This is a genomic window from Rahnella sp. ATs2 (assembly GCF_051851855.1).
In the GTDB taxonomy this organism is placed as follows: domain Bacteria; phylum Pseudomonadota; class Gammaproteobacteria; order Enterobacterales; family Enterobacteriaceae; genus Rahnella; species Rahnella variigena.
In genome coordinates this window covers 230687-288357 of sequence record NZ_JBLYPL010000006.1, presented here as the reverse complement: position 1 = coordinate 288357, position 57671 = coordinate 230687, and the positions used below count along the sequence as shown (strand labels likewise).

The 57671-nt window shown below is 52.0% G+C and carries 52 protein-coding genes (2 of these 52 running past the window's edge); 24 read left to right on the top strand and 28 right to left on the bottom strand.

Annotated elements, in window-relative coordinates:
- The 3 genes from yeiB to ACJY2G_RS08460 all read right to left on the bottom strand — a co-directional run.
- Nucleotides 1-184 carry the start of a DUF418 domain-containing protein YeiB gene (yeiB, locus tag ACJY2G_RS08470; protein ID WP_430319215.1) on the bottom strand. 971 nt of this gene lie to the left of the window's left edge, so only the first 184 of its 1155 coding nucleotides appear in the window; it begins with the start codon at nucleotides 182-184; its stop codon lies beyond the left edge, outside the window.
- A 114-nt stretch (nucleotides 185-298) separates the two neighbouring features.
- Entirely contained in the window at nucleotides 299-964 is a 666-nt protein-coding gene (gene folE / locus ACJY2G_RS08465; protein WP_112287271.1) for a GTP cyclohydrolase I FolE, read from the bottom strand.
- 126 nt (nucleotides 965-1090) lie between these two features.
- Nucleotides 1091-2218, bottom strand: coding sequence for a YbfB/YjiJ family MFS transporter (locus tag ACJY2G_RS08460; protein ID WP_120163911.1), 1128 nt, complete (start codon nucleotides 2216-2218; stop codon nucleotides 1091-1093).
- A 199-nt stretch (nucleotides 2219-2417) separates the two neighbouring features.
- Between ACJY2G_RS08460 and ptrR the strand changes: the two genes are divergently transcribed.
- From ptrR to fghA, 3 genes are read left to right on the top strand one after another with little or no spacing between them, the layout of a single operon-like run.
- Entirely contained in the window at nucleotides 2418-3347 is a 930-nt protein-coding gene (ptrR, locus tag ACJY2G_RS08455) for a putrescine utilization regulator PtrR (RefSeq protein ID WP_439291644.1), read from the top strand.
- Between the two features lie 44 nt (nucleotides 3348-3391).
- On the top strand, nucleotides 3392-4516 hold the full coding sequence (locus ACJY2G_RS08450) for an S-(hydroxymethyl)glutathione dehydrogenase/class III alcohol dehydrogenase (protein WP_439291643.1): 1125 nt from the start codon (nucleotides 3392-3394) through the stop codon (nucleotides 4514-4516).
- An 11-nt stretch (nucleotides 4517-4527) separates the two neighbouring features.
- Nucleotides 4528-5385 (top strand): S-formylglutathione hydrolase, encoded by an 858-nt coding sequence (fghA, locus tag ACJY2G_RS08445; RefSeq protein ID WP_439291642.1) that lies wholly within the window; start codon nucleotides 4528-4530, stop codon nucleotides 5383-5385.
- Nucleotides 5386-5993: 608 nt separating this feature from the next.
- On the opposite strand, the gene gsiD is transcribed toward fghA, so the two are convergent.
- From gsiD to ACJY2G_RS08420, 5 genes are all read right to left on the bottom strand, one after another.
- Entirely contained in the window at nucleotides 5994-6914 is a 921-nt protein-coding gene (gsiD, locus tag ACJY2G_RS08440) for a glutathione ABC transporter permease GsiD (protein ID WP_430319219.1), read from the bottom strand.
- Between the two features lie 8 nt (nucleotides 6915-6922).
- Nucleotides 6923-7843 (bottom strand): glutathione ABC transporter permease GsiC, encoded by a 921-nt coding sequence (gsiC, locus tag ACJY2G_RS08435; RefSeq protein WP_439291641.1) that lies wholly within the window; start codon nucleotides 7841-7843, stop codon nucleotides 6923-6925.
- A gap of 109 nt (nucleotides 7844-7952) precedes the next feature.
- Nucleotides 7953-9509 (bottom strand): glutathione ABC transporter substrate-binding protein GsiB, encoded by a 1557-nt coding sequence (gene gsiB, locus ACJY2G_RS08430; RefSeq protein WP_120163921.1) that lies wholly within the window; start codon nucleotides 9507-9509, stop codon nucleotides 7953-7955.
- Between the two features lie 59 nt (nucleotides 9510-9568).
- The gene (locus ACJY2G_RS08425) at nucleotides 9569-11425 is read right to left on the bottom strand and encodes a dipeptide ABC transporter ATP-binding protein (protein WP_439291640.1); all 1857 of its coding nucleotides are present in this window, start codon (nucleotides 11423-11425) and stop codon (nucleotides 9569-9571) included.
- Complete coding sequence (locus ACJY2G_RS08420; RefSeq protein WP_439291639.1) at nucleotides 11422-12429, bottom strand: isoaspartyl peptidase/L-asparaginase family protein; 1008 nt, start codon at nucleotides 12427-12429, stop codon at nucleotides 11422-11424. The genes ACJY2G_RS08425 and ACJY2G_RS08420 overlap by 4 nt, the downstream gene beginning before the upstream one ends.
- 275 nt (nucleotides 12430-12704) lie before the next feature.
- Here ACJY2G_RS08420 and tsgA point away from each other — a divergent pair, with 275 nt between their 5' ends.
- Complete coding sequence (tsgA, locus tag ACJY2G_RS08415; protein WP_120163924.1) at nucleotides 12705-13901, top strand: MFS transporter TsgA; 1197 nt, start codon at nucleotides 12705-12707, stop codon at nucleotides 13899-13901.
- A 75-nt stretch (nucleotides 13902-13976) separates the two neighbouring features.
- Here the strand turns inward: tsgA and ACJY2G_RS08410 are convergent, their stop codons facing one another.
- Entirely contained in the window at nucleotides 13977-14210 is a 234-nt protein-coding gene (locus ACJY2G_RS08410) for a DeoR family transcriptional regulator (RefSeq protein ID WP_013574728.1), read from the bottom strand.
- 245 nt (nucleotides 14211-14455) lie between these two features.
- Here ACJY2G_RS08410 and moeA point away from each other — a divergent pair, with 245 nt between their 5' ends.
- Entirely contained in the window at nucleotides 14456-15697 is a 1242-nt protein-coding gene (gene moeA / locus ACJY2G_RS08405; RefSeq protein ID WP_113877513.1) for a molybdopterin molybdotransferase MoeA, read from the top strand.
- Nucleotides 15698-15699: 2 nt separating this feature from the next.
- Entirely contained in the window at nucleotides 15700-16461 is a 762-nt protein-coding gene (gene moeB, locus ACJY2G_RS08400) for a molybdopterin-synthase adenylyltransferase MoeB (RefSeq protein ID WP_439291638.1), read from the top strand.
- Between the two features lie 183 nt (nucleotides 16462-16644).
- On the opposite strand, the gene ACJY2G_RS08395 is transcribed toward moeB, so the two are convergent.
- Nucleotides 16645-18237, bottom strand: a complete 1593-nt coding sequence (locus ACJY2G_RS08395; RefSeq protein ID WP_112291487.1) for an ABC-F family ATPase — start codon at nucleotides 18235-18237, stop codon at nucleotides 16645-16647.
- A 187-nt stretch (nucleotides 18238-18424) separates the two neighbouring features.
- Complete coding sequence (locus ACJY2G_RS08390) at nucleotides 18425-19312, bottom strand: nucleoside-specific channel-forming protein Tsx (RefSeq protein WP_112291485.1); 888 nt, start codon at nucleotides 19310-19312, stop codon at nucleotides 18425-18427.
- A 351-nt stretch (nucleotides 19313-19663) separates the two neighbouring features.
- On the opposite strand from ACJY2G_RS08390, the gene parS reads away from it, so the two are divergent.
- Both parS and ACJY2G_RS08380 read left to right on the top strand, forming a co-directional pair.
- Nucleotides 19664-20125 (top strand): type II RES/Xre toxin-antitoxin system antitoxin, encoded by a 462-nt coding sequence (gene parS / locus ACJY2G_RS08385; protein WP_112291482.1) that lies wholly within the window; start codon nucleotides 19664-19666, stop codon nucleotides 20123-20125.
- On the top strand, nucleotides 20122-20580 hold the full coding sequence (locus ACJY2G_RS08380; protein ID WP_113877510.1) for an RES family NAD+ phosphorylase: 459 nt from the start codon (nucleotides 20122-20124) through the stop codon (nucleotides 20578-20580). The genes parS and ACJY2G_RS08380 overlap by 4 nt, the downstream gene beginning before the upstream one ends.
- 37 nt (nucleotides 20581-20617) lie before the next feature.
- On the opposite strand, the gene ACJY2G_RS08375 is transcribed toward ACJY2G_RS08380, so the two are convergent.
- Entirely contained in the window at nucleotides 20618-21070 is a 453-nt protein-coding gene (locus ACJY2G_RS08375; RefSeq protein WP_112291479.1) for a DMT family transporter, read from the bottom strand.
- 3 nt (nucleotides 21071-21073) lie between these two features.
- Nucleotides 21074-21508, bottom strand: a complete 435-nt coding sequence (locus ACJY2G_RS08370; protein WP_112291477.1) for a DMT family transporter — start codon at nucleotides 21506-21508, stop codon at nucleotides 21074-21076.
- Between the two features lie 102 nt (nucleotides 21509-21610).
- On the opposite strand from ACJY2G_RS08370, the gene ACJY2G_RS08365 reads away from it, so the two are divergent.
- On the top strand, nucleotides 21611-22543 hold the full coding sequence (locus ACJY2G_RS08365; protein ID WP_439291637.1) for a LysR substrate-binding domain-containing protein: 933 nt from the start codon (nucleotides 21611-21613) through the stop codon (nucleotides 22541-22543).
- 226 nt (nucleotides 22544-22769) lie between these two features.
- Here the strand turns inward: ACJY2G_RS08365 and ACJY2G_RS08360 are convergent, their stop codons facing one another.
- The 4 genes from ACJY2G_RS08360 to betI all read right to left on the bottom strand — a co-directional run bounded on the left by ACJY2G_RS08360 (nucleotide 22770) and on the right by betI (nucleotide 27123).
- Nucleotides 22770-23228, bottom strand: a complete 459-nt coding sequence (locus ACJY2G_RS08360; RefSeq protein WP_120163929.1) for a GNAT family N-acetyltransferase — start codon at nucleotides 23226-23228, stop codon at nucleotides 22770-22772.
- An 89-nt stretch (nucleotides 23229-23317) separates the two neighbouring features.
- Nucleotides 23318-25003, bottom strand: a complete 1686-nt coding sequence (betA, locus tag ACJY2G_RS08355) for a choline dehydrogenase (protein WP_112289405.1) — start codon at nucleotides 25001-25003, stop codon at nucleotides 23318-23320.
- A 24-nt stretch (nucleotides 25004-25027) separates the two neighbouring features.
- Nucleotides 25028-26497 (bottom strand): betaine-aldehyde dehydrogenase, encoded by a 1470-nt coding sequence (gene betB, locus ACJY2G_RS08350; protein ID WP_112289406.1) that lies wholly within the window; start codon nucleotides 26495-26497, stop codon nucleotides 25028-25030.
- Nucleotides 26498-26541: 44 nt separating this feature from the next.
- Nucleotides 26542-27123 carry a transcriptional regulator BetI gene (betI, locus tag ACJY2G_RS08345; RefSeq protein WP_112289407.1) on the bottom strand — a complete coding sequence of 194 codons (582 nt, stop codon included), beginning with the start codon at nucleotides 27121-27123 and terminating at the stop codon, nucleotides 26542-26544.
- 235 nt (nucleotides 27124-27358) lie between these two features.
- Between betI and ACJY2G_RS08340 the strand changes: the two genes are divergently transcribed.
- Nucleotides 27359-29413 carry a choline transporter gene (locus ACJY2G_RS08340; RefSeq protein WP_439291636.1) on the top strand — a complete coding sequence of 685 codons (2055 nt, stop codon included), beginning with the start codon at nucleotides 27359-27361 and terminating at the stop codon, nucleotides 29411-29413.
- Between the two features lie 75 nt (nucleotides 29414-29488).
- Here ACJY2G_RS08340 and ACJY2G_RS08335 read toward each other — a convergent pair whose 3' ends face one another.
- Complete coding sequence (locus ACJY2G_RS08335) at nucleotides 29489-30364, bottom strand: alpha/beta fold hydrolase (protein WP_439291635.1); 876 nt, start codon at nucleotides 30362-30364, stop codon at nucleotides 29489-29491.
- A gap of 170 nt (nucleotides 30365-30534) precedes the next feature.
- On the opposite strand from ACJY2G_RS08335, the gene leuC reads away from it, so the two are divergent.
- On the top strand, nucleotides 30535-31965 hold the full coding sequence (gene leuC / locus ACJY2G_RS08330; protein WP_439291634.1) for a 3-isopropylmalate dehydratase large subunit: 1431 nt from the start codon (nucleotides 30535-30537) through the stop codon (nucleotides 31963-31965).
- The gene (leuD, locus tag ACJY2G_RS08325; protein ID WP_439291633.1) at nucleotides 31952-32560 is read left to right on the top strand and encodes a 3-isopropylmalate dehydratase small subunit; all 609 of its coding nucleotides are present in this window, start codon (nucleotides 31952-31954) and stop codon (nucleotides 32558-32560) included. The genes leuC and leuD overlap by 14 nt, the downstream gene beginning before the upstream one ends.
- Before the next feature lie 23 nt (nucleotides 32561-32583).
- Here leuD and ACJY2G_RS08320 read toward each other — a convergent pair whose 3' ends face one another.
- From ACJY2G_RS08320 to ACJY2G_RS08300, 5 genes are all read right to left on the bottom strand, one after another.
- Nucleotides 32584-33510: a LysR substrate-binding domain-containing protein gene (locus ACJY2G_RS08320; RefSeq protein WP_439291632.1), complete on the bottom strand. Its 927-nt coding sequence runs from the start codon at nucleotides 33508-33510 to the stop codon at nucleotides 32584-32586.
- 5 nt (nucleotides 33511-33515) lie between these two features.
- The gene (locus ACJY2G_RS08315; RefSeq protein ID WP_439291631.1) at nucleotides 33516-34625 is read right to left on the bottom strand and encodes an endonuclease/exonuclease/phosphatase family protein; all 1110 of its coding nucleotides are present in this window, start codon (nucleotides 34623-34625) and stop codon (nucleotides 33516-33518) included.
- A 143-nt stretch (nucleotides 34626-34768) separates the two neighbouring features.
- Nucleotides 34769-36445: a kdo(2)-lipid A phosphoethanolamine 7''-transferase gene (gene eptB / locus ACJY2G_RS08310; RefSeq protein WP_439291630.1), complete on the bottom strand. Its 1677-nt coding sequence runs from the start codon at nucleotides 36443-36445 to the stop codon at nucleotides 34769-34771.
- Nucleotides 36446-36681: 236 nt separating this feature from the next.
- Nucleotides 36682-38115 carry a heavy metal sensor histidine kinase gene (locus tag ACJY2G_RS08305; RefSeq protein WP_439291629.1) on the bottom strand — a complete coding sequence of 478 codons (1434 nt, stop codon included), beginning with the start codon at nucleotides 38113-38115 and terminating at the stop codon, nucleotides 36682-36684.
- Nucleotides 38108-38782, bottom strand: a complete 675-nt coding sequence (locus ACJY2G_RS08300; RefSeq protein ID WP_120163935.1) for a heavy metal response regulator transcription factor — start codon at nucleotides 38780-38782, stop codon at nucleotides 38108-38110. The genes ACJY2G_RS08305 and ACJY2G_RS08300 overlap by 8 nt, the downstream gene beginning before the upstream one ends.
- A 213-nt stretch (nucleotides 38783-38995) precedes the next feature.
- Here ACJY2G_RS08300 and ACJY2G_RS08295 point away from each other — a divergent pair, with 213 nt between their 5' ends.
- The 3 genes from ACJY2G_RS08295 to ACJY2G_RS08285 are packed head-to-tail and all read left to right on the top strand — an operon-like array spanning nucleotide 38996 to nucleotide 41057.
- The gene (locus tag ACJY2G_RS08295; protein WP_112289412.1) at nucleotides 38996-39619 is read left to right on the top strand and encodes a hypothetical protein; all 624 of its coding nucleotides are present in this window, start codon (nucleotides 38996-38998) and stop codon (nucleotides 39617-39619) included.
- Between the two features lie 39 nt (nucleotides 39620-39658).
- A complete protein-coding gene (locus ACJY2G_RS08290) occupies nucleotides 39659-40300 on the top strand; it encodes a cytochrome b/b6 domain-containing protein (protein WP_439291628.1) in 642 nt (213 codons plus the stop codon).
- The gene (locus tag ACJY2G_RS08285) at nucleotides 40293-41057 is read left to right on the top strand and encodes a molybdopterin-dependent oxidoreductase (protein ID WP_112289414.1); all 765 of its coding nucleotides are present in this window, start codon (nucleotides 40293-40295) and stop codon (nucleotides 41055-41057) included. The genes ACJY2G_RS08290 and ACJY2G_RS08285 overlap by 8 nt, the downstream gene beginning before the upstream one ends.
- Before the next feature lie 166 nt (nucleotides 41058-41223).
- On the opposite strand, the gene ompX is transcribed toward ACJY2G_RS08285, so the two are convergent.
- Nucleotides 41224-41751: an outer membrane protein OmpX gene (ompX, locus tag ACJY2G_RS08280; protein WP_112289432.1), complete on the bottom strand. Its 528-nt coding sequence runs from the start codon at nucleotides 41749-41751 to the stop codon at nucleotides 41224-41226.
- Nucleotides 41752-42237: 486 nt separating this feature from the next.
- Between ompX and rhtA the strand changes: the two genes are divergently transcribed.
- From rhtA to ACJY2G_RS08235, 9 genes are all read left to right on the top strand, one after another.
- Nucleotides 42238-43146 (top strand): threonine/homoserine exporter RhtA, encoded by a 909-nt coding sequence (gene rhtA, locus ACJY2G_RS08275; protein ID WP_369964440.1) that lies wholly within the window; start codon nucleotides 42238-42240, stop codon nucleotides 43144-43146.
- A gap of 229 nt (nucleotides 43147-43375) precedes the next feature.
- On the top strand, nucleotides 43376-43939 hold the full coding sequence (locus ACJY2G_RS08270; RefSeq protein WP_120164107.1) for a fasciclin domain-containing protein: 564 nt from the start codon (nucleotides 43376-43378) through the stop codon (nucleotides 43937-43939).
- A 64-nt stretch (nucleotides 43940-44003) separates the two neighbouring features.
- Nucleotides 44004-44585, top strand: coding sequence for a sigma-70 family RNA polymerase sigma factor (locus ACJY2G_RS08265; protein WP_120164106.1), 582 nt, complete (start codon nucleotides 44004-44006; stop codon nucleotides 44583-44585).
- Entirely contained in the window at nucleotides 44582-45259 is a 678-nt protein-coding gene (locus ACJY2G_RS08260) for an anti-sigma factor (RefSeq protein ID WP_439291627.1), read from the top strand. Before ACJY2G_RS08265 ends, ACJY2G_RS08260 begins: the two co-directional genes overlap by 4 nt.
- Nucleotides 45260-45714: 455 nt before the next feature.
- Nucleotides 45715-46218 carry a DNA starvation/stationary phase protection protein Dps gene (gene dps / locus ACJY2G_RS08255; protein ID WP_112289418.1) on the top strand — a complete coding sequence of 168 codons (504 nt, stop codon included), beginning with the start codon at nucleotides 45715-45717 and terminating at the stop codon, nucleotides 46216-46218.
- Nucleotides 46219-46878: 660 nt separating this feature from the next.
- Entirely contained in the window at nucleotides 46879-47655 is a 777-nt protein-coding gene (locus ACJY2G_RS08250; RefSeq protein ID WP_217174997.1) for an ABC transporter permease, read from the top strand.
- The gene (locus ACJY2G_RS08245) at nucleotides 47652-48317 is read left to right on the top strand and encodes an ABC transporter ATP-binding protein (protein ID WP_112289420.1); all 666 of its coding nucleotides are present in this window, start codon (nucleotides 47652-47654) and stop codon (nucleotides 48315-48317) included. Before ACJY2G_RS08250 ends, ACJY2G_RS08245 begins: the two co-directional genes overlap by 4 nt.
- Nucleotides 48318-48400: 83 nt before the next feature.
- Nucleotides 48401-50806 carry a capsular polysaccharide export protein, LipB/KpsS family gene (locus ACJY2G_RS08240; RefSeq protein WP_439291626.1) on the top strand — a complete coding sequence of 802 codons (2406 nt, stop codon included), beginning with the start codon at nucleotides 48401-48403 and terminating at the stop codon, nucleotides 50804-50806.
- A 54-nt stretch (nucleotides 50807-50860) separates the two neighbouring features.
- Nucleotides 50861-51577, top strand: coding sequence for a CatB-related O-acetyltransferase (locus ACJY2G_RS08235; protein WP_439291625.1), 717 nt, complete (start codon nucleotides 50861-50863; stop codon nucleotides 51575-51577).
- A 3-nt stretch (nucleotides 51578-51580) separates the two neighbouring features.
- On the opposite strand, the gene ACJY2G_RS08230 is transcribed toward ACJY2G_RS08235, so the two are convergent.
- The 4 genes in view from ACJY2G_RS08230 to ACJY2G_RS08215 are tightly spaced (at most 47 nt apart) and all read right to left on the bottom strand, a layout consistent with a single transcriptional unit that may run on beyond the window.
- Nucleotides 51581-52693 carry a right-handed parallel beta-helix repeat-containing protein gene (locus ACJY2G_RS08230; protein ID WP_439291624.1) on the bottom strand — a complete coding sequence of 371 codons (1113 nt, stop codon included), beginning with the start codon at nucleotides 52691-52693 and terminating at the stop codon, nucleotides 51581-51583.
- A 27-nt stretch (nucleotides 52694-52720) separates the two neighbouring features.
- Complete coding sequence (locus ACJY2G_RS08225) at nucleotides 52721-53965, bottom strand: capsule biosynthesis protein (RefSeq protein WP_439291623.1); 1245 nt, start codon at nucleotides 53963-53965, stop codon at nucleotides 52721-52723.
- A gap of 47 nt (nucleotides 53966-54012) precedes the next feature.
- Nucleotides 54013-56052: a capsular polysaccharide biosynthesis protein gene (locus tag ACJY2G_RS08220; protein WP_439291622.1), complete on the bottom strand. Its 2040-nt coding sequence runs from the start codon at nucleotides 56050-56052 to the stop codon at nucleotides 54013-54015.
- Nucleotides 56052-57671 carry the 3' portion of a polysaccharide biosynthesis/export family protein gene (locus tag ACJY2G_RS08215; protein ID WP_439291621.1) on the bottom strand. It continues 57 nt past the right edge of the window, so 1620 of the gene's 1677 nt are visible here — the last part of the coding sequence; its start codon lies off the right edge, out of view; its stop codon occupies nucleotides 56052-56054. Before ACJY2G_RS08215 ends, ACJY2G_RS08220 begins: the two co-directional genes overlap by 1 nt.

Here is a 57671-nt window from a genome sequence, read left to right as displayed (position 1 = left end):
ATTTACCTTGCGCGACGACGTCGAGCACCGCCCATGTCCAGGTATCAGAAGTCGAGGGAGTACCGGCAAATGCCGGATTCAGGTAAGCGGCTTTCGGTAAACCGAAGGCGCTGATATTGAGCAGAAGAATGCCAAAAATGGCGAGACCACGGGCAAAGTCGAGCGTGGCAATACGTGAGCGCATACCTGGCGTTCCTGTTAACGGTAAGGAGCTGATAATTGTGTGGGCTCCAGACAGACTAACGGCACCCTGAAGGTGCCGCAATATTAAAGTGTCTGACTGTTTAAAACGCTGCTGTTAGCTGGCGTGTCTTACCGTTCTTAAAAATTCTTGACGCGTATTCTGGCTGGATTTGAAAAGTCCACCCAGAGACGTCGTGGTCGTTGCGCTGGTCGCGTCACGCACACCGCGCGCTTTCACGCAGTAATGCACCGCATCAATGGATACCGCCACGTTGGTGGTGCCGAGCAGGGTCTGCAAGGCCACCAGAATCTGCTGGGTCAGACGTTCCTGAACCTGCGGACGCTGCGAGAAGAACTGCACGATGCGGTTGATTTTCGACAAGCCAATCACGGTGTCTTTCGGGATGTACGCCACGGTCGCTTTGCCGTCGATGGTCACGAAATGGTGTTCGCAGGTGCTGGTCAGGGTGATATCGCGCACGGTGACCATTTCATCCACTTTCATCTTATTTTCGATGACGGTGATTTTCGGGAAGTTGGCGTAATCGAGCCCGGAGAAGATTTCATCCACATACATCTTGGCGATGCGGTGCGGCGTTTCCGCCAGACTGTCATCGGAAAGATCCAGATTAAGAAGCTGCATGATACCGGTCATATGTTCCTGGATCCGCTGCTTGCGCGTTTCATTGTCGATCGGCAAAGCTTCACGCAGAGGGGTTTCCAGACCACGGGCTAACAGGGCCTCGTGAACCAAATTGGCTTCTTTACTCAGGATTGGCATTCTTTCTTTCTCCGGCAGATGTAATCACTTTGACGCAGATCACGCTAAAGTGAGGTGGCTTACTGTAGAGGAGAGCCGGTTCAGAATCCAGTGAATGTGCGTCATGATGGATGAAATAGCTGCAACTTATCGGTTCTGCCGGAAGACCAGCGCCCCTGCAATAATGAAACCAGCAAGCGCGACGTACAACGCAGGCTCCAGCTGATGTGTCAGCGCGGTAGAAATCGCCGACAGAACCGGACCAAATAACTGACCGACGGCGTAACCGGTGGTCAGCAATCCGGCCATATAGCGGCTGTGATTCGGCGCCAGTTCACGGCTGCACTGCAAAGCGAGCTGAACCACGCTGAGGAAACCGCCGCCAGTCAGCAATGCGCCGAGCACCAGACCGGTCACTCCCGGCACCACTTCCGCACACAGAATCCCCAGCCCCTGCGCCCATAATGTCAGTGCCAGACGTTTATGCGTCGTCAGGCGGTGCCGGGTCAGAATGCCGATGATAATACCGATAACCGCCGCGCCGCCAAACACCGGCCAGACGAACTGCGCGAACAGGCTGTCAGGAAAACGCGCACTCGCCATTTGCGATAAAAACGTCGCCGGAAGGATGTAACCAAATCCCGCCAGACTGTAACTCCACACCAGACGTTTCAGCGCAGGCGTCATCACCAGCGGTTCCGTCGCCACATGCGAACGGTGCAGATCGCCTTTTCGCGGCAGGTTCGGGGTGATAATCGCCACAAAAATCAGCGCCAGCACGCCGTAGACGCACCAGGCCTGCGCCGAGCTCAGCTGCAAACTGTGGATACCGACCGCTAACATGCCGCTGAGAAAAATTCCCGCCCCTGGCCCGGCGAAAACCGCCGCACTCAGTGCCGGACGGCCATAATGCGCCAGCCGTTCGTTACACCACGCCGACACCATCACCATCGCCCAGCCGCTGGTCCAGCCAATCATGAAGCGCACAATGCTGTGCAGCACTTCGCCGGAAATCACTGCGGATAATAACGTGAGAACTACCCCGCCCCACACGCCGAGCCACAGACGGCGTTCGAGATGTTTGCTGGCACGCATTCCATCGAATGCGCCGCAAAGATAACCGAGATAGTTGAAGGCCGCGACCAGCCCCGCGCCGGTCAGGCTGAACTGATGTTCAGCTATCATTAAAGGAACCTGCGGCGTAAAGGCGAAGCGCCCGATACCCATCGCGACCACAAAAGCCAGAAAACCACTTAATGCAATACGAAAAGCCATAACTGCTCCGTCACAAGAAACCGCGATGCAACATATCAGAAACAATGAATAAACATACTCAAAGCCTGTTGCCGAAAACAGCAGATTTCTTAAAAGAAAGTTAATTGGAAGTTGTGGCTATGATGCCTTATGAGTACAATCACGAAAACTGAATAATACAAACCAACTTGTTTACGATAAGAGAACACAGGAACCCATCATGGATCTGACTCAGTTACGGATGTTTTGCTGCGTAGCGGAAACCGGTTCGCTGGCGCGTGCGGCAGAGCAGTTACACCGCGTGCCGTCAAACCTGACCACCCGTTTACGCCAGCTCGAACTCGAACTGGGCACTGATTTGTTCATCCGTGAAAAACAGCGCATCCGCCTTTCCGCGATGGGTCACAACTTCCTTAACTACGCCGAACGTATTCTGGCGCTGAGTGATGAAGCCATGAGCATCACACATGCCGGAGAACCCGCCGGGAATTTCGCGCTGGGCTCGATGGAAAGCACGGCAGCAACGCGTCTGCCTTCGTTGCTGGCGGCCTATCATCAGAAATTCCCGCAGGTGGCATTGTCGCTGGTGACCGCCACGTCCGGCGAAACCATCGACAGCGTGCGTGCGGGACGTCTCGCGGCGGCGCTGGTTGATGGCCCGATCGATTTTGACGACATCAACGGTTGTATCTCTTTTCGCGAACGCATGGTGGTGATCAGTCCGCTGGGCGAATCACCGCTCGACGTGCCCGCGGGTCGCAGCGGTCATACCGTTTTTGCGTTTCGCCCGAGCTGTTCCTACCGCCAGCGTTTGCAGGGCTGGATTAAGCATATGAATGTGCCGGTTGCCAACACAATGGAGATCCAGTCCTATCATTCAATGATGGCCTGTGTCGCCAGTGGCGCGGGTATCGCGATGATCCCGCGTTCGGTGCTGGAACAATTGCCGGGGCACGAACGGGTAGAAATTCACGAAATTCCGGATGAGTTCGCCGATACCGCCACCTGGCTTATCTGGCGCAGGGATGCGTTCAGCCCGAATGTCCGGGCGCTGAAAGAACTGATTATTGAACAGAATGACGGTGTGATCCCGTTACTGAAACACCCGCTGGCTGGCGAACATGACTCGGCTTTGCATCCGACGTATTAACCTGAAATCTGATTAAGTAAAAAACACCTGACTGGAGCTACATAATGGAAATGATTAAAACGCGTGCGGCCGTCGCCTGGGGCCCGAATCAACCTCTGTCCATCGAAGAAGTCGATTTGATGCCACCACAAAAAGGCGAAGTGCTGGTGCGTATCGTCGCCACCGGTGTTTGTCATACAGACGCTTACACGCTGTCCGGCAAAGATCCTGAAGGCGTTTTCCCGGCAATCCTCGGTCATGAAGGCGGCGGTATCGTTGAAGCCGTTGGCGAAGGCGTCACCAGCGTGGCCGTCGGCGACCACGTGATCCCGCTGTACACGCCGGAATGTGGCGAGTGTAAGTTCTGTAAATCCGGCAAAACTAACCTGTGTCAGGCGATCCGCACCACACAAGGTAAAGGCCTGATGCCGGACGGCACCACCCGTTTCTTCAAAGACGGCAAGCCGATTTTCCATTACATGGGCACTTCGACTTTCTCCGAATACACGGTTGTTCCTGAAATCTCCCTGGCGAAAATCAACAAAGAAGCGCCGCTGGAAGAAGTGTGTCTGCTCGGTTGCGGCGTGACCACCGGCATGGGCGCGGTAATGAACACGGCTAAAGTCAAAAAAGGCGACACCGTGGCGATCTTCGGTCTGGGTGGCATTGGCCTTTCAGCGATTATCGGCGCAGTGATGGCGGGCGCAGGCCGCATCATCGGTATCGATCTCAACACCAGCAAGTTCGATCTGGCACGTAAACTCGGCGCAACAGATCTGATCAACCCGAAAGATTACGATAAGCCGATTCAGGAAGTGATCGTTGAAATGACCGACGGCGGCGTGGACTTCTCCTTTGAATGTATCGGCAACGTCAACGTGATGCGTTCCGCGCTGGAATGCTGCCACAAAGGCTGGGGCGAATCCGTCATTATCGGCGTGGCCGGTGCCGGTGAAGAAATCTCCACCCGTCCGTTCCAGCTGGTGACCGGTCGTGTATGGCGTGGTTCCGCATTTGGTGGCGTGAAAGGCCGCAGCCAGTTGCCGGGCATTGTGCAGCGTTATCTGGACGGTGAGTTCGCCCTGAACGATTTCATCACCCATACCCTGCCGCTGGAAGAAATCAACGAAGCGTTTGACCTGATGCACGAAGGGAAATCTATCCGCACGGTTATTCATTTTAATAAGTAAGGAATGTTTCGATGAGCAGCTCGATTGAACTACTCGAAGAACACCGGATGTTTGGCGGCTGGCAGCAGCGCTACCGTCATACGTCAGCGAGCCTGAATTGCAGCATGACGTTCAGCATCTATCTGCCACCGGCAAAAGACGATGCACCGCCGCCGGTACTTTACTGGCTGTCGGGCCTGACCTGTAATGATGAAAACTTCACCCTTAAATCCGGTGCGCAGCGCGTCGCGGCTGAGCTTGGGCTGATTCTGGTGATGCCGGACACCAGCCCGCGCGGTGAAGGTGTCGCCAACGACGACGGTTACGATCTCGGTCAGGGTGCAGGTTTTTATCTGAACGCCACGCAGTCGCCGTGGGCAGCGCATTACCGGATGTACGATTACCTGCTCGATGAGTTACCTGCGCTGATCAGCGGGCATTTCAAGGTCAGCGACCGGCAGTCAATCTTCGGCCATTCGATGGGTGGCCACGGCGCGCTGATGCTGGCGTTGCGTAATCCGCAGCGTTTCTGTTCTGTGTCCGCGTTTGCACCGATTGTGAACCCGGCTCAGGTGCCGTGGGGGCGTAAAGCTTTCACTGCGTATCTGGGGGATGACGAAAGCCAGTGGCTGCAATACGACAGTTGCCACCTGCTGAGTGCATTGCCAGCGGATCAGAAAACGTTCCCGATTTTAGTTGATCAGGGCGACGACGATCAGTTCCTGGCGGATCAGTTGCAGCCTTCAAAGCTGGCAGAAATCGCACGTCAGCGCGGCTGGCCTTTACAGCTGCGCGCTCAGCCGGGATACGATCACAGTTACTTCACGATTGCCTCGTTTGTGGAAGATCACCTGCGATTCCATGCGGAGTTTTTGCACTCTGGGGCATGAGTGCGTAATGCCTTTTGATGCTGAATGAGAAAATTTCGGTTTCTCAATGGCAGTGATCACCTGATTCATTGCGTCGAAACCGCCCAAAAGGGGAAGTGCTTTTCCCCTTTTGGATTTCCCCTCGCTTTTTAACTCCCCGCTATCGCTGTCACGACGGACATGTTCTGGTACATCAGTGAGTGGCGCAAAATGTCATCGCTTTGCGATTCCCTCATTTCAGGATTCGAGCCTTGGGTCTCGAACCATTCATTCGGTGCCATTTTTGATCGCGTCAATCAACTTTTTTAAAAGATGAAAAACTGTCCGCTGTGATTTTAAGATCATGCGGGCGATTCAGAAAGCTTGCTGAATGAGAGGTTGCAGACCCAAGGCTGCAATCCCGAAATGAAGGCACCGCCTGGCGGCAAGATTTCCAGCCTGTCGCGGTGATACCTGAAACATAGCCAGCGAGCGGAGCGTGCAGTTTGAGACGTGGAGATTCCAAAGAGGGCTCGTCTTAGCCCTCTTTGGTCGGTTTCAAACACAGCAGGTCATGTGAAAGTTGTTATTAAGAAACCGAAATCTTCGAGATTCAGTTAAAAAAGGGGGCTTTGGGGATCCCCAAAATCTCAATTCTTCAATTTCGGATCCAGCGCATCCCTTAATCCATCCCCCAGCAAATTAAACGCCAGTACGGTCAGGAATATCGCCAGACTTGGGAAGATTGCCACGTGCGGCGCCATGACCATATCGGCGCGGGCCTCGTTGAGCATCGCGCCCCACTCCGGCGTTGGCGGCTGTGCGCCCATTCCGAGGAACGACAGGCTGGCAGCGGTGATAATCGATGTGCCGATACGCATGGTGAAATACACCACGATTGATGACAACGTGCCCGGCAGAATATGACGGAACAAAATTGTCGCGTCGGATGCGCCGATACTGCGCGCCGACTCAATATAGGTTTGCTGTTTGAGCACCAGCGTGTTGCCGCGAACAAGACGTGCGAATGCCGGGATACTGAAGATAGCGACCGCGATGATCACGTTCGACATACCGTTGCCCATCACCGCCACCACGGCAATCGCCAGCAGAATACCGGGGAAGGCAAACAGCACGTCGCAAACGCGCATGGTGATACGGTCCCACCAGCCTTCGTAGTATCCGGCCAGTAATCCGAACACCGTGCCGATCGCTGCGCCGAGCACCACAGACAGTACGCCCGCGGTGAGTGATATCCGCGTGCCCATCAGAATACGGCTGAAAATATCGCGCCCCAGCGAATCCACGCCGAGCCAGTGGATCAGCGACGGGCCTTCGTTCAGACGGTCATAATCGAAATAGTTTTCCGGATCAAACGGTACCAGCCACGGCGCAAAAATCGCGGCGACAATCAGTAACAGGATAAAAATACCCGCTATCATCGCAATATGCTGCCTGCGGAAACGCCGCCAGAACGCTTTCCACGGTGTGCGGACCGCCTGTGATTGCACAGTTCCCGGTGTGATAATCGGCAAACTCGCGAGTACGGCATTTCGCCGCCAGTTTTTCATGCGTTCACTCACTTGTATCGGATGGAAGGGTTGATGACGGCGTACAGCATGTCCACCAGCAGATTGATGAGGATGAACTCCAGCGAGAACAGCAGCACTTCTGCCTGTATCACCGGATAATCACGCATCTCAACGGAATCGACCAGCAACCGCCCTAATCCCGGCCAGTTGAAGACTTTTTCTACGACAATCGAGCCGCCAAGCAGGAAGCCAAATTGCAGCCCCATCATGGTGACCACCGGGATCATCGCGTTTCGCAGACCGTGTTTAACCACCACCACAGCCTCATGCACGCCTTTAGCCCGTGCGGTGCGCATGTAATCTTCCTGCATGACCTCGACAAATGAAGCGCGGGTAAAGCGGGCCATGATCGCCGCCACGGCAGCGCCAAGCGTTATGGAGGGCAGAATGTAATGCTGCCAGCTGTCAGCACCCACCGTCGGCAACCAGCCCAGTTCAACGGAAAAGATTTGCATCAGCAACATGCCCAGCGCAAACGCCGGGAAGGAAATACCAGAGACGGCCAGCGCCATACCAAGACGATCCGGCCAGCGGTTACGCCACACGGCAGACACCACGCCAATGACCAGCCCGAAAATCACCGACCACAGCATACTGGTCATCGTCAGCCAGAAAGTCGGCATAAAGCGGGAACTGATTTCATCAATGACCGGGCGTTTTGACACCATCGAGTGACCGAAATCACCGGTCAGCGCATTGCCAAAGAAAGTGAGGAATTGCTGATAAAGCGGTTTATCCAGCCCGAGATCCTGACGTACCAGCTCTACAACGCTGGCATCAGCGTCCTGTCCGGCCATCAGCCGCGCCGGATCGCCTGGCAGCAGATGCACAAATAAAAACACCAGCACCGCCACAATCAGCAGTGTCGGGATCAGTCCGAGTAATCGTTTTAAAAAATAATTAAGCATGATTCGCTGTCTGTGATTTCACGGTTCGACATCCATGTTCCGGACCCGGAACACACGAGTTCAGGGCGCGCACGCTGTGCGCCACACGCCCTGAAAGCTTCACCGCGTATTATTTCACGTCTGCATCATCAAAACTGAACGCCGTATCCGGCATCACATAAAACCCGGTCAGGCGTTTATTTTTCGCCGACACCAGACGTTCCGTCACCAGGAATGCCCACGGTGCATCAGTCCAGATTTGTTTCTGGGCATCGGCGTACAGTTTGGCTTTCTCAGCTTTGTCGGTGGTTTTCAGCGCGTCAGACAGGTCTTTATCCACCTGCGCATTGCTGTAGAACGCCGTGTTGAACTGCTTCGGTGGTGCAGCCTGCGTGGAGAACAGCGGCGACAGCGCCCAGTCTGCTTCGCCGGTAGACGCCGACCAGCCGGTATAGAACATGCGGATACCCGCCTCTTTCTGCCCGACGTTCTCAACCTGCGCGGCACGCTGCGCCGCATCCATGGCGGTGACTGTCACTTTGATACCGACCTGCGCCAGTTGCTGCTGGGTGAACTGCAACACTTTCTGCGCCGTGCTGTTATTGTGCGACGACCACAGCGTGGTGGTGAAACCGTCCGGATAACCGGCTTCTTTCAGCAATGCTTTAGCTTTAGCCGGGTCATACGGCCACGGTTTGAATTTCGCGGCGTATTCGATGCCCTGCGGCAACGGCCCTTCTGATGGCACCGCGTAACCGGCAAAGGCCACTTTGATCAGCGCCTGTTTGTTGATGGCATAGTTGATCGCTTCACGCACTTTGACGTTATCGAAAGGCTTTTGCGTCACGTTAAAACTGATGTAACGGTGCAGAATTGACGGCGCTGCGACCAGATCCAGCTTATCGTTTTTCTCCAGCAACGCGGCCTGCTCGTAAGGCACCGGGAACGCCAGATCCGCTTCACCGGTTTGCAGCATCGCGGCGCGGGTATTGTTATCCACGACAGGACGCCAGGTGATGGTGTCGAGTTTCGGCTCGCCTTTTTTCCAGTAACCGTCGAATTTCTTCACTTTCACGAAGTCGGTCTGGTTCCACTGTTCCAGCGTGTACGGGCCGGTACCGACCGGATGGAAGCCGATGTCTTTGCCGTATTTAGTCAGCGCCGCCGGAGAAATAATCACCGCAGAAGGGTGCGCCAGAATGTTGATGAACGCGGAGAACGGTTCTTTCAGCGTAATTTTCACCGTGGTGTCGTCCACCGCTTCGGTGCTGGCGATGTTTTTAAACAGGTTATAACGTTTGAGGTGGCTGTCCGGATTACTCGCGCGGTCAAAGTTAACTTTTACCGCCGCAGCGTTGAAATCCGTTCCGTCCTGGAATTTGATGCCGGGATGCAGTTTGATGGTATAAACCAGACCGTCTTTGCTGACCGTATAGCTGTCGGCCAGCACGTTTTCCAGCTTCATATCTTTATCAAAGCCAAACAGCCCCTGATAGAAAGATTTGGCCACCGCCTGCGACAAGGTGTCGTTGGCGTCATAAGGATCAAGCGAGGTGAAGTTAGAACCTACCGCGACAACCACGTCTTTTGCCGCCCAGGCAGACGCCGATGCCAGCGAACCGAAAACAGCGGCAGCGAGTACGGCCTGACGGACTACGTTCTTACCTTTATGTTTATGCTGATTCATATCAGTTCCTTTCCTGTCTTACCCGTTAAAAAGTGGCCCAAGATGAGCCACCATAAAAATTAGTAAACACCTGCAATGGCGTGCCGGGCAACAAAATGCCCTTCCGCCACCTGAACCAGCGGTGCGACAACCGGCTCATCATTAAGCGCACGAATCGGACTGGGAATTTCATCCACCAGCAGCGCCTGATCTTTGCGCTTATGACCCGGATCGGCCACCGGCACCGCCGCCATCAGTTTGCGGGTATACGGATGCTGCGGATTTTCAAACACCGCACGGCGCGAGCCGATTTCCACAATCTGACCGAGATACATCACGGCAACGCGATGACTAATGCGTTCCACCACCGCCATATCGTGTGAAATAAACAAAAATGCCAGCCCGAACTCTTTCTGCAAATCCATCAGCAGATTGACGATTTGCGCGCGGATCGACACATCCAGCGCCGACACCGACTCGTCAGCAATCACCACTTTGGGATTGAGCGCCAGTGCGCGGGCGATACAAATTCGCTGCCGCTGACCGCCGGAAAATTCGTGAGGATAGCGCTGCGCATGTTCCGGCAGCAGCCCGACTTTCTCCAGCAACCACGCGACGCGCGCTTCCGCCTCTGCGCCCTTTGCCAGGTTATGCACCAGCAACGGCTCCATAATCGAATACCCGACCGTCAGACGCGGGTCGAGCGACGCATAAGGATCCTGAAAAATAAACTGAATATCACGCCGCAGATGTTGCAGTGCGCTGCCGCTGATATCCGTCAGCGTCTTGCCATCAAAGGTGATGGTTCCGCCCTGACTTTTCACCAGTTTGAGCAACGAACGGCCAGTGGTGGATTTTCCGCAACCGGATTCGCCCACCAGCGCCAGCGTTTCGCCGGGATGTAAATCAAAACTGACTTTTTCAACCGCATGCACACGACGCGTCACGCGGTTGAAAATACCGCTGCGCAGGTCGAAACGGGTCACCAGATCACGCACCTGCAATATCGGCGGCACGCCGGGTGTCAGGGTGTTTTGAATCAGTTCGGGATCGTTTTCCTGCTGGTCGGGTGCAGGGAAGCGGGCGGGCAGTGGTTTACCGGCCATGGATCCGAGCTTCGGCACGGCCGCCAGTAACGTCTGCGTGTAGGGCTGTTGCGGCGTACGAAATATCGCGCCCGCTTCACCGGTTTCCACGCTGTTACCCTGATGCATGACCAGAACGCGATCGGCGATTTCCGCCACCACGCCCATATCGTGGGTGATGAAAATCACGCCCATGTGCATCTCTTTTTGCAGCACACGGATCAGCTGTAAAATCTGCGCCTGAATGGTCACATCCAGCGCCGTAGTCGGTTCGTCGGCAATCAGTAACGCCGGTTTACACGACAGCGCCATCGCGATCATCACCCGCTGGCGCATACCGCCGGAAAGCTGATGCGGATAGCTGTCGAGAATATTTTTGGCTTCAGGAATACGCACCAGATCCAGCATGCGTAAGGCTTCGGTACGGGCGGCGCGGTGGTCTTTATTCTGATGCAGACGGATAGACTCAGCGATTTGCTCACCTACCGGAAATACCGGATTGAGCGAGGTCATCGGCTCCTGAAATATCATCGCCATGTCCGCACCGCGCAGGCTGCGCATGGCGGGTTGCGTTGCTGCCATCAGATCAACGACTTCACCGTTACGACGGCGAAATTGCATGTCACCCTGGGTGATCTGCCCGCCGCCCTGCTCCACCAGACGCATCAGCGCCAGCGAGGTAACGGATTTACCTGAGCCGGATTCACCGACTATCGCCAGCGTTTCGCCGCGCTTCACGTGAAAACTGAGCTGATTCACCGCCGGGATGATGTGCCCTTCATGCGCGAACTGCACGCTGAGCTGGCTGACCGCCAGAACGTGGTCGGGAGGCAGAGTCAGGGAATGGGTCATGAGCGGTAAATACTGACGACAGGTGCTTCGCCCACGCGGGCAAAGCCGCGATACATACCTTCACTGTTGAAAGGCAGTTCCACGTTGCCAAATTTATCGACGGCGATCATCCCGCCGCTCCCGCCCAGTGGCAGCAATTTTTCCTGCACCACTTTGTGTGTCGCTTCTGCCAGCGTTAAACCGGCGTATTCCATCAGCGCCGCCACGTCGTAAGCAGCGACGGTACGCATAAACACTTCACCTGTGCCGGTGCTGGAAATCGCCACCGTATTGTTGCTGGCGTAACAACCGGCGCCAATAATCGGCGAATCACCGACGCGTCCGGCCTGTTTGTTGGTCATTCCGCCGGTCGATGTTGCCGCCGCCAGATCACCGAATTCATCTATCGCCACCGCGCCTACGGTGCCAAATTTACGTTCCGGATCAATCGGGTCGCCTGAAGCATTCAGAGTCGCCCCGTCGTGATCGAGCATTACGCCGGTATCCGCGGCGATGGCGCGCTGCAACTGGTCATAACGTTCCTGAGTGAAGAAATACGCTGGTTCCACCATTTCCTGACCATTGGCACGGGCAAAATCTTCTGCGCCTGCACCGGTGAACAGGACGTGCGGGCTGTTTTCCAGCACCTTACGGGCGGTCATAACAGGATTGCGGATATGGCTGACGCCGCAAATCGCACCGGCATCCAGCGTGCGGCCATCCATAATGCAGGCATCTAATTCATGCGTACCCTGATGGGTAAATACCGCACCTTTACCGGCATTAAATAACGGGCATTCTTCCAGCAGGCGCACAGCTTCAGTTACGGCGTCCAGTGCGCTGCCACCCGCGGCCAGAATCGCCTGCCCGGCACTGACAATCCTTTCCAGTTCGGCCAGGTAAAGTTGTTCTTTTTCGGCGCTCATTGCCGCACGGGTTATTGCCCCGGCACCACCATGAATAGCGATGACCGGACGCTTCTTGTTCGAAACGGAAGCCGCTGAATTATCAGTAGAAGAACTCATTAGCACTGCACCTTTCGATGTTGTATTTATGTATGGAAGATGTTGACCTGTTTTTTGACTATATTTAGCCCGCTACAGTATGTAAAGCAGAAATGCATCGCCACCAAAATGGCGCTAATTGCTTAGATTGTTTAGGAAAAACAAATGCTGCAATTGAATATACATGCGGGACAAATCACCAGAGAACAGCAATAATAAACGTCCTAATCGCGGCAAAAGCACCTCTGGATAAGCTTACCGCGACTTTTTATTTTCTCTTTTTAGGAAATCAGTTTATGGAAACTGTTTATAACCGCCCGCGTCTTAATGTGATTTCGTGGCTAAGTTACTTTTTTACAGGGGGACTCGTCTCCACTCTGGGTATTGTTATCGGGCCAGTCGCGACGGCTTTTAATAAAGATCCGGCCTTTATCGGCCTCATGTTCTCACTGATGAACATCGGTTTATTCCTGCCGATTATGATCAGTGGCATCCTGATGCGTAAGTTCGATCTGGGCAAGCAGCTGATCACCGGGTCAATTGTCACCATCCTGACCTGTATCGCGCTGTTCGTGATGCCGTCGATTACCCTGTTCGGCATCGGCGTTTTCCTGATTGGTGCGACAGCTGGCCTGATGATGTCGATTGGCAGCTATCTAGTTGTGCGTATTAATGACGACCCGAAAAAGCGTTCCGCCAACTTAATCTTCACCGACTTCTTCTTTGCGCTTTCCGGCATGACGCTGTCTCTGGTGCTCGGTTTCCTGTTCAAGCATGGCGCGAGCTGGCTGGCGATGTACGGCATCATGGGTACGCTGAGCGTGCTGATGATCCTGCTGTGTGTGGGTCAGAAATTCCCGACCGTTGCGCAGCCGGAAAAAGTGGCGAAAAGCGAGCGGGAAGCGAAAGAGCCGTGGGGCTTCGCGGCGTACGTGCTGTGTTTTGCCCTGTTCGCCTTCGTCTTCAGCGAACTGGTTTTCACCCTGTGGATGCCAAGCTGGTTGCATGAGCATTTCGGTCTGGACACTGACAAAGCGGCGATCTACATCACCACTTACTGGATGGTGAAAGCGATTGGCCTGTTCCTGAACCAGTTCACCGTGCGTTTTGTGAAACTGCGTACCTTCCTGTTTGCGTCGGCCATCGTCGGGTTAATCAGCCTGTTTGTGGTGACACACAACGAAAACACCACGCTGGTGATGATTGCGGTTGGCCTGTTCGGCTTCTGTAACTCCGGTATGTTCTCCGGCCTGATGAGCTACGGCAGCCTGCAGGTGAAAAACTCACCTCCTACGCTGACCTCTGCGCTGCTGACGACGGCTTCCGTCGGTACGCTGATTTTCGCTTCCTTCTCATCATTCATTTATCGCGAATACGGCCTGTTCTGGGCGCTGAATATCGCGACCGTATCTTACGTTCTGCTGGTGCTGGCGGTGATCATCGCCGGTGTGCGCAGTAAAGCGGAAAAAATCCACCGCGAAATGGCGGCATAACATTTACTACGCATAAATTCATGCATAAAAAAGGGAAGGCATAAAAGCCTTCCCTTTTCTTATTTAGCTGCGCCTTTAAAGCTGCGGGCAGCGCTGCAAACTGTTTAGCCAGGATGTTTCAGGCTGAGCGGCCAGACGACGCGCGCGTCCATGGCGGCGTAAAATCAATCCCTTGTCCTGCATTTCACTCAAATCACGTCGGATCGTTTCAAGACTCACATCCAGCGATTGTGCCAGTTCGCTAACCTGTAACACTTCATGTTGTTCTACCAACTGAAGGATGGCCTGATGGCGATTTTTTTTAAGCACCGGTTATTCCTGTGTATATGACAGATATGTGACACAAATCACAAATAACGGTAACTATGATAACCGCGTTACATCCGTATTTTTGGGATCGATCTCAATTTTTCAGAAATCCCCACGAAGTTTTTACGCCTTCAGCGATTTTTGGTTCGTCCCGATTCTCTGTCATACTATGCTCATGCCCCATTTTCCCGTCCGTCGCCGGTGAGTACGCCCGCGTGGCCGGGCTGAATCACTAAGGAATTTTGATGGAATTCAACACTGCAGGCTTGATCTCACTTCAGGAAGCGCTGGATAAAATGCGCGCTTACGTTCCGAAAAAAACAGCGCAGGATGCCGAATCGCTGCCACTGGCAACCGCCGCTGGCCGTATTACTGCGGCACCGGTGCTTTCCCCGATTTTTGTCCCGCCTTTTGATAACTCCGCGATGGACGGTTATGCCCTGCGCATTGAAGACCTGCACGAGGGTGCCGTCCTGCCGGTGGCGGGAAAAGCCTTTGCCGGCGCGCCTTTTCATGGCGAATGGCCTGCCGGAACCTGTATCCGCATCATGACCGGTGCGCCGGTTCCGGCCGGTGCCGACACAGTGATCATGCAGGAACAGGCAGAAGTTTCAGACGCGGGGATACGTTTCACTGCAACGGCGCAAAAAGGCCAGAATATCCGCCTGACCGGAGACGACATTAAGCAAGGCGACAGCGTTTTGCCTGCTGGCGTGCGTCTGGGTGCAGCAGAATTACCGCTGCTGGCGTCCCTTGGCGTGACTGAAGTACAAGTCTGGAAGCCGCTGAAAGTCGCCGTATTTTCCACCGGTGATGAGCTACAACCTGTCGGTACGCCTCTGCAGGAAGGCCAGATTTATGACACGAACCGGTTTGCCGTGCGTCTGATGCTGGAGCAACTCGGTTGTACGGTGCTGGATTTAGGCATTATCCGCGACGATCCGCAGGCATTGCGTAAAGCGTTTGAAGAAGCCAATGAATTTGCCGATTTGGTAATTTCCAGCGGCGGTGTTTCCGTCGGTGAGGCCGATTACACCAAACAGATGCTGGACGAACTGGGCGAAATTGGTTTCTGGAAACTGGCCATGAAACCGGGCAAACCGTTTGCTTTCGGAAAACTGAAAGACAGCTGGTTCTGCGGACTGCCGGGTAATCCGGTGTCGGCTGCACTGACGTTTTATCAGCTGGTTCAGCCATTTATCGCTCAGCTTTCCGGTCACAGTGCCTGGCAGTTCCCGCCACGTCTGAAAGCGAAAGCCGTAACGCCGCTGAAAAAATCGCCGGGACGCCTCGATTTCCAGCGCGGTATTTTCAGCACCAATGCAGAAGGTCAGCTGGAAGTGCGCACTACCGGCCATCAGGGATCGCACGTCTTCAGCTCATTCAGCCAGGCTAACTGTTTTATCGTGCTTGAGCGTGAACGCGACAATGTTACGGCTGGCGAAATCGTTGAAGTCGAGCCTTTTAACGCGCTGCTGCGGAGCTGAACATGGCGACTCTGCCGGAACTGACGGACGCTGAAACCCTGCGCTATAACCGCCAGATAGTACTGAAAGGGTTTGATTTTGATGCGCAGGAACAGCTGAAAGCCAGCCACGCGCTGATTGTCGGGCTGGGAGGTTTAGGCTGCGCCGCCGCGCAATATCTGGCGGCGGCAGGCACCGGCACATTAACGCTGCTGGATTTCGATACGGTATCGCTCTCAAACCTGCAACGCCAGACGCTGCACACTGACGCGCGGATCGGGATGCCGAAAGTCGACTCCGCCGCCATAGCGCTGGCGGCAATCAATCCGCACATCCGCTTAAATCAGGTAAATGCTCAGGCGGATGACGATTTATTACGCGAACTGATCGCCGCCTGCGACGTGGTGGTGGATTGCACCGACAATGTCACGACGCGTAATCAGCTGAACAGTGAATGTTTCGCGCAGAAAAAACCGCTGGTCTCCGGCGCCGCTATCCGTATGGAAGGTCAGCTCAGCGTATTTACCTACCAGCCGCAGGAACCCTGCTATCGCTGCCTGAGCCGGTTATTCGGTGAAAATGCACTGACCTGCGTGGAAGCTGGCGTCATGGCCCCGCTGGTCGGCACCATCGGCAGCTTGCAGGCGATGGAAACCATCAAACTGCTGACAAAATTTGGCGAAACCCCACGCGGAAAACTGCTGATGTTCGACGCCATGACGTTGCAGTTTCGCGAAATGAAACTGATCAAAGATCCGCATTGTGAAGTGTGTGGTGATTGTTGAATCGGTAAATCCAGACACAAAAAAACCGCCTTTATCGGCGGCGGTTTTTAAATAATAAGAACCTCTAAATCATTCGAGTTGTATCCAGGCGGCAACTGAACAAATCCCCGGGAGCATACATCAGTATGTGACCGGGGTTTGTGAGGAAAGCCAACGCAGAGACAGCTTGAAGGATGACGAGGTTTAATTGATGCCCTGGCTACGCAGGTAATCTTCGTAGTTACCAGAGAAATCAATCACACGGGTCGGTGTCATTTCCAGAATACGCGTTGCCAGTGAGCTGACGAATTCACGGTCGTGGGAAACGAAGATCAGCGTTCCTTCGTACATTTCCAGCGCCATGTTCAGTGACTCGATGGATTCCATATCAAGGTGGTTGGTTGGTTCATCCATAATCAGGATGTTTGGACGTTGCATCATCAGTTTCCCGAATAACATACGACCTTTCTCACCACCGGAAAGCACTTTCACTTTCTTCTTGATATCGTCCTGACCGAACAGCAGACGGCCTAACACACCGCGTACAGCCTGCTCATCGTCTTTCTCGGATTTCCACTGGCTCATCCAGTCGAATACGTTCAGGGTATCGTCGAATTCGTATTCGTGATCCTGCGCGTAATAACCGATTTTAGAGTTTTCAGACCATTTCACTGAACCGCTTTCAGGCTCATGCTCACCGACCAGCGTTTTCAGCAGGGTCGATTTACCGATACCGTTGGCACCCAGAATCGCGACTTTCTCGCCGACTTCCAGCATCAGGCCGAGGTTTTTAAACAGCGGACCGTTGTCGAAACCTTTGGTGATCTTTTCCACTTCCAGCGCATTACGGAACAGTTTTTTGTCCTGCTCGAAACGCATGTAAGGGTTCTGACGGCTGGATGCTTTGATTTCATCGAGCTGAATTTTATCAATCTGACGGGCGCGGGACGTTGCCTGTTTAGATTTAGAGGCGTTGGCGCTGAAGCGGCTAACGAACGATTGCAGTTCAGCAATCTGCGCTTTCTTCTTGGCGTTATTAGCTGTCAGAAGCTCACGAGCCTGCGTTGCCGCCGTCATGTATTCATCGTAGTTGCCCGGATAAACACGCAGTTCGCCGTAGTCCAGATCCGCCATGTGCGTACACACCATGTTCAGGAAGTGACGGTCATGCGAAATGATGATCATGGTGCTGTTACGTTCGTTCAGCACCTGCTCCAGCCAGCGAATAGTATCGATGTCCAGGTTGTTCGTCGGTTCGTCGAGCAGCAGAATTTCCGGGTCGGAGAACAGTGCCTGCGCCAGAAGCACACGCAGTTTAAAGCCCGGCGCGATTTCGCTCATCGGACCATAATGTTGCTCAACAGGAATGCCTACGCCCAGCAGCAGTTCGCCGGCACGGGATTCTGCACTGTAGCCGTCCATTTCACCGTAAGCGACTTCCAGATCAGCCACTTTGTAGCCGTCTTCTTCGCTCATTTCCGCCATGGCGTAAATGCGGTCGCGCTCTTCCTTCACTTCCCACAATTCGGTGTGGCCCATGATCACGGTGTCCAGCACGCTGAACTGTTCGAAGGCGAACTGATCCTGGCGTAATTTACCCAGACGTTCGTTCGGATCAAGAACGACGTTACCGCCAGAAGGCACTAAATCGCCACCGAGGATCTTCATGAAAGTGGACTTGCCACAACCGTTCGCGCCAATCAGGCCATAACGGTTACCGCCGCCAAATTTCACGTTAATGTTTTCAAATAACGGCTTGCTGCCGAATTGCATGGTGATGTTGTAAGTACTTAGCACAACGCTCGCTCTTAATTGGGAAATGTGATTTGGCGCGCATTATGCCACAACGGCGCGTTGGGATCGCCTCCCCTTGTGTACATTTTTCGCGCAATAGCTAAAAAAGTTCCCTGCACACTCAATGATCGTTGGGAAATAAAAACAAAAAACCCGACATAAGCCGGGTTTTACAGGTCAGATTCGGGGATCAGAAGTTGTAGCCGATCACGCCGTAGTAACCCCAGCCGGTGGACTTCACATCGAAGTTACCGTTGCCGAAGTTCAGCTCTGCGCCGTCAGCCCACTGGCCGCCGTTGTGGAAGTAACGCGCCACGAACGAGTAATGCCAGTGCGTGTAGTTCAGGGACAGAATATGGCTTGAGGCGATAGAGTTGTTGGAACGTGCTTTGTTGCCGTTCACGTCACGCATATCGTCATCACCGAGTGAGGAGCCCCAGTCGAAGTTGGTGAACCCGATGTAGCTCAGGTTGCCACCCCACAACTGTGTCAGCGGAACAAAGTATTTCACTTTGAAACGGTAACCGTCCCAGCTGTTTTCGTTGGCAGCGTTGTAGTTTTCCCACTGGTATTTTGCATACACGTTCAGAGACAGGCTCATCGGCAGGCCGGTATCAATATCGGTGCCCAGACCCATGTACCAAGTGTTCTGACGGTTTTCGCTGTCCGGCCCCATATCGTAGATATAGTTGTTCGCGAAATACCACTCTTTGAACGGGCCAAAGCTCAGATCAGTGCCGGTCAGCTTATCAATAGAGAAACGCGGTTCGATTTCCATAAACAGCGGAGAACCGTTTTTATCCCAGATACCGGTGTCGTTACCGTTACCGGCGCCGAAGGTTTTAGGAATATCGATATAGCCGTAGAAATCAAACCAGTCTTTGTGCGCAAACGCTTCATATTCAAGGTAAACATCGTTACGCAGTGTCGGCCCGAAACGGGTATCTGCGCTGCCTACGACGTTAACACTCTGGTGCCACCAGTCAGAAACAAATTCGCCCTTGCTATCATCAGCGAGCACGGTCGCGCTGTAGGACAAAGCCATCAAAGCGCCTGCTGCAATAATTTTATTTTTCATATTTATACCAGAAGCGGGGGTGGGACAACGCCTTGCCACTTTCAGACGTTGCATAAAACAAACCCTAAAACTGTGATCCGCAACCGATTGCTGCACATAGTGCATAAAACCTGCAATTTCCAGTTACTTCCTACAAGAGTCGACTTTTCTTAGCTAATAAATAGATTTGGTCAAGGTTTGTCAATTTCTGTTTCATTCTGATACATCCCGAATGTGATATTGATCACACATATGTTTCGGGTTTATTTCATTCACGTGATCCGGGGCCAGAAAAAAACATCGTTCATAAAATGAACATTCGTTATTTGTCATGCTATAGTAATGACAAATAACGGTACGGAGGAACGCAGTATGAATTCAAAAATTTCCGGGCTGTCTTCCAGCCTTTTGCAAAAACCTGCAACCCCGCTTTGGCAATCTGCGGGACTTCCCGCAAGCAGCGGAATTAGTTTGATTAATGCCATACAAAAGGGATTTCCGGTTGATAGTATCAGCCGTCTTAATACTGAGCTGGGATGGCCGAAAATGGTGTTACTGGAAATAATGGGGATTAACGAACGTAATTATGCGCGTCGTAAAGCCGGGAACGGATTGCTGAAAAGTGAAGAGAGCGAGCGAGTGGCGCGGCTGGTACGCATCGTAGATGCTGCCACCGATTTGTTTGAAGGGGATCGTGTCGCTGCGCTCGAGTGGTTTACCCGCCCTGCTCCGGCACTGGATGGCTCACGTCCGCTGGAACTGTTGTCCTCTGAAGCGGGTGCGGTGGAAGTCAGCCGGTTGATTGGTCGTCTTGAGCACGGTGTTTTCAATTGAAGCTGTTTCGTATCGTGCAAACCCGCCATCTGGCGACAGCCTGGTCGGGCGCAGGTGCACAGCTTTATGGCGGGCGCTGGAATCCGCCGGGCAGACCGGTGGTTTATGTCACCACCAGTATTTCGCTGGCGATCCTGGAAATCCTGGTGCATTTGCAAAACAGTATGCTGATGCGGTCGTATACCTTGCTCAGTATTGAAGTGCCGGAGGAACTGCTGGATACGCTGGAAGTTTCCGAACTGGCATCTGACTGGCGGAGTGCATCGCCGCCGGACAGCACACAACGTCAGGGTGACGCCTGGCTCGAGGAAGGTGATTATGTCGGGCTGAAAGTGCCGTCGGTCATTGTGCCGTCGGAATACAACGTGTTGCTGAATCCGCAGCATCCGGCTTTTGTCGATTTACTGAGTTCAGTAGAACGCGAGCCGATGATATTTGACCCGCGCCTGCAATAGCCACTATTACAGAAACGGGTCTTTTTACTTTCAGAGATTATTCCGCTTTCCGGTTACTGCGATATATCAGCGCCAGCGCAATAATCAGGCAGGGAATAGCCGCCAGCCGGTGCCATGACAACGCAATTTGCGGATTATCCAGCCAGCCGAAATTATCGATCAACATCCCCATACTCAGCTGTCCGAGGATGACTGCAACAGTCGCCGCTGCAGTACCGACACGCGGGACGGCAGTTACCATCACAATGATATAAGGCACACCAAATAACGCCCCCGCAAGTTGCCATTTTGGTACCGTCAGTAAGGTTTCCGGTTGCGGTGTTTGCAGGAATAACACCAGCACGGCAGTAATTGCTGCGCCGACGCTGAATGTCAGAAAGGCGCTTTTCAGCACACCGACCTTTTCCCCTAACTGCCCGTTGACTGCCGCCTGCATACTCAGCGCAGCACCTGCGACAATCGCAAGAATAATCATAATCATTTCAGTCATGTTTCAGCCCCAGGCAATCAGAATAAGTGCAGCAACGATAAACAGCAGAGCCAGCAGGCGTTCACCGCCGACTTTCTTATGCGGCGTACCAAACCAGCCGTAATGGTCGATCAGCACACTTTTCGCCACCTGCCCTGATAAAATCGCAATCATTGTCATGCCGATACCAATGACCGGTGTCGCGAGGGTCAGCACCACGACATACACGGGACCGAGCACGCCACCCAGCAGTTTCCAGCCCGGTTGTTCTGTGAACGACGGCGCATTACGCGGGCTAAAAAACAGCACCAGCAAACCGGTCAGTACCGCACCGACACCGAAAATACTCAGTGTTGCCCACAGATGCCCGACTTCTGTTCCCAGCGGACCAATCAGTCCTGCCTCCAGCGACAGCCCCATCCCCGCCAGAATGACCAGCGGAATTAACATCAGATTCATTTTTACCCTGCTTTTTGTTTTTTGAGAGGCGGCGACTATAGCGTGACAGAACTATGCGAAAAACAGCACAATGAGGAAAATACCTTTGCAGGAATTGCACAGATGAAAGGTTTTAATCAGATCAATATTCAGGCGTTACGGCTGTATGTCGCCGTACTGGATCAGGGCAGCTTCTCTGAAGTGGCGCGCCGGGAAGCGATGTCGCCGTCAACCGTATCGCGGGTGATTTCACAACTGGAACAGGCGTTACAGACGCAGCTTTTGTACCGAAATACGCGTGCCGTCAGTCCGACAGAATCGGGCAAACTGCTGGCAGAACATGCGCGTCAGGTACTGGCTCAGCTGGATCTCGCCGCGCTGGATTTACAGGAACAGGACAGCGAACCCGGCGGACTGATCCGCATCAATGCTCCCGTAGTGTTTGGCCAGCGCCACCTTGCGCCGTGGCTGCATGAGCTCAACGCACGATATCCGCGCCTGAATATTGAACTGATGCAAACCGATGATTTCATCGACCCGTTACAGGACAGCGTGGATTTGCTGATCCGCATCGGCGTGATGACAGATTCCACCCTGCAGGCGCGTACGCTCGGCCACCAGAATTTCCGCCTTGCCGCGAGTCCGGCGTATCTTGCCCGCGCAGGAACGCCGAAAACGCCGGACGATTTAATCAGTCACAGTTGTCTGGTTTTCAAAGGATTTGCCGGTTCGCAGCGCTGGTATTTCCGTCAGCCTGAACAGGAATGGCGCTCGCTAAACCTGCGGGGATCACTGACCAGTAATAATGCAGAAACCCTGACACAGGCGGGGATCGACGCCATGGGGCTGGTTGTATTTCCTACCTGGCTGATAGGCGATGCATTGCGGGACGGTCGTCTGGTCAGCGTGCTTGAAGACTATCAGGTATCGACGTCGCCGGAGCCGCAAACCATATCGGCGCTGTACCCGAACAGCCGACGCCCTTCGATCAAAGTACGGGCGGTGATTGATTTTCTGGTGGAGAAGTTTGGGAGTCCGGCATACTGGGAAAGGTAAACATATCCGTCTTCTGAGTTGCCATTAATACCCCCTCCCCGCCTCCCCCTTCGCAGGGGGAGGAGTAAAACCCGATCGGTTATATCCCATGCGAAGGAAGATGAGTAAAACCCGATCGGCTATATCCCATGCAAGGGGCTCGATCGGCTCCCTCCCCTGCGAAGGGGAGGGTTGGGGTGGGGTATTAATGACAAAAACAATGCTGAAGCTTGCGCTTCACCCAATATCAGGAATTCAGTTCCATCCCCACATGCGCAATCCCATCTTCATCATAAATCTCCGTATACGCCACAAACCCCAGACGGCCGTAGAACCCCTGCAAATGCGCCTGCGCGGAAATCGCGACGCGCGCGTCCGGCCAGTGTTTCTGGCAGGAAATCAGCGCCTGTTCCATCAGCTGATATCCCAGTTTCAGGCCACGCGCGGAAGGGGCAACAATCACCCGTCCGATTGCCACCTCATCATCGGAACGCAGAATACGCGCATAGGCGGCTATTTTACCGTCCAGCCAGGCGATGATATGACGATTTTCACCGGTCAGATCCTGCCCGTCGATGTCCTGATATACGCAGGTTTGCTCGACCACAAACACTTCGCTGCGCAATGCCAGAATGGCGTAAAGCTGTGCTGTGTTGAGTTCGCTGTGATGGTAATCCTGCCAGTGAAGCGATGATGATCCGGTCATGAGTAAGAACCCTGCCTTTTCTGAAAGCCCAAAAAAAAGAGATATTCCTGAGAATATCTCTTTTTAACACACGTTTTACAGCCAATTTATCAGGCAGATTTCTTCAGCGGTGTCGTGCGAACCGGTGCATCGCCTGCGGTGTAATACTCTGCGGTACTGCGCGGTAACGGCTGACGCCCGCGGATTTTATCGGCAATCTTTTCTGCGATCATAATCGTCGTCGCGTTCAGGTTGCCGGTAATTATCTGCGGCATGATGGAGGCATCCACCACGCGCAGGCTTTCTACACCGTGAACGCGCCCTTCTCCGTCCACCACCGCCATCTCATCGGTACCCATTTTGCAGGAGCACGAAGGATGGAACGCCGTTTCGGCGTGCTCGCGGATAAACGCATCCAGTTCTTCATCAGTCTGTACGTTTTCACCCGGACTGATTTCACGACCACGGTAAGGATCCAGCGCTGGCTGATTCATGATTTCACGCGTGATGCGGATAGCGTCGCGGAACTCGTGCCAGTCCTGCTCGGTTGCCATGTAATTAAACAGGATGCTCGGATGCTGGCGCGGATCTTTCGATTTCACCTGCACGCGGCCACGGCTTGGCGAACGCATGGAACCCACGTGCGCCTGAAAACCATGCTCTTTCACCGCGTTGCTGCCGTTGTAGTTAATCGCCACCGGCAGGAAGTGATACTGAATATTCGGCCAGGCAAACTCTTCGCGGCTGCGGATAAAACCACCCGCTTCGAACTGATTGCTCGCGCCGACACCGGTACCTTTAAACAACCATTCTGCGCCAATCGCGGGCTGGTTATGCATCTGCAAGGCCGGGTATAAAGACACCGGCTGGGTGCAGCTGTATTGCAGGTACATCTCCAGATGATCCTGCAGATTCTCGCCGACGCCCGGCAAATCATGAACCAGCGGAATCTCCAGACGGTTGAGCAGCTCCGCTGCGCCGACACCCGAACGTTGCAGAATTTGCGGTGACGCAATCGCGCCGCTGCACAGCAACACTTCACGTTTCGCTTTCGCCGTTTTAGCGTTGTAGTCGTCACCGTGGAAATAGCTGACGCCCGTGGCACGCTTGCCTTCAAACAGAATTCTGTCGGTCAGCGCGTGGGTCACGATGGTCAGATTGGCTCGCGGTTTGGCCTGATCCAGATACCCGCGCGCAGTACTTGCACGACGGCCTTTCGGTGTCACGGTTCTGTCCATCGGACCAAAACCTTCCTGCTGATAACCGTTCAGGTCGTCGGTACGCGGATACCCTGCCTGCACACCGGCTTCAATCATCGCGTGGAATAGCGGATTATTACCTTTTTTCGGCGTCGCCACACTGACCGGTCCGTCGCCACCGTGAAAATCATTCGGACCGATATCGCGGGTTTCGGCTTTGCGGAAATACGGCAGGCAGTCCAGATAACTCCAGTCTTCCAGACCCGGCGCTTTCGCCCAGTTATCGAAATCCATCGCATTACCGCGGATGTAACACATACCGTTAATCAGCGAAGAACCGCCCAGACCTTTACCACGCCCGCATTCCATACGGCGGTTATTCATGTGCGGTTCCGGGTCGGTTTCATACGCCCAGTTGTAACGACGCCCCTGTAACGGGAAAGCCAACGCAGCAGGCATCTGTGTGCGGAAATCCAGACGATAATCCGGGCCGCCCGCTTCCAGCAGCAACACGCTGACGTTGCTGTCTTCGGTCAGCCGGGTGGCGAGAACGTTGCCGGCAGAACCGGCACCAATAATGATGTAATCGTAATCCATTAAAATCTCCTCTGTCGCGGCGGATTAAAAGACTGAGCTGAATTCGCCCAGTTCTACCTGCACGGATTTGATTTGGGTGTAATGCTCAAGCGTGGTGACGCCGTTTTCACGACCAACGCCGGAGTGCTTATAACCGCCGACCGGCATTTCTGCCGCCGATTCGCCCCACGTATTGACCCAGCAAATCCCGGCTTCGAGTTTGTGAATAACACGATGCGCACGGTTAAGATCCTGCGTCACCAGCCCGGCAGCCAGGCCGTATTCGGTATCGTTGGCGCGGCGGATCACTTCCTCTTCACTTTCATAGGTCAGAATGCTCATCACCGGTCCGAAGATTTCTTCGCGGACAATCAGCATGTCATCGCGGCAGTCGGTAAATACTGTCGGGGCGACATAAGCGCCTTTCGCGTATTCGCCGGAAGTCACGCGTTCGCCGCCGGTCAGTAACGTCGCGCCCTCACGCTTGCCGCTGTCGATGTAACGCAGCACGGATTCCATGTGTGCGAAGCTGACCAGCGGACCGAAGTTGACGTTTTCGTCTGTCGGATCGCCCAGACGGATACGCTTCACGCGTTCCAGAACTTTAGCTTCAAACGCTTTGTGCAGTGCTTTTGGCACAAACACGCGGGTGCCGTTGGTACACACCTGGCCGGAGCTGTAGAAGTTCGCCATCATGGCGATGTCAGCCGCTTTATCGAGATCAGCGTCTTCAAAGATGATCAGCGGAGATTTGCCGCCCAGTTCCATTGTCACTTCTTTCAGCGTGGAGGCCGACGCGCTGGCCATGACTTTCTTGCCAGTTTTGACGCCACCGGTGAACGAGACTTTGGCGATATCCGGATGATCGGTTAGCGCCTGGCCGACGCTGGCCGCGCCGGTGACTACGCTGAACACGCCGTCCGGCACGCCCGCTTCGGTGTAGATTTCCGCCAGTTTCAGTGCGGTCAGCGAGGTGTTTTCGCTCGGTTTGAACACCATCGCGTTTCCTGCCGCCAGCGCAGGTGCGGATTTCCACAGCGCAATCTGAATCGGGTAGTTCCATGCGCCGATACCCGCGACAACGCCCAGCGGCTCGCGGCGGGTATACACGAAGGAAGAATCGCGCAGCGGAATTTGCTGGCCTTCGATAGCAGGGATCAGCCCGGCGTAATATTCCAGCACATCCGCGCCGGTGACGATATCCACCGCCAGCGTTTCCGACAGCGGTTTGCCGGTATCGGCGGTTTCGATAGCCGCCAGCTCGTCGTTGCGTTCACGCAGAATATCCACGGCGCGACGCAGAATACGTGCTCGGCTCATGGCGGTCATCGCCGCCCAGACTTTCTGGCCTTTCTGCGCGGATTTCACCGCCAGATCGACATCGGCGTGCGTGGCGGATGGCAGCGTGGCAATCACGTCGCCATTGGCCGGGTTCACTGCATCGAAGGTTTCATCACCGGTACTGTCCTGAAAACGCCCGTTGATATAAAGTTTTTGCGTGCCGTAGCGGGACATAAATCTCTCCTCGGTCTGTGCGGTCTGAAGGTTTTCTGCCTGGCTCATGTGAGCTGCGATTCGATGTGGCGGCGGGTGATTTGCATCGCCTCGGCGCGGTTAAATTCTTTACCGCTAAGTGCGCCGCGCAGCCACAGGCCGTCAATCAGTGCGGCGGTGCTTTGTGCCGCCAGACGTGCCTCACTTTTGGGCAGAAAACGTCTGAATTCAGAACATAAGTTTGAATAGAGCCGGCGGCTGTTGACCTGTTGCAGACGGTACAACTGCGGGTGATGCATGCTGCTCGCCCAGAAGGCCAGCCAGGTTTTCATCGCCGCGCTGTTGGTCTGACTGTCGTCAAAATTGGCTTCTGCAATCGCATGCAGTCGCGCCGTCGGTGCAGTATCCGTCAGCTGCGCTAACCGCAACTGCACCCCTTCCCCCAAATGACTGAGCAAATAACGCATGGTCGCTTCCAGCAGCCCATTCTTGTCACGAAAGTAGTGACTGATGATGCCGTTGGAGACGCCTGCACGGCGTGCGATCTGCGAAATCGACGCATCGTGCATCCCGACTTCGTTGACCGCCGCCAGGGTTGCCTCAATCAATTGCTGCCTTCTTATCGGCTGCATTCCTACTTTGGGCATGGTTCCGGCTCCTGAAAATGAGCGGGTTGAAACGCGCTTAAAAACCGTTTTTTTACGCTTTCGTACAACCTTGTTAACGCTCTTACGCCACCTATTTAACTTTTTTTTGATTGAACGTTCAATTAAAAATGCATATATTTTATTACCAATACGTTAGTAATTTGTATGAATTTTGGAGTTGGTAAGAAGCCAATTTATTGAAAAACAGTGATTAATTAGTAAGACAGGGGAAAAAATGGCAATTGCCGATACGACAGATAAAAAGAGCGAAAAACCTCGCGACCAGCTCAACAAGGTGGTGTTCTTCACCTCCGCAGGTTTAATTTTAGCCTTCACATTAATGACCATTTTCTTCACCGAGTTATCGGGAAAATGGATCAGCCTGACCCTCAACTGGGTGTCTGCCACATTTGGCTGGTATTACATGCTGGCGGCGACGCTGTACATCGTGTTTGTAGTGTTCATAGCCTGCTCGCGCTTCGGCTCGATCAAACTGGGCCCTGAACAATCCAAACCCGAATTCAGCATGATGAGCTGGGCGGCCATGTTATTTGCCGCCGGGATCGGCATCGACCTGATGTTTTTCTCGGTCGCCGAACCGGTGACGCAGTACATGCTGCCGCCTGAAGGTAACGGCCAGACGCTGGAAGCCGCACGACAGGCAATGACCTGGACGCTGTTCCACTACGGCCTGACCGGCTGGGCAATGTATGCGCTGATGGGGATCGCGCTGGGCTATTTCAGCTACCGCTATAACCTGCCGCTGACCATCCGTTCGGCGCTGTACCCGATTTTCGGCAAACGCATCAACGGCCCGATCGGTCACAGCGTGGATATTGCCGCCGTCGTCGGCACCATTTTTGGTATCGCGACAACGCTCGGTATTGGCGTGGTGCAGCTCAATTACGGGCTGAAAGTGCTGTTCCATATTCCGGAAAACCTGACCGTTCAGGCCGCCCTGATCCTGCTTTCGGTGATCATGGCGACGGTGTCGGTCACGTCTGGCGTGAACAAAGGCATCCGAATTCTGTCGGAACTCAACGTGCTGCTGGCGCTGGGGCTGATCCTGTTCCTGCTGTTCTTTGGCAATACCGAATTCCTGCTCAATGCGCTGGTGCTCAACATCGGCGATTACATCAACCGCTTTATGGGCATGACGCTCAATACCTTTGCGTTTGATCGCCCGACGGAATGGATGAACAGCTGGACTCTGTTCTTCTGGGCATGGTGGGTGGCCTGGTCGCCGTTTGTTGGCCTGTTCCTGGCGCGTATTTCACGCGGGCGCACCATCCGTCAGTTCGTGCTCGGCACGCTGATCATTCCGTTTGTCTTCACCCTGTTGTGGCTGTCGATTTTCGGTAACAGTGCGCTGTATCAGATCCTGCACGGCAATCTGGATTTCGCCAACGAAGTGATTGCGCATCCTGAGCGCGGCGTTTACAGCCTGCTGGCGCAGTATCCCGGTTTTACGCTGAGTGCTTCTGTCGCCACCATCACCGGCCTGCTGTTTTATGTCACCTCGGCGGATTCCGGTTCACTGGTGCTGGGTAACTTCACCTCAAAACTGGCGGACATTAATAACGATGCGCCGAACTGGCTGCGGATTTTCTGGTCAGTCACCATCGGCGTGCTGACGCTGGGGATGCTGATGACCGACGGCGTTTCCGCGCTGCAAAACACCACGGTGATTATGGGGCTGCCGTTCAGCTTTGTGATTTTCTTCATCATGGCCGGATTATATAAATCGCTGCGGCTGGAAGATTACCGCCGCGCCAGCACCCAGCAGAATCTGGCGCCGATGCCTTCAACCAGCGACGCGGCGCTGAACTGGAAACAGCGTCTGTCACGGGTGATGAACTATCCGGGCACGCGCCATACACAGAAAATGATGGATACCGTCTGCCGTCCGGCGATGCAGGAAGTGGCGCAGGAACTGGAACTGCGCGGGGCGAAAGTGACGTTCAGCGAACATGAGCCACAGGAAGACGAGAAAATCGGGCCGCTGGAATTGCAGGTGGCGCTGGGCGAAGAGCAGAACTTTGTGTATCAGATCTGGCCGGTGCGTTATGCCGTCCCTGCCTTTACCTATCGCGCACGTGCCGGTAAATCGAATTATTACCGTCTGGAAACCTTCCTGCTGGAAGGTACGCAGGGCAATGACCTGATGGACTTCACTAAACATCAGGTAATCAATGACATTCTGGATCAGTACGAACGTCATCTGAACTTCCTGCACATTAACCGCGAAGCGCCGGGGAATACCCTGACCTTCCCGGAACAGCCGGCCTGATCACGTAAAGCTGATAACAGCGACCTCACAAAAAACCCGCGTAATGCGGGTTTTTTTATGTCCGGAAACGTGCGCTTAACGTAAAAATGGCAGGACTTTTTCCAGCAGCAGTTCCGGCTGTTCTTCGGCGATGTAATGCCCGCAAGGCAGCGCCTCACCCTGCACGTTTTCTGCCACCTTTTCCCACTCCGCCAGCGGCGCAAAACATTTCCCCACCGTGCCCTGTTCCCCCCACAGAACCAAAAGCGGACACTTCACTTTGCGGCCTGCATTCACATCCGCTTCGTCGTGTTGCAGATCGATACCCGCCGACGCGCGGTAGTCCTCGCAAATCCCGCGTGCCGTGCCATCCAGTTGCAGACAACGCAAATAATCTGCGTAAGCTTCTTCGGTGAAAGGCTGCATACCGGCGCTGCGGCTGCCCATTACGCTGCGCAGATAGAGGTCGGCATCAGCCATGATTAATACTTCCGGCAGCGGTGCCGGGCGGATCAGGAAAAACCAGTGCCAGTAAGCGCGGGCGAATGTTTCAGTCGTCTGGCGATACATGGAAAGCGTCGGAGCGATATCCATCAGCACCAGCCGCTTCACCGCCTGCGGATGATCCAGCGCCAGCCGGTGCGCCACACGGGCACCGCGATCGTGAGCGACCACGCTGAACTGATTAAAACCGAGCGCGGCCATCAGCTCAAACTGATCCTGTGCCATTTCGCGCTTGCTGTAGTTCAGATGCTCCGCGTCCGGCCCCGGTTTACCGCTGTCGCCATAGCCGCGTAAATCGGCAAGTACGACGGTGAACTGAGACGTCAGATAAGGGGCGACTTTATGCCAGATTGCCTGAGTCTGCGGGTGCCCGTGCAGCAATAACAGTGGTTCGCCCTGACCGGCAATGCGGCAGGCAATTTCGGTGCCGTTAACGGCCATCCGCCTTTGGGTAAAATGTTCAAACATGGGTTTTCTCCTTTTTTACCCATCTTAGTCGCTGATGAACCGGCAACAAGGCCGCAAGTGGAGACTGCCGCTTCACGGATCGTGTTTTAACGCTCCACACTCAGCCCGTTGCCCGATACGCGTGAGTTTGCGACGCTGACGTTATCCACTTCGTTTATCAGGGCAATGCAATGAAGCCAAGAACGCTATACGAAAAACATATCGACAGCCACACCGTGCGTACGCTCGACGATACAGGCCACGTGTTGCTCTACATCGACCGGCAGGTGATTAACGAATACACCAGCCCGCAGGCCTTCAGCGGATTGCGTGAAACAGGCCGCCGTGTATGGCGTCCGGAAACGTCGCTGGCGGTGGTCGATCACGTCAACCCGACGGCACCCTTACGTACCCGTCAGATGCCGGACGCCGGTGGCGCACGCCAGGTTTCCTATCTGGCAGAAAACTGCGAAGAATTTGGCATTGAGCTGTTTGATATTCTCGACAGCCGTCAGGGTATTGAACACGTTGTCGCCCCCGAGCAGGGCTTTATTTTGCCGGGGATGGTGATTGCCGCAGGCGACAGCCACACCACCACGTACGGCGCATTAGGCGCGTTCGGGTTTGGTATCGGCACCTCGGAAATTGAACATCTTCTGGCAACCCAGACGCTGGTCTACAAACGCCTGAAAACCCTGCGGGTCACCGTTAACGGTACGCTCGCCAGAGGCATGACCGCCAAAGACGTGGTGATGGCGCTGGTGGCAAAAATCGGTGCGGCGGGAGCCACCGGTTACGCCATTGAATTCTGCGGCGAAGTCATTGACGCACTGAGCGTGGAAGGCCGTATGACGATGTGCAATATGGCGGTTGAAGCCGGTGCCCGCGGGGCATTTATGGCACCTGACGACAAAGTTTTTGATTACCTGAAAGACAAACCGCGTGCGCCGAAAGGCCCGCAATGGTCGGCAGCGGTGAATGTCTGGCGTGAGTTACACAGCGATGCGGACGCCGTTTTCGACCGCGAAGTTGAATTGAGCGCCGCAGAAATCGCGCCGATGGTGAGCTGGGGAACCAGCCCGGATCAGGCGCTGGCAATCAGCGGCCAGGTGCCGGATCCGCTGGCAGAATCCGATGCCTCGCGCCGCAAGGATTTACAGCGTGCGTTGCAATACATGGGGCTGCGCGCCGGTCAGCCGCTGAACAGCATCAGCATAAGTCATGCCTTTATCGGATCCTGCACTAACGCACGCATCGAAGATTTACGCGCTGCCGCCGAAGTGGTTCGTGGAAAAACCGTCTCCCCCAGCGTTCGTGCGATGATCGTACCCGGTTCCAGTCAGGTTCGCGCGCAGGCCGAGCAGGAAGGTCTGGCGGAGATCTTCACCCGCGCAGGTTTTGAATGGCGTCAGTCGGGCTGCTCGATGTGTCTGGCGATGAACGATGATGTGCTTTCGCCGGGCGACCGCTGTGCCTCCAGCACCAACCGTAATTTCGAAGGCCGCCAGGGCGCGGGAGCGCGTACCCATCTGATGAGCCCGGCAATGGTAGCTGCTGCGGCAATTTCCGGTCATCTGACCGATATCCGGGAACTGGAAGGAGAAAACAATGCAGGCTTTTAACGTACTAATCGGCGTAGCTGCGCCGTTACCCGCCGCGAATGTCGATACCGATGTGATCATGCCGAAGCAATTTTTAAAAGGCATCGACCGCAACGGGTTAGATCACGGGGTATTTTTCGATTTGCGTTTTCTGGCGGACGGTTCTCCGGATCCGGCGTTTATCCTCAATCAGCCTGACTGGCAGAATGCCAGATTCCTGCTGGTCGGGCCGAACTTCGGTTGCGGCTCCAGTCGCGAACATGCGGTATGGGGATTAAAACAGCTGGGGATCCGTGCCTTGATCGGCACGACGTTTGCGGGGATTTTTTTCGATAACTGCCAGCGTAACGGCGTACTGACGGTACAGCTGAGTCCTGAACAGTGGCAACAGGTCGCACAGGAAGTGACCCTCGCGGCCAGCAACGAAATCACCGTCGATTTGCCACAGCAGAAGATTGTTTTGCATAACGGCAACGTGATTGATTTTGCCATTGATGAGCTGAGCAAACTCTCTTTGCTTAACGGATTAGATGCTGTCGGTAATACGCTGCGGTACAGCGAGGACATTCGTCAGTTTCAGCATTCACATCTGCAAAAAAATCCGTGGCTGGCCTGAGCCACAGATATCTGATGTGCCCTCTAAAAACGGCGCCAGGTCAGTAACTGACTGAACCGCTGCTGAAGGAATTCGACGCAAACCCGCAGCTTGGCAGAATCCGCAAGGCGTGTCGGGTAAACCGCCCACACGCTGGCGGGTTCCGAATAGTCTGGCAATATTTGAACCAGTTCACCGCGTTCGATATAAGGACGTACGTCCCACTCTGAACGCAGGATAATGCCGTGATCTTTCAGTGCCCATTGCAGAACCACTTCGCCGCTGTTCGATGAAAGCGGCCCTTTTACACGGGCGCGAACCTCTTTGTCTCTGGCGGTGAGAGTCCAGATGCCAAAGGGGTTATCGCGCTCTTTTAATACCAGACACTGATGCTGCGCCAGCGCATCCGTTGACTCCGGCACGCCATGCGCGGCCAGATATGCCGGAGACGCACACAAAATACGCTGATGCTGCGCCAGCTTTTTACCGATGTGCTGCTCGGGAATATCGTCACCGACAAGAATTTCCAAATCGATTCCGTCGGCGACCAGATCCACTACCCGGTCGAATAAATCCAGCCGCAGATTTAGCAGCGGATACTGTTCCGCCAGTTCAGCCACCGCAGGTGCAACGTGACAACGCCCGAAACCGAACGAGCTGCAAATATGCACATTGCCCCGCGGTTCAGTGCGGGAGTCTGACAGGTCACCGATAAACTGATCGAAGTTATCCAGAATTTGCAGTGCCCAGCGGCGGGCTCTTTCACCCTCGTCGGTTAAGCGCACCCCCCGTGTGGAACGGTGCAGCAGACGGGCATTCAGCGACTCTTCAAGGATCTGGATCCGCTTGCTGACATAGGCCGGAGACTGACCGAGTTCAGTGGCGGCGGCGGCAAAACTTTGTTTATTCACCACCGCCAGAAACACCCGTAAATCTTCTGCCAGCGGCAGACGATCGCGTTCACTTGTCATAGTGATTACCCGCAGACAGGCATGTTGAGCTTTTCCACCCGGTGTACGTCAGTGCTTTTCACCCCGGCGTTAGCCAGTTTTTCTTCCGCCTCGTCGAGGTCTTCCTCATCGATTTCCAGCGATTCCTGATCCTGCCCTTCACAAGGGGTCAGCGCCAGTTCCACCAGGATCGGGAAATGGTCTGAGCCCATAAACCCAAGACGCTGAAGACCGACCAGCGTGAAATCTTTGCTATGGAAAACGTGATCCAGCGGCCAGCGCAGGAACGGATAGCTGGCGTGGAAAGTATTGAACATACCCCGGCCACGGCGCGGGTCGAGCAGGCCGCTGACTTTCATAAACAGGCGCGTGGTGCGCGACCATGCCACATCATTCAGGTCGCCGGTGACAATCGTTGGATAGGTCGCTTTCGCCGCCGTATGACCGACAGCAACCAGCTCGCCATCGCGGTCAGTGGATTCGTCGGCTTCCGTCGGGCTGGGCGGCATCGGGTGCAGGCAGTGCATCACCACCTGTTCGCCGGAAGGCAGTTCGGCGCGGAAATGCATCGACGGGATGTCGTCTGCCACCAGAAATTGAATTTTTGCCGAATGCATCGGCAGACGGGAATAGACGTGCATTCCGTAGAGATTATCCAGCGGGCAACGCAGGCTGTGCGGGTAATCCGCGTCCAGCACCGCCATCTGATCTTCCCACCACTGATCTGTTTCCAGCAAAACCAGAATATCCGGCTGATGCTCGCGGATTTGTGCAATCAGCGCACCGGCCTTGCGGTTGGTGGTCAATACATTGCTGTTCATGATTTTGATACGTGAATGACTGCCGGAGACGGTTTTCTTCACCTGCACCCGGTAAAAGGGGGTGTAAGGCAAAATCCACCAGCTCTGATAGGCCATACAAGCCACCGTTAAAATAATGATTGTGGTGGAAATTCCGTCGCTTAACGGCATGATCATCAGCTCGGTCAGCAGAAATAGCAGACACAACGTCGCCATCTGCAAACGCGGGAAATCCCAGACCCGTACCCACCAGCGCTGATTGCGGGAAAAAGGCAGCAGCGTCAGCAAGGTCATGATGACCGTCAGGACACAAAGGGTAATTCGAAAAGCATGCATCGGTTATCGACCCTGATAAAAAATAGCAGAAGAGAAACTCTCAATACCTTGTTAACCGATTGTGACTTAAAAAACGGAGGGCGACCAGAAGGATGTCACCGCCCTTTCCATTGTTCCGAAAAAGGCGGCATTTTTAGCGGTAATTATTTTGCAGCGGCGGCCTGATCAGGCACATGACACCAGTTATGTTGCTCGACAATCCCGCCATTTGGCGAGGTGTAACCGATACAACCCAGAAGGGTGTCGTACAGTTTTTCATGGAAAGCCGGTTTCTTTTCAGCGGCCATTTTCTGCAACTGTTCGAAGCCCGCTTTGTTCTGATCGTTTGACAGGAATTTGTCTGACGCCCAGACCATGATCGGCACAGTACGTTGCTCAATCGGCGCATGATCGCGTGGTGTGCCGTGGAAATGCATACTTTTGGAAATCGACTCACCGTGATCGGAGGCATAAAACACAATCGCATTCTTGTCGCGCAGCTGATCAAACACCTGCGACAGGAAATAGTCGGTATACAACAGCGAGTTGTCGTAAGCGTTGATCATCTCTTCCGTAGAACAGGAATCATCAATACCCATGCATTCCGGTTTATATTTGGCGAAAGAACGCGGATAACGGTCGGAGTAAAGATAATGCGAGCCTTTGGTATGCAGAATAATCAGGTGCTTACCCTGCGGATGATTGCTCATCGAATCTTTCATTTCGTTGATGAGCAGCATGTCATCCACCGGCTTACCGGCATTGCGCTTCTCAGAGGCAATGTTTTCACGCAGTGAATAATCGTCAGCGCGGGTTTTATTGTAGAACCACGCTTCGCTTTGCATGGAATAAAGCTCAGAGCTCCAGCCATTGCTTTTCAGAACGGAAAACACGTTAGCTTCTTTCAGGGTACGCTGCGGTTCTTCAGAGGCTCCGCCCTCACGCACAAACATGCAGCGCAGGGAAAGTTTGGTGGCGGTATCGCAGGAATATCCCTGTAACGCGACCAGGTTTTTCTCTTTGTCGAGATTCGGCGTGTTGTCACGGTCGTAGCCGTACAGCCCCATATGGTCACGACGCGCACTTTCGCCGATCACAAACACCACATACATATCTTTGGCATCAGCCGGTGCGGTGTAAGTGAAATGTTTGGCCGGATCGAACAGGTTTTTGTTGTCTTCGGCTTTGCTGTAGCTGCTGTAGGTGTATAAACCCAGCGCGGAAAGCCAGTTCGACGGTGAATACGTACCGGCAACCACGCCGCCATAACTCGCCATCATGCGGTTATTAACGATGTCGTGACGATCCTGCACTTTGCCCATCAGACGCAGCGGCATATAACAAATCAGCCCGGAAACCGCGAGCAGCACGGTTCTCACCGCCAGCTTTTTAAAAGTGGTTTGTCTGAGCGCCGCACCCGGCATTTTGCTCAGCCACAGCAGCAGGACCGGGATCAGGCTGACCAGAACCGTCCAGGCGATGAAGTGCGTTCCGACAGATTCTTTCGATAAATCAATCGAGTCCGATGCCAGCGCCGCCGCCAAAATACCGTAACCGATATCGACGTTGAACAGGATCATGTAATAGCTGGCGGCAGCGGAGGAAATAACAATGGCCGTCATCAGCACACGGAAAACGGTTTTTCCGGTATAAGACAGCAACATACAAAGGAAGTAGACCAGCGCGAAACAGGCGATCGCTTCAACAGCAATGGACAACGCATTGTCATAATGCAGCTGCTCGAAACGACGGAAGAAGATCGGAAGGTTCAGTAAAATCCCAAGATAAAGTGCAATGAACAAAGAGATGCTCTGTTGCGAAAGTGTTCGTAATTTATGCATTAGAAATAAATGGCTCTTTTGTGAGTCTGTTTACGTCGTAAAGACCGCTCGTACCGGAGGATGGAACCTGCTCCTTAGGAAAATTCAGACCCCGGAACGCCTATAATCGTTCAAAGTCATTGGTGACTTCCAATGTGATAATGTTACAAAATTAACGAATTGCTTATGTTTCAAAGCCATAGAAATGTGGGTTTCATACTTTTCCGACTCATTTTTTGAAATCTGTTGAGCAATTATTAAGAATCTTTGTGACCCGCATCAGGAAAGGACAGCGTGAAGCGCGTCTCTCCCTGCGCTGAACTTTCAACACTGACACTGCCCTGATGCAACGCCATAATGGCCTGAACAATCGATAAACCGAGCCCGCTGGAACTGCCACCTTCACTGCGTGACGCATCCGCACGATAGAAACGGTCGAAAAGTTTTCCGAGCTTATCTGCCGGTATCGGATCGCCCTGACTGATAACGTGAATATCCATGCCTTTAGCATGAGGTTCGGCGCGCAACACCACTTCGGTTCCTTCACGGCCATAACGCACCGCATTAGCCACCAGATTGCTCAGCGCACGCTGGAACAAAATAGCATCTGCGTGTAATACACCGCGCCCCTCGCCGTGCAGGGTCATTTCCCGCTCTTCTGCCAGCCCTTCAAAATATTCCTGGATACGCGTAATTTCTGATGAAACATCAATACTGGTTATGGTGAGAACCGACCGCGCATCCGAAGCACGCGCCAGGAACAGGATGTTTTCGACCATCCGCGAGATGCGTTCCAGCTCTTCCATATTATTAGCCAGCAGCGTTTCATATTCCTCAACCGTGCGTGGCTGATACAACGCCACCTGACAATGCCCCATCAGCGCGCCCACCGGCGTGCGGATTTCATGGGCCAGATCAGCGGAAAACTGCGTCAGGCGCTGATAACCTTCCGCCAGCCTTTCCAGCATATCGTTGAAAGAAAGGATGAGTTGCTGTAATTCCTGCGGCGCTTTGTCGGTACTCAGGCGCGTCGATAAGCTGGCCGGATGGATTTGCGTCGCTTCCCGCGCCATATTGCGCAGCGGCCTCAAACCACGACGGATGACCAGATAACCCAGCGCGGCAATCAGCACATACGAAAACAAGACTGCGCCGATAATTTCCCAGCGGAAGGTTTCTAACAGGCGCGATTCTTCGGTCATGAAATGGCCTGCGGTAATTTCTACCGTGCGTCCGTCCTGAATTTTTACCGCAGCACGGGCAAAACGCACCGGCGTGCCATCTGGCGCTTTTTGCCCGTGAACCGTTTTCAGCGTCAGCGGCTGGCCTTCGGGTACCGCTGCAAACGGCGGTAAAACAAGGTGTGAAGGATTGACGTTGATTAACGGCGGCTCGCCGGAAAGGCTGAAGGTCAGAATATCGCGCTCATTGCCGAGCATATTTTCAAACAGGCCGGGATTGCGGCTCAGCTGTGACAGCGGGAATTCATTCGCCAGCAGATGGCGAAAATACTGCACGCGCCCGCTGACCTGATAATCCGCACGGCGCACCAGTTCTTTGTCCATCGAATAGTAGAGATAAAAGCCCACGGCACTGACCACCAGCGAGGCCAGCAGTGCAAAAAGTAATGTGGCGCGCAGCGTCAGCGACATGGCCCGTGCAGGGTTTTTAGCAGAGGTTAAATCAGTCATTGCGCACTTCACAGACGTAGCCGATGCCGCGCACGGTGTGGATCAGTTTCAGCTCAAAGGCACGGTCAACTTTGGCGCGCAGACGCTTAATGGCGACATCCACCACATTGGTGTCACTGTCGAAATTCATATCCCATACCTGCGAGGCGATCATGGTGCGCGACAGCACTTCGCCTTCGCGACGCATCAGCAGCTGCAACAACATGAATTCTTTATTGGTCAGCGCGATGGTCTGATCCTGACGGGTTACGCGACGGCGCAGCACATCAAGATGCAAGTCAGCGACCGAGTAAATATCCGGCTCACGCGCTGCCGGACGGCGCAGCAACGTGCGGATACGCAATACCAGTTCGGTAAAGGAAAACGGTTTGATCAGATAATCGTCGGCGCCCAGTTCCAGCCCATGAATGCGATCCTGCACTTCATCACGTGCGGTGAGAAACAGCACCGGCACGTCGCTTTTCTTGCGCAGAACTTCCATCACCTGCCAGCCGTCGAGGCCGGGCAGCATGACATCGAGGATCACCGTGTCATAGCCCTCTTCCAGCGCCAGAAACAGGCCATCGGCCCCGTTACGCGCCAGATCGACGCTGTAACCGGCTTCGGTCAGCCCTTTTTTCAGGTAATCGCCCGTACTGACATCGTCTTCAATCACCAGTATCCGCATTCAGGCCCTCAGCGCCGCAATACCATTCTCCCAAAGAATGATTCATGGGGAAGTTTATCAGTTTCGCCAGACACCTTTGATGACAATTTTGTCATCAATTTGTCATCAGCCAATCCCGGTTTATCGTCCACTCTTAAGGAAGCTATTCATCACTGGCAGGGTCAGTGATTCTTCTAACCAAATGAAATAACGCCGGAAACTGGAGAGTTAATAATGAATACCACCAAACGTCTTGCGGGTCTGTTACTGGGTTCACTGCTGATGAGCAGCACAATGGCATCGGCTTTTGCCGCCGATAACGTGATCAAACCAACACGCGGAACCATTGATTCTGTTAATGACTCATCAGTACAAATCACCACCCGTCAGGGCGAAAAGCTCGACGTTAAGCTGACGGATAAAACCCGAATCAATTCCGTCACCAAAGGCCAGATCAGCGATATCAAAGCCGACAGCTTCATCGGTACGGCGGCAGTACCTCAGGCCAACGGCACACTGAAAGCGCTGGAAGTTCACGTATTTGCGCCAAGCCTGCGCGGCAGCGGCGAAGGTTTCAATCCGTTTGAATCGCCGGACGGCAAAATCAACACCATGACCAACGGCACCGTCGGCAAACTGGTTAACAGCAATGGCCGCACGCTGACCGTGAAATACCATGATGCAGAGAAAACCGTTGTCGTTCCTGACGATGTACCGGTCGTTCTGCTGGCACCGGGTGACCGCAGCCTGCTGAAACCGGGCACCAAAGTCGTGCTGTTCGCGATGAAAGATGACAAAGGTTCCCTGGTTGCACGCGGCATTTCTGCGGGCAAAGACGGCGTTACGCCACCAATGTAATCCGGCCTGACGGCCTTACCGGACAACAGGAGTTTTTCCGTGAAACCTCAGCCCTCTCCACTTCGCAAACGCAGGGTGCATTCCTGGCCGGTGCGCATTTGTCACTGGATTAATCTGCTGGCAATGATCGGCATGGTAATGAGCGGCTGGGGGATTTATAACGCCGACCCGATTTTCTCGTTTACCTTTCCCCAGAGCACGACCCTCGGCGGCTGGCTGGGCGGCAACATCGCCTGGCATCTGGCAGTCATGTGGCTTCTGGCGGCCAATGCCCTTTTCTATGTGCTGTGGGGCATGTTCAGCGGCCATTTCCGCCGCGACTTTTACCCCTTTTCGCCGCGCTCCGTCTGGCGCGATACCGTTCGTGCGCTGACATTCAAACTCCCCCACAAACTCGGGCAGTACAATGCCGTGCAAAAACTGATGTACAGCGGCGTGCTGTTGCTCGGCCTATTGCTTTTGCTTTCCGGTTTGTCCATCTGGAAACCGGTGCAGTTCAGCGGTCTGGTGTGGTTGTTTGGCGGTTTTGATATCGCGCGTTATGTGCATTTTTTTGCGATGAGCGGCGTGATGCTGTTCGTCATTATTCACGTACTGATGGTTCTGCTGGTGCCAAAAACCTTCGTGGCGATGCTGACCGGCGGCAAAAAAATAAGTACGGAGGAAAGCGCCGATGAGTGATAAATCACGCCGGCCAAAAATTATTCTTGAGCCCGATCAGCGCAAGCAACTGGTCAATATTCAGCGCCGCATGTTATTGCGTGGAGGTCTCACGCTGGGCGCGGTATCGATGCTCACCGGCTGTAATCTGCAGGACGGTGACGAGGTCGATAAAGTGCTGTGGGCGATGTCACGCTGGAATGACCGCGTGCAAGGCTGGCTGTTCAGCGGGCAAAAACTGGCGCAAACCTATCGCGCTGACCAGATCACCACGCCGTTTCGCTTTAATGCTTATTATCCGGAATATAACGTGCCGGAAATCGACATTCCCAATTACCGGCTTGAAGTCTCAGGTCTGGTGCAAAAGAAAGCCTCGTGGACGCTGGAACAGTTACAGCGACTGCCGCAGGAAAGTCAGATCACCCGTCTGATTTGCATTGAAGGCTGGAGCGCAATTGGTCAGTGGAAAGGCGTGCCGCTGAAAACGTTTTTACAGCACATCGGCGCAGATCTGACCGCTAAATACGTCGGATTCAAATGTGACGACCGCTATTATTCCAGTATCGATATGGCGACGGCGCTGCATCCGCAAACCATTCTGGCGCTGGATTTCGGCGGCAAACCGCTACCGCCGGATTTCGGTTACCCGTTACGCCTGAGAATGCCTACCAAGCTCGGCTTCAAAAACGCCAAACACATTGGCGCGATCTTCGTGACCAACGAATATCCCGGCGGCTACTGGGAAGATCAGGGATATAACTGGTACAGCGGGATTTGAGTTGCCCGCTAACCCCCCTCCCCGCCTCCCCCACGTAAGCGGCAAAGGTGCAAATAACGCTCCCGTCTCCACTACCCGCTGAAAAAAGTCATAAAAAAAACCGCTCAGTTGAGCGGTTTTTGTTTTCGCGGGTGTGTAACGACGAAGCGTTACGCAGGGCGAAGAATTAGAAGCTGTAACCCACGCCTGCGATCCAGGTACCAACATCAACACTGCGGATGCGGGACTGTTCGTAGGACACGTCCAGAGCAACGTTCTGGATTGGGTTGAACTGCAGACCTGCACCGTAAGAGAAGCCGTAATCGCTTGAATCGTATTTTTCACGGCTAGTAGATGCTGCGGATTCGTTGTACTGAGTTTTACCGTAACCCACACCTACAACACCGTAGATGGAAGCCCAGTCATTCAGACGGTAAGCTGGACCAGCAGTCAGACCGTAGTACTGTGCTTTACGGTAGTCACCAGATGCCGGTGTGCTGTCATCTTCGATGTAGGTGAAAGAACCGATAACGCCCAGTGGGTTGCTATCTTGTTCCCAGCGGTATTTTAAGTTGAAGCCGTTTGCTTTGTTAGCAACGCCTTGCATATCACCCTGAGCATAACCAGCGGTAACGGTGCTGGTGTCAGCGAATGCGCTTGATGCGCCCAGTGCAACTACACAAGCTAATGCGGAAAGACATGCGATTTTTTTCATCATAACCACCTCAAATAAGAAACCAAAGTAACCTTCACGTTCCAAAATATAACAAAAACTAGTGTGAAACTCTGCCTCATTTAAGATGTCCAAAGCATCATATGGTGTAACAGGAAGTTTCCAGCACACCCTATCCATATAATTTAATTGGGATTTTCGTCACATAAACTATAAGATAAACTTATTGAACTTTTTGAAATTAGCAGATAATTCCTAATTATCTGGGCAAAAAATGGACACTTTTCAGGCGTTTTTTCGCTTCTTTTAAAAAAACACGTTCTGAAAAAAACTTTTTATCAGGATTTTTTCTCTTCCGCTTTCCCTCTACACTGACCTTGCTTTACCTTTCTTTTCAAAACTATAAATCTAAAAGATTCTGAATTTATGGAATCACCTCAAAAGGCTCAAAGGATGACTCATTCAGGAAAGAACACGCCGGAAACGCAGACAACTCTGCCGCCTGCGACAAATAACAACAGCCCCCCGATCCCGGCGTTGCCTAAAAAAGCGTCTCCCCTGGTGGCGATCCTGTTGCTGCTGATCGCCATGCTGTCATTACAGGGCGGCGCGTCACTGGCCAAAACGTTGTTCCCGGTAGTCGGGCCGCAAGGTGTCACCGCGCTGCGACTGGGTATCGGCTCGATTCTGTTGCTGCTCTATTTCCGTCCGTGGCGCCTGAAAATGCGCGGCGGCAATCTGCGTTCACTGCTGATGTATGGTCTGGCACTGGGCTGCATGAATTACTCCTTTTATCTGGCACTGCGCACCGTGCCGCTGGGCATTGCCGTTGCACTGGAATTTACCGGCCCGCTGGCCGTAGCGATGTTTTCTTCACGCAGACCCGTCGATTTTATCTGGGTCGTGCTGGCCGTCACCGGATTGCTGTTCCTGCTGCCGCTCGGCCAGAGCGCGGGCGGTGTTGATCTCAAAGGCGCGTGTTTTGCGCTGATTGCGGGTGCGTGCTGGGCGATTTATATTCTTGCCGGACAACGAGCTGGCAGCAGCTACGGCCCCGGCACTGCCGCGATGGGCTCGCTGATTGCCGCACTGATCTTCTTCCCTGTCGGTGTTATCCAGGCGAAGACCTCGATATTCAGCTGGGAGATCCTGCCGCTGGGCCTGCTGATCGCCCTGCTTACGTCAGCTATTCCTTATTCACTGGAAATGATGGCGCTGACCAAACTGCCCGCTAAAACTTTCGGCACGCTGATGAGCATGGAACCGGCGATGGCCGCGCTTTCCGGCATTATCTTCCTCGGCGAGTTCCTGACGGGAACACAGTGGCTTGGGCTCGCAGCGATTATCGCGGCATCGGCAGGTTCGACGCTGACGATTCAGCGTAAAACAAAAATAGAAACGGTCGATATCGCCGGGAATAATCCTTCCGGTAAATAGCCTTTCGGCAAATAGCCCTGCGTTTTTCTGTCAAAAAGCCACGTTCCTCCGACGTGGCTTTTTCTTTTCCGTTTGTTCCTTTCTGTTTATTCTTTTCTATCAATGCATTGCAAATTACTTTCATTAATTTCGATTTTTTATCGTTTTTCCTGCATCCAAAAGCGGGGGTCCGTTCGTATGTATAGATGTGAGGCAAGACCTTACCTACTCAACGACAAAGGACACCATCATGAAAACATTACTCCGTACCGCTATCTGTGCATCTCTTCTTCTGAGCACCGCGTCAATGGCTGCAATGATGTCCCAAAGCACCACCATGGTCGGTGGCGCTGAAATGTATCCTTCTAAAAATATCGTAGAAAACGCCCTGAACTCGAAAGACCACACCACTCTGGTCGCCGCCGTGAAAGCGGCGGGTCTGGTGGATACGTTGCAGGGTAAAGGTCCGTTCACTGTGTTTGCGCCGACCAACGCCGCTTTCGCTAAACTGCCAGCCGGGACTGTCGACAATCTGGTGAAACCGGAAAACAAAGCCACGCTGACCAGCATCCTGACCTACCACGTGGTGGCGGGTAAGTATGAAATGAAAGATCTGGAAAAACTGCTGAAAAAAGGTAACGGCACTGCGGAACTGAAAACCGTCAACGGCCAGCCACTGTGGATCATGAATAATGGCCCGCACAATATTCAGCTGAAAGATGGCAAAGGGAATATCGCCAATATCAGTACTTATGACGTCCAGCAGAAGAACGGTGTGATCGACGTCATTGATACCGTCCTGATGCCAAAATAATACCGACTATACTGAGGGCATGATTTCTTTATGAAACAGCACTTCAGTAAGTCAGGACGGGCGAATGCATGACAATTTTTTAGTTAAGCCAACACCAGAGAAAGCACAGGAAGTACAGCGTGAACTGATGAGCGCCATGGCCGTTGGCGACCGACAGGCATTTGAGCAATTGTACCGTCTGACGTCCCCCCGGCTGTTTGCCGTCGCGCTGAGAATGCTGCGCCGGCATGCCTGGGCAGAAGAAGTGTTGCATGACAGCTATATCACCGCGTGGAACCGTGCCGGGTCGTATAATCCGGCGCTGAGTTCCCCGATGACCTGGCTCACCCATATTGTCCGTAACCGCGCTATCGACTGGATGCGCGGGAGCGACAACCAGTTAGAAGAACTGGATGACAACGTGGGAGAAAACGATGCCAGCGACCACGATGAACCCTTACAACGGTTGCAGCAGGACAGCGAAGCCAAAATACTGGCCGACTGTCTCGCGCACCTTCCCGCCGAACAAAGACAAAGCCTGACTCTTGCCTATTATCAGGGCCTGTCACACGGTGAGGTCTCATCGCATTTACAACAACCTCTGGGGACGATTAAAAGCTGGATCCGTCGCGCCCTGGATCACTTAAAGAGCTGCGCAGGCCTATGAAAAGCAGAAGCCATTATCATGCTGCCCTCGCGGCTGAATATGCGCTCGGCACCTTACGCGGCGCAGCACGGATTCAGTTCGAGCAAAAAATGCGGGAAGAACCTGAACTGGCGGCTGAAGTCGCCCGCTGGCAGGAAGCTTTCACACAACTGGATAATCAGATTGTCCCGGTCATTCCGCCCGCTTCGGTGTGGAAACGCATTCAGCACAACCTTGCACTGCAACCGGTCAGATTACCGGTTCCCGCTAAAAGACCGGTACGCGCTTATCTTGGCTGGGCGCTGGCCGCCGGGCTTGCGGCGCTGTTACTCATCCCGCGCCTTCTGGTGCAACCTGAAACGCCGACACCGGTGGCTGTTCTCGCCAGCAGTGCCGGTGCGCAGAACGGGCAATGGGTGGTGAGCGTGGATATGAGTACCCGCAGCCTGATGCTGACGCCGCTTAAGGCGCAAGGTATCGCCGACAACCATAGCCTGGAACTGTGGGCCATTCCGCCGGGCGGCAAACCCCGCTCGCTCGGTCTGCTGAATACACAACAACCGACACAACTGGCACTGGCGGAAAAGATGCCTGATCCGGGTTATACGCTGGCAATCAGTCTGGAACCGCGCGGAGGCTCACCGACCGGACAACCGACAGGTGCAGTGCTGTACAGCGGTGCTCTGGCACTTTGATTCACTGCGATACCCTGCGATCGACGTTATGAAATATAAAACGGCAGGCTTTTCCTGCCGTTATGTTTTCAAAATAATAATTTATGCCAGCAACTATTTTCAGTGCATAAATCGTTTTCAGTGAATAAATGACGGCTTCCGTTGAGACCAGAGCCAGTATATATATCCCCACACGTCAGCTTACATTTAATAATATCTGACCGCTGTAATGAAAATTATTATCACTGGCATTTAATGATTTTCGCACTAATATTTTATCTGTTCAGGAGGATTCCTATCCACCTTATAAATCAGTGTGATAAGGTGGTTCCTCAAATACGGAATTGTCTATTAGACAGATGCTATCGAAGCGATAGGAAATGCTGTCCTGCAAAATTTCGATTTATTGCTATACTGAATGCAGTTGAGAAACACGTTTGTAGCAATTAATTTTAATGAAACAAGGAGATATGAATATGAGTACCGCTAAACTGGTCAAAACGAAATCTTCTGAGCTTATTTATACACGCAACGATTTAGATGAAAGCGTCAAGCTTGACACTATCAAGGTGCTGAACCGTCTGGTGGCCGAATATATTGATCTGTCACTGATTATCAAACAAGCACACTGGAACATGCGTGGCGCTAACTTCATCGCCGTCCACGAAATGCTTGATGGATTCCGTACTGCAGTTATCGATCACCAGGACACCATCGCAGAACGTGTGGTGCAGTTAGGTGGCGTGGCGCTGGGTACCGTTCAGGTTGTTAACGATAAAACTCCGCTGAAAAGCTACCCGACCAACATCCATACCGTGCAGGAACATCTGAAAGCGCTGGCGGATCGTTTCGCCGTTGTCGCTAACGATACCCGCAAGGCGATTGGTGAAGTTGAAGATGAAGACACCGCAGATATTTTCACCGCCGCATCGCGCGACCTGGATAAATTCCTGTGGTTCATCGAATCAAATATCGAGTAATCAGAATCAGATAGTCATTATCGGGTGAATGTTGCCCGATACCGCAGAATCAGGCTGCGGAAATCTGAGTGATTAATGCGAAAGGCCAGTGACGAAAGTCGCTGGCTTTTTTATGTCCGCTATCAAGCCCCGCTCCCCCTCTTGTGAAAATTTGACTTAAAACCCGCCTCAGCCAGTAACTTTGCATCAGAATTTAATAATACCCCTGATGAATAGTTACAATTTCAACTAAATCTGCAACTTAAGTCAATGGAACCGGTTTCAATATCTCACTGAAAAACCAAGACTTTATTTATCCCCTCAGAGAATTCTTAAACCAATAGGCCGTATGAATGATTTAATACAAATTAATAGTTCAAAGCAATTTTACATAGGTGTGGTCACCCCTGAAACTTGCTGAAATATTTTTTCGCAACCTTTGCATTTTTGTGAAAAGGGTATCTCACTCTAACCTTATAAAAAATAGAGATATTTACCAGGGATGTTCCCCCGGCATCAGTCCTCTATACGCAACTTATGGATAAGTGACTCCCCCGCTCCTGACACATCTTTGATGTGTTATGCACAACCGACTCCCCACAATCCGACCCGTTCCTGAGCGCATTGGCTGCTGTAAGCCAGGGGCGGTAGCGTGGAAATGTTAAACACTGGAATAATCCGATGGCACGTAGTGGCTTAGAAGTTCAGAAGGCGGCGGTAAAAGCGCTGTTTTTGAGGGAAATTAAGACTCGTTTTGGTAAGTACCGGTTAGGGTATCTGTGGGCAGCACTGGAGCCGATGGCACATATGCTGATTATGCTGGCCATATTTGGTTATTTCATGCACAGAACAATGCCAGATATATCATTTCCAGTTTTTTTGATTAATGGCATTATTCCTTTCTTTGTTTTCAGCAATATTACCAACCGATCTATAGGCGCTATTGAAGCCAATCAAGGGTTGTTTAACTATCGACCTGTACGCCCAATTGATACTATCCTCGCCAGAGCAATCTTAGAAACCTTGATATACGCCGTGGTTTACATATTGCTAATGGCCATAGTAGGTTTGCTGGGTGAACAATTTGAAGTCACTAAGCTTATTACTCTGATTCTGGTCTGGGTACTGTTAGTTTTATTCTCTTGTGGAGTCGGGCTGATATTCATGGTTGTCGGGAAGTCATTCCCTGAAACCGAAAAGTTCTTACCTATTTTGATTAAACCGCTCTATTTTGTTTCCTGCATTATGTTTTCGCTGCACAACATCCCGAAAGAATACTGGCCGTATTTGCTATGGAACCCTATCGTTCACGTCGTAGAACTTTGCCGTGAATCCGTTGTTCCGGGTTATATCAGCGAAGGCGTCAGCCTGAATTATCTGGCCGCCTGTACTCTGGTTGTATTATTCATCGGATTAGCCCTCTACCGAAACCGTGAAGAGGCGATGCTGACATCATGATAAAAATCGAAAATCTGACAAAATCCTACCGCACACCGAAAGGCCGCCATTACGTTTTTAAAGATCTCAACGTTGAACTGCCTTCAGGTAAAAGCGTGGCTTTAATTGGGCGAAATGGCGCCGGTAAATCAACCCTGTTACGCGTTATCGGCGGCATTGACCGTCCTGATTCCGGCAAGATTCACACCGATAAAACCATATCCTGGCCGGTCGGCCTTGCTGGTGGATTTCAGGGCAGCCTTACCGGACGGGAAAATGTAAAATTCGTCGCCCGCCTCTATTCCACACCAGACCAGTTACGCGAAAAAGTCGCCTTCGTCGAAGAGTTTGCCGAACTGGGTAAATACTTTGATATGCCGATTAAAACTTATTCCTCCGGCATGAAATCCCGTCTGGGTTTTGGCCTGAGTATGGCATTCAAATTTGATTACTATCTTGTCGATGAGGTCACAGCCGTCGGCGATGCCAGATTCAAACAGAAATGCGCTGACTTGTTTAAAGCACGGCATGAAGAAGCCAGCTTTTTGATGGTGTCCCACAGTCTGGGATCACTGAAAGAGTTTTGCGATGTGGCTTTGTTTATCGGAAGAGATAATAAGATTTTGTTTTTAGATTCTGTACAAAATGCGATTGAATTATATAAACAAGATGAAGGAATTTAGTGATTATATTAAATCAAATTTGACCACTTATAATTTTTCGCAAATTCATATCCGTTTTAAAAAATATCAAAGGGTGCCATAAGATGTCAACAAAACACAGAAAACTAATTGATGTAGTCAAGGATGCAATAGACGTCCACCCAGTAAAAATTTCCGACATTACTCTGTGCTATGGTATTAGAGCAGGTGAAGTAACACCTTGGATTATTGAAAGGCTTAAGTTCGCACTTGATTTTTACAACCCCTCCCCAAACTTTCTAATTATTGACTTTGGTTCTAAAGATAAATATGCAGAAGAAATTGTTCAAGTATGTGATAGATATGGAGCAAAACTAATACATATCGAAGATGACGGCGTTTTTTCAGCATCTAAAGCCAGAAACATTGCATTTTCTGAGGTCACCACCGATTTTATTTTCTTCGCGGATATCGACTTTGTATATGAAAGTGATATTTTTCAGCGCTTAGTAAATTTATCTAATCGACTTGAACTGCAGAAAAATCCTAGAAAAATAATTACAATGCCGATTTTTCATGTTAACAAGGACTCAAGTGAGTATTTTGAATCCCTCGATAGTAAAAATGAAAAAGATAAGCTAATCACAAAATGGAGTTTTGATGGTTTGGGAACAGAGTTTGGAGATATCTTCGAATTCGTAGCACCATATAGCAATACATTCTTCATGCATAAAAAAATGTTCGATATTGCAGGTGGATATTGCGATGAATTCCGTGGGCATGGTTCAGAAGACTTTGAATTTTTAATTAGGCTAGCTAAATTATCGACAAATATTCCAGTCCCTACCGGCCTCGAAAAAGACTTCTATGGACCGCTGAAAGGTTCTTTTTGGGGTGATAAAGAGTACGTTGGATTCCGTAGATACCTTGAAGCTTTCACTTTACCTTCGGAATCACTTGGACTTAAAGCTTTCCACCTTTGGCATGAAAAACCAAGTGCTAAGGGATATTGGACTCAAAGTAACGATTGGAAAAGAGAAAGATTCAACACTGTCTTAGAACGTCATTCAAAATCCAACTCTCAATTGCTTTCTGTCGATTATATCCCAAGAAAAAAATCTGCTCTCTGTGTCTTTAGTGATAAAGCACAATGGGGTTATTTCCTTCCTTTAAGACTTGCAGGATATACACTGTCAGTGTTAAATGAGAAAACAGATGAGGCTATCTCATCAACTCTATATGCACTTGAGAATAATAAATTTGAAAGAGTTTTTATTTTCAACCCCTATATGAAAAGTCATGCTGTATTTAGAGGAATTATTGAAGTCGCTAAAAAGCTTGGAATTCAAGTAACAGTTATAGAAAGAGGTGGCTTACCTAATTCAATATATTACGCAGATGAAGTTGCTTATGGAGATACAGATTACCACTCTATCAATAAGCAGTTAGACAGAAAAAATTTCACTGACGATGAATTAAGCTCCGCCGAGAAAATTCTTTCCATGATGAAAGAAGGAGATACTTCCTTAGAAGCCATGGACTCATATTCCAAAACATGGCAAAAACACACTCTATTAAGATTCTCAGATAAAAGAAAAATATTCATCCCATTGCAGTTACGTGACGATATGGCCGTTAATTATTTCACGGAAGGTTACCCTAGCTATCAAGAATATGAATCTAACATTAAAGAAGCGGTAGAAACCCATCCCGATATTTTGTTCATAATAAAACAACATCCACTGAGTAAATATGATTTAAGCTGGACAAGTGATTATGAAAATATTATTTGCGCAGATCAATGTGATAATATTCATGCTTTAATCGACATAGCTGATGCTGTAACCCTGTACAACTCTGGGGTTGGACTTCTGGCGTTAATTCATAATAAGCCGGTGTACCATATTGGCAATGCATATTATAATGGAAATAACCTGTTCGCAAAGCGATGCATTTCTGTATCTGAAAGCGCGAGCTTAATCGAAACTTCTCAAGATTATGAATTAGACGAAGAAAAAGTTAAGTTGTTCCTTACTTGGTTAATTTTTAGAAAATATAGCTGGTTCAATGCTCAAGACATTCTCCGGGAATTTTCGGATAGAAAATCTCACGCATATGATAATATTTGTGTAGAAATTCTTAACTTAGATAATACTCTGACACTTGCTGGCCTAAGTCTCGATGGATTTGACTATTCAAACAGAAGCTACTTAAATTGGCATTTAAATATTAGCTCAGAAACCCCCAAAGCTAAGCCAAAACCTGTCTCGAAGCCATTAGCTAAGCCCTTACCTCCAGCTGGAGTTGTAGAGCAGGTAAGTGCAAGCGAAAAAATAGAAAGCACAATTACTAATATTAACAACATTCACAAAAATAATTCTAAAACATTATTAGGTAGAGTTTTAGTTCCTTGTGTGAAAATTTTCACAAAAAAAAAGATGAAAAACAAAATATCTAAAAATCCACATTTGTTTTTTTCTGATTCTAAACATGCCCCGCTGAGAGTGATTGGCTGGCTATCCTTTAAGTGATATTGTGCCCCTCCCAGTTAACGAGGGAGGGGCAAGACAAAATTTGGAAATATAATGATAAATATTCCTAATCAAGAAAAACCTTTAGAGCTACAAGGTGAAATCATACTTGAACGGCCTGCGAATTTGTCATCGATAAGATTTAGAGGTTACAGAAGTACAATAGGCGCTTACTCATACGGTAATTATGACTCTATTATTCATAACTCAGATATTGGCCGTTTTACATCTATCGCTCACCGCGCGATGATTGGGCCAATAGAACACCCGGTGGATTGGTTGAGTACAAGTGGATTTGCGTGGAATGATAAGGGCATATTCGGCTATAGTGATGAGTTCAAGAAAATTGTTTCTGATGAAAAATACGTTATAAAAAAAATCAGAACAACTATCGGCAATGACGTATGGATAGGTTCAAATGTTTTTATAAAAAGAGGAGTGACAATAGGTAATGGTTGCATTATTGCCGCAGGTTCTGTAGTCGTTAGCGATGTTCCTGACTATTGTATTGTTGGTGGAAATCCAGCAAAAATAATTAAGTTAAGATTCCCTACATCCTTAATTGAAAGATTAAATAAATTAAAATGGTGGGATTACCTCTTGGATAAAAGCATATTAGGAGAATTAAAGTATTCCAACATTCTCGATTCAGTATCAAAAATAGAAGACTCTATTTCGTCTGGACTATTAATGAAACTAAGCCCTCCTAAAATAAAAATCCAAAGAAAAGACTCACAACTAGTCATTGAAGAAATTGAGATGCAACGCTGATAACTAGTTACTTTTTTTACACTCTATCTTTTCACTCCCAGTAATAATATTCCCCGTTGCCTTTTTACCAGTTAATTTTTCTCTCATGGAAGTAGGTATTTCTACTTCCTTGAGGTTGTTATCATCAAATAGATTTTTTGATATGATATTATTATCACCTTCGATTCTAATTGGCATTTTGACATCACAGAATTTATTATTTTCAACAACGTTATTATCCGCATAATCTTCATAATACTCCCCTTTGGCATCCATTGGTTTGTCGCCGCAATCCCATTTTCTTAAGTTATAACTTTGCCTAGATGCTATCCAAATACCGACTGATTCATTTACGAATAAATTTCTGCGAATAATATTGTTATCACTATGCTGCCATCGTAACACAGATTTTCCAGAACTGATCTTCTCTCCACAATTCTTATATAAAAACACTCCTCCTAATCCATTCCCATTAAATGTATTATCTTGGATAATATTCCCTGCAGAAGAATCTACGGCTACACCTTCTCTTTTATACCCTGAGACTGAAACACCATTATTAGTGATTATATTGTTACTGATAATATTATTTTTCGAAGCCTGATCAAGGTAAACTCCAACTCCGCCGGAATCACTGATTATAGAGTTTGTGATTTCCGTATCAGTAGTATAAGCCTCTAAATAAATACCAACCCTACTCACTTGATTGACAGTAACTGAGTCAATTTTTATATTACTTGCATTTTTTTTATAATTTTCACTTCGATTGTTAGTTAATTTATTAGCTGGAATTCCTGAAGAAACTTTAATACCACTGAAAATATAATTCTTTATATTGCAATTCTTTATTGTTACATTTGAAATCCCATGCCCTTGCGCATCTATAATAACCCCATTGGAAGTTTTATTTTTACCATCTAAAATAGCATTATTACAATCCAGATATGTATTGCTTTTAGTAATAATTAATGGCCCCTGATAAGTGCAATTTTTATTAAGCTTGACTTCACCATGTATTTCAAGATTACCACAAGCATTATCAATACCATTTGCAAAAACATAATTTACGCAAGAGTTGGCCAAAATTAATAACGACAAGGTGCTTAGAGGAAGGAATTTTTTACTCGAAGTTATCATATTGGCCTCCTTTAATTATCGCTCATGTCAAAATGAATTCGATTTTGATAAAATATATTTATGTTGACTACTGACAATTTCAAGTCCCTTTTTATATTTTGCACCATAATACACCGCATTAATCTGTGTATTCTTCAGCAAGTATAGACGGAACTGTTTGAAAAGCTTCATATCCGGCTTAAATCCTGAGGTCCAGAACTGGTTCAGATGTCCCTGATAGGTAATGCCTTTGATGTCATACAGCGCCCTGCCCATCACCTTCAGCGGCTTATTATGAATAAGCGCAGAGATCCCGGCGGTGCTGTTAATCGTCACCACGGCTTTCGAATGGGTCAGCAGTTCCGGCATCGGCAGGTCGTGGACGTAGATCACCCGATTATTGATGCCGTATTTTTTACCCAGCTGGCGGATAAGCGGTCCGTATAAACGGTGTCCTCTGTCCATCGGGTGATGCTTAATCACCAGAAACTCCGTTGACGGCGCTTTCTTCGCGAACGAGTGCATCACTTCATTGATGTAATCACGCACGTCTTTATACGGGCTGTGATTGCGGATCTGGCTGTCGTTATATACCTGCAAAATCGCAAGATAATAGCGCTGATCCAGATCCGTCTGCAGTTGCTGCAACACATTGCGCTGGCGGAAGGCATACAGTTTTTTACGCCACGCAGCACGGGTCCAGCAACGCGCCTCATACCACGGCGAGAAGGATTTATGATGCCGATATTTCGGGAAGTCGTGGCGATAGCGCCAGCCGGCCAGATAATACAGAGTCGCATGACGGACGCGCTGCCAGCCTGAAGGTTTCAGGTGCTCGATTTCCGGCATGGTCATCGGTGGCAGGCTGCGGTAAAACTCCGCATCGCGCGGCAGGCTGGAATAGGCATTTACACCGTTCTGTTCCAGCGTGATGTAATGCGGGCGCAGATAGCCTTCTTCAAACGCGAGGAAGCGCACGCCTTTTGCCTGCGCCCAGCGTTTTGCGGCCTGATGCAGCGGGCGACAATCCCCGAAACACACGATGGTGTCGAAGTCGTATTCCCGCCAGGTTTCTTTCAGCCAGGTCGGAAACTCATCAGGCGTCTGCTGGTACAAGCGGTATTCACGCTTACGCGAATACAGCCTGTCTCCGCCGTTGAAAACGACGTTCACCGCTTCCCGCCCCAGAGACTCAAGCCACTGCGCTAAATCGCTGAAGAAAGGTCCCATCGGGCCCTGCAACAGCAAGTATTTTTTTCCAGAAAGTAATGTTGTAAGCGCCTTACTGTCCATTTCTGTCCGATTCCGTCAACGCCTCAGGCATTAGTAAGAAGCTGTTCTCAGGTGCTTAAAGTCACCCGGATCAGCATGAGCAGTTTTCTGTAATAACGGACTATCCTGCCCGCTTTAATTCTTGTGAATTGCATTTGTGCCCGTGGGGTCGCAGCGAGAAGTTCAACCGCCTGCTCCGCCAAAATGGGCTCCCGACTTTGCGGGTCGATATACGACGGGTACGCGATCAGCGCCTGGTAAACCACGTCGTCTACACTGAGGCTGCGCAGCCGGCGTGAACATTCATGCTCATCCTGCGTCAGCCCCCATCCGGCATAAAACGGCATGCCGTAACACGCCACTTTTTTGCCATGTAATAAGGCTTCAAATCCCGACAACGAGGTCAGGGTATGCAGCTCATCAGCAGCCTGGATACACTGAATAATGTCAGCGTCCAGCGCCTGACTGTTTGCCCAGCGGATGACATCTTCCGCAGGAATATTGCCCTGCCGGTTGCCCACCAGAACATCCGGGTGAGGCTTATAAATAATGTAGGCGTCGGGATTACGCTCACGCACCGTGCGCAGCAAATCACTGTTGGTGCAAATCGACATCGTTCCCGTCAGGATCGACGCGTCGTCTTCCACCTGTCCCGGCACCAGAATCACCGTTTTACCCGCGGCGTCGGCTGGCAAGGTAAACGCAGCGCCGAGGTTATATTTACTGACTTTACTGGCGACCAGACGCTGACGCAGCGCGGCGGCACGTTGTTGCTGAAATGCCGTCAGCTGACTGTGGTTCAGCAAGTGCTCAAGGTCGCTCGGTCGCGTGGCATCGTAATAAATGCCCGATTTATCCAGCACCAGCGACAGCGGCGGATGCAGGTCAGAACCCAGACCGGCCGAGCGCAGAAATCCATCTTCCATACGCCATTGCGGGATCTGCTGTTGCGCGGTCTGCGCACCCCAGCGTGATTCGCCTTTGATCCCCCACACCACGCAGGCGCTTTCACCGGCATAGCGTTTACTGAAATTCACTTTGTTGCTTCTGGTTCGCAGAAACGGCGCCAGAATGCTGCGCTTCCACAACGTCAGCCCCGGCGACCATAAGCGTCCTGCCCGCTGCTGGTGATGACGTCGTTGCATCGAAAGCCAGCTAAGTACATCAAATAACGTGCCATTCTTACCGCTGACCGGATTGATGTACCGGCTGTAACGCAAACAGGCAGCGCTAAACAAATCTTCCAGACTGGCTGTGCCACGCCGCGCACGAAGCGGTTCAGACTGAGCATGACGGTCGTCCGTTAATCCCCAGCCCGCATACCACGGCTGACCAAACACGCTGACCGGTTTTCCTGCGATCAACGCCTCAAAGCCATAATTGGACGTCACCACATACACGCGATCGACCAGACGCAGCAAAGATTGCGGACTGACGTTTTCCGCCAGCAGTTTGATCCGCGGCTCCTGTTGCGCCAGTCTGGTAATCTGCGTGAAATAGCCCGCTTTCTTACCGTGCAAAACGTCCGGGTGGATCTTCACCCAAATCTCAGACTGCGGATTGTCAGCTATCGCCGACCGCAGCATGTCATCAAACTGTTCAGCGCCGGCATTGCCGTAAACCACCGCCATATCGCCGAAGGTCTGATCGACCACCAGCACCGCGCCCTGTTCCGGACGGGTCAGCGTACACGCCGGTGCCTGGTTGTATTTCGACAGGTCACCGTCAACAATCATCTGCATGGCCTGACGTGCGGCATCATGCAGCGGCTGGTTCTCTTCCCGCTGGTGGATCAGCCGCTCAAGCGTGCTGGGCTGCGAGGCGTCGTAATACATGCCCTCCGTATCCAGCACCATGGAAAGCGGGGCAGCGCCACTGACGCCCAGCTCCAGAGAACGGATAAATCCGTCCTCGAGGCGCAATACCGGCAGGCCTGATTTTGCGGCCAGTGCGACGGCTTTATCACCGGTTGGCCGGTATCCCCACACGGCAATCTGCGTGATGTCTTCCGGCACCGGCCGCAGCAGAGAAAGCTTGCGGCACGGCTGACCGAGAAACTCATCCAGATGCGGGATGCGCTGAATTCCCGCAGAAAAGATCCCAATCATTAAATTGTCAGAACCACTTTCGCGGCAACGGCCAGCTGATACAGGATCGTTGAAATACCGCGTGTGACTTCGATGTTCTTCGATTCGTATTTCGGCAGCACCATCAGCTCATCGCCAGGTTGCAGCGTTTTCACGTCTTCTGCGTTAATCGCTTCGCCGTTCTGTTTAATCAGGATGACTTTCGAGTTACCCGCTTTCTGCGTGTAACCGCCGACTTTGTCGATGTAATCATCCGGGCTCAGACCTTTCTGCCAGCTCACCGCATTCGGGAACAGCACTTCGCCGTGGATCATGACCAGTGAGGTTTTCTCAGGAATATTGATGACGTCGCCGTCTTCGAGGATCACCTGATTCAGGTTTGTTTCGCTCAGCACCACTTCACCTTTCGGCACCACCTGACGGGCTTTCGCCACGAAACGGCTGACGAGCTGGGCTTCCTGCGCACGCAGACGCCCTTCTTCCTGCGTCGAGGATTGTGCGGACAGAGACGCTTCTTCCAGTTTCTGCAACGTCAGATCCAGCATCTCTTTCTGACGCAGTGCGACAGAACGGCGATAAAGCTGGATGGAGTTAATCTGCGACATAGAGTTGGTGCGGATTTTCGGCAGCAGCTGGCTCATGGTGGCGCCATACGGCAGCACGACGGCGTGTTCACCGGAATGCGCGCCTTCGATGCGCACCTGAATGGTGCCCGCGTAACGGTCAGAGCTGACAATCAGTTTGTCGCCATCCTGCAATGAGCGACCCGGCGCGGAGCCCAGCGGATAATACTCGCTGCGTTTCATGCTGCCCTGCTGGCGGATAATGGTCATGTGCGTCGCGCCCGGTTTCGGACGCGCCCAGCTCAGGGCTTCGCTGACCGGAATAGTGCTGTCGCGGAATTCAAAGTCGTAGCTGTTGAAGACATCGCCTTCCACGCTGAACGTGTGCTGACGCGGTCCGACCACGATGGTATCGCCATCAGAGAACTGCGACAGGCGCAGGTCACCGTTGAGCAGGAAATCGTACAGATTGATGCGCGAACGCACGCGGTCGTTATGTTTCACCACGATGTCGACATAGCTGCCGCGCTCGGTATCCACGCCACCGGCTTTGCTCAGGTAAGAAAGCAGTGAGTCAGACGCCACGCCACCGTACAGGCCAGGATTGGTGACATAACCGGTGACAAACACTTTCACCGGCTGCGCCTGAAGCAGTGAGGCATATACGTTCACGTTAGCCTGATAAACCTGTTTCACTTTGGTGGTGATCACGCTGTTCAGCTGGCTGTTAGACACACCGGCGACTCTCAGCGGCCCGACGTTCGGCAGGAAGATATTACCTTTCGGATCAACGGTCAGCGCGCCGTCAAAATTGAACGCGCCCCACAAACGGATTTGAACCTGATCGCCCAGGCCGACAATGTAATTCGGGTTGAATCCGATGCTCGCCGCGTTATCAGCCGCCGCGCTGCCGGTAAATAACTGTGCACCGAACATACGGCTCATGACCGCAGGTACCGGAGGCGGTGGCGAATCATCAAAACCGGTATCAGAACCGGTCTGCTGCGTCTGCCCGGTTAGAAAAGTCGGCAGCGGCGCGGCGCCGGTCATGTTCGGATCGGCGTTGATCCCGATGGC

Bases quoted from the DNA above. Each gene is read 5' to 3' on its own strand.
- ompX (WP_112289432.1), bottom strand. From the start codon at position 41,751: ATGAAAAAAATCGCATGTCTTTCCGCATTAGCTTGTGTAGTTGCACTG.
- ACJY2G_RS08240 (WP_439291626.1), top strand. From the start codon at position 48,401: ATGTCAACAAAACACAGAAAACTAATTGATGTAGTCAAGGATGCAATA.
- ACJY2G_RS08260 (WP_439291627.1), top strand. From the start codon at position 44,582: ATGAAAAGCAGAAGCCATTATCATGCTGCCCTCGCGGCTGAATATGCG.
- ACJY2G_RS08320 (WP_439291632.1), bottom strand. From the start codon at position 33,510: ATGACAAGTGAACGCGATCGTCTGCCGCTGGCAGAAGATTTACGGGTG.
- ACJY2G_RS08315 (WP_439291631.1), bottom strand. From the start codon at position 34,625: ATGCATGCTTTTCGAATTACCCTTTGTGTCCTGACGGTCATCATGACC.
- gsiB (WP_120163921.1), bottom strand. From the start codon at position 9,509: ATGAATCAGCATAAACATAAAGGTAAGAACGTAGTCCGTCAGGCCGTA.
- ACJY2G_RS08230 (WP_439291624.1), bottom strand. From the start codon at position 52,693: ATGATAACTTCGAGTAAAAAATTCCTTCCTCTAAGCACCTTGTCGTTA.
- ACJY2G_RS08360 (WP_120163929.1), bottom strand. From the start codon at position 23,228: ATGACCGGATCATCATCGCTTCACTGGCAGGATTACCATCACAGCGAA.
- gsiC (WP_439291641.1), bottom strand. From the start codon at position 7,843: ATGCTTAATTATTTTTTAAAACGATTACTCGGACTGATCCCGACACTG.
- ACJY2G_RS08375 (WP_112291479.1), bottom strand. From the start codon at position 21,070: ATGACTGAAATGATTATGATTATTCTTGCGATTGTCGCAGGTGCTGCG.
- ACJY2G_RS08450 (WP_439291643.1), top strand. From the start codon at position 3,392: ATGGAAATGATTAAAACGCGTGCGGCCGTCGCCTGGGGCCCGAATCAA.
- gsiD (WP_430319219.1), bottom strand. From the start codon at position 6,914: ATGAAAAACTGGCGGCGAAATGCCGTACTCGCGAGTTTGCCGATTATC.
- ACJY2G_RS08365 (WP_439291637.1), top strand. From the start codon at position 21,611: ATGAAAGGTTTTAATCAGATCAATATTCAGGCGTTACGGCTGTATGTC.
- ACJY2G_RS08295 (WP_112289412.1), top strand. From the start codon at position 38,996: ATGAATACCACCAAACGTCTTGCGGGTCTGTTACTGGGTTCACTGCTG.
- tsgA (WP_120163924.1), top strand. From the start codon at position 12,705: ATGGAAACTGTTTATAACCGCCCGCGTCTTAATGTGATTTCGTGGCTA.
- ACJY2G_RS08460 (WP_120163911.1), bottom strand. From the start codon at position 2,218: ATGGCTTTTCGTATTGCATTAAGTGGTTTTCTGGCTTTTGTGGTCGCG.
- fghA (WP_439291642.1), top strand. From the start codon at position 4,528: ATGAGCAGCTCGATTGAACTACTCGAAGAACACCGGATGTTTGGCGGC.
- ACJY2G_RS08250 (WP_217174997.1), top strand. From the start codon at position 46,879: ATGGCACGTAGTGGCTTAGAAGTTCAGAAGGCGGCGGTAAAAGCGCTG.
- ACJY2G_RS08285 (WP_112289414.1), top strand. From the start codon at position 40,293: ATGAGTGATAAATCACGCCGGCCAAAAATTATTCTTGAGCCCGATCAG.
- leuD (WP_439291633.1), top strand. From the start codon at position 31,952: ATGCAGGCTTTTAACGTACTAATCGGCGTAGCTGCGCCGTTACCCGCC.
- betB (WP_112289406.1), bottom strand. From the start codon at position 26,497: ATGTCCCGCTACGGCACGCAAAAACTTTATATCAACGGGCGTTTTCAG.
- dps (WP_112289418.1), top strand. From the start codon at position 45,715: ATGAGTACCGCTAAACTGGTCAAAACGAAATCTTCTGAGCTTATTTAT.
- parS (WP_112291482.1), top strand. From the start codon at position 19,664: ATGAATTCAAAAATTTCCGGGCTGTCTTCCAGCCTTTTGCAAAAACCT.
- betA (WP_112289405.1), bottom strand. From the start codon at position 25,003: ATGGATTACGATTACATCATTATTGGTGCCGGTTCTGCCGGCAACGTT.
- ACJY2G_RS08265 (WP_120164106.1), top strand. From the start codon at position 44,004: ATGCATGACAATTTTTTAGTTAAGCCAACACCAGAGAAAGCACAGGAA.
- ACJY2G_RS08425 (WP_439291640.1), bottom strand. From the start codon at position 11,425: ATGACCCATTCCCTGACTCTGCCTCCCGACCACGTTCTGGCGGTCAGC.
- ACJY2G_RS08220 (WP_439291622.1), bottom strand. From the start codon at position 56,052: ATGATTGGGATCTTTTCTGCGGGAATTCAGCGCATCCCGCATCTGGAT.
- betI (WP_112289407.1), bottom strand. From the start codon at position 27,123: ATGCCCAAAGTAGGAATGCAGCCGATAAGAAGGCAGCAATTGATTGAG.
- ACJY2G_RS08335 (WP_439291635.1), bottom strand. From the start codon at position 30,364: ATGTTTGAACATTTTACCCAAAGGCGGATGGCCGTTAACGGCACCGAA.
- ACJY2G_RS08245 (WP_112289420.1), top strand. From the start codon at position 47,652: ATGATAAAAATCGAAAATCTGACAAAATCCTACCGCACACCGAAAGGC.
- ACJY2G_RS08270 (WP_120164107.1), top strand. From the start codon at position 43,376: ATGAAAACATTACTCCGTACCGCTATCTGTGCATCTCTTCTTCTGAGC.
- ACJY2G_RS08370 (WP_112291477.1), bottom strand. From the start codon at position 21,508: ATGAATCTGATGTTAATTCCGCTGGTCATTCTGGCGGGGATGGGGCTG.
- ACJY2G_RS08225 (WP_439291623.1), bottom strand. From the start codon at position 53,965: ATGGACAGTAAGGCGCTTACAACATTACTTTCTGGAAAAAAATACTTG.
- ACJY2G_RS08340 (WP_439291636.1), top strand. From the start codon at position 27,359: ATGGCAATTGCCGATACGACAGATAAAAAGAGCGAAAAACCTCGCGAC.
- ACJY2G_RS08305 (WP_439291629.1), bottom strand. From the start codon at position 38,115: ATGACTGATTTAACCTCTGCTAAAAACCCTGCACGGGCCATGTCGCTG.
- eptB (WP_439291630.1), bottom strand. From the start codon at position 36,445: ATGCATAAATTACGAACACTTTCGCAACAGAGCATCTCTTTGTTCATT.
- ptrR (WP_439291644.1), top strand. From the start codon at position 2,418: ATGGATCTGACTCAGTTACGGATGTTTTGCTGCGTAGCGGAAACCGGT.
- folE (WP_112287271.1), bottom strand. From the start codon at position 964: ATGCCAATCCTGAGTAAAGAAGCCAATTTGGTTCACGAGGCCCTGTTA.
- ACJY2G_RS08300 (WP_120163935.1), bottom strand. From the start codon at position 38,782: ATGCGGATACTGGTGATTGAAGACGATGTCAGTACGGGCGATTACCTG.
- moeB (WP_439291638.1), top strand. From the start codon at position 15,700: ATGGCGACTCTGCCGGAACTGACGGACGCTGAAACCCTGCGCTATAAC.
- leuC (WP_439291634.1), top strand. From the start codon at position 30,535: ATGAAGCCAAGAACGCTATACGAAAAACATATCGACAGCCACACCGTG.
- ACJY2G_RS08235 (WP_439291625.1), top strand. From the start codon at position 50,861: ATGATAAATATTCCTAATCAAGAAAAACCTTTAGAGCTACAAGGTGAA.
- ACJY2G_RS08390 (WP_112291485.1), bottom strand. From the start codon at position 19,312: ATGAAAAATAAAATTATTGCAGCAGGCGCTTTGATGGCTTTGTCCTAC.
- moeA (WP_113877513.1), top strand. From the start codon at position 14,456: ATGGAATTCAACACTGCAGGCTTGATCTCACTTCAGGAAGCGCTGGAT.
- ACJY2G_RS08420 (WP_439291639.1), bottom strand. From the start codon at position 12,429: ATGAGTTCTTCTACTGATAATTCAGCGGCTTCCGTTTCGAACAAGAAG.